At 40.7% G+C, this 43509-nt stretch carries 43 protein-coding genes and 1 pseudogene; 10 read left to right on the top strand and 34 right to left on the bottom strand.

The annotated features are described in order from the left end of the window. Positions 1-73: 73 nt before the first annotated feature. Entirely contained in the window at positions 74-319 is a 246-nt protein-coding gene (locus A3775_RS12125; RefSeq protein WP_231866994.1) for a hypothetical protein, read from the top strand. Positions 320-376: 57 nt separating this feature from the next. Next, positions 377-1222, top strand: coding sequence for a tyrosine-type recombinase/integrase (locus tag A3775_RS12120; protein WP_066425131.1), 846 nt, complete (start codon positions 377-379; stop codon positions 1220-1222). 108 nt (positions 1223-1330) lie between these two features. Here A3775_RS12120 and A3775_RS12115 read toward each other — a convergent pair whose 3' ends face one another. From A3775_RS12115 to A3775_RS24175, 9 genes are all read right to left on the bottom strand, one after another. After that, complete coding sequence (locus A3775_RS12115) at positions 1331-2509, bottom strand: glutathionylspermidine synthase family protein (RefSeq protein ID WP_066425130.1); 1179 nt, start codon at positions 2507-2509, stop codon at positions 1331-1333. After that, the gene (locus A3775_RS12110) at positions 2506-3687 is read right to left on the bottom strand and encodes a hypothetical protein (protein WP_066425129.1); all 1182 of its coding nucleotides are present in this window, start codon (positions 3685-3687) and stop codon (positions 2506-2508) included. The genes A3775_RS12115 and A3775_RS12110 overlap by 4 nt, the downstream gene beginning before the upstream one ends. Positions 3688-4034: 347 nt before the next feature. Beyond that, entirely contained in the window at positions 4035-4175 is a 141-nt protein-coding gene (locus A3775_RS24190; protein ID WP_156481614.1) for a hypothetical protein, read from the bottom strand. A 113-nt stretch (positions 4176-4288) separates the two neighbouring features. Beyond that, the gene (locus tag A3775_RS24185; RefSeq protein WP_156481613.1) at positions 4289-4441 is read right to left on the bottom strand and encodes a hypothetical protein; all 153 of its coding nucleotides are present in this window, start codon (positions 4439-4441) and stop codon (positions 4289-4291) included. Positions 4442-4505: 64 nt separating this feature from the next. Continuing rightward, positions 4506-5702 carry a hypothetical protein gene (locus A3775_RS25390; protein WP_197480141.1) on the bottom strand — a complete coding sequence of 399 codons (1197 nt, stop codon included), beginning with the start codon at positions 5700-5702 and terminating at the stop codon, positions 4506-4508. Further along, positions 5596-6435, bottom strand: a complete 840-nt coding sequence (locus A3775_RS25385) for a DNA cytosine methyltransferase (protein ID WP_082803725.1) — start codon at positions 6433-6435, stop codon at positions 5596-5598. The genes A3775_RS25390 and A3775_RS25385 overlap by 107 nt, the downstream gene beginning before the upstream one ends. Before the next feature lie 894 nt (positions 6436-7329). Continuing rightward, on the bottom strand, positions 7330-7824 hold the full coding sequence (locus A3775_RS12095) for a hypothetical protein (RefSeq protein ID WP_066425125.1): 495 nt from the start codon (positions 7822-7824) through the stop codon (positions 7330-7332). Continuing rightward, positions 7821-8687 carry a hypothetical protein gene (locus A3775_RS12090; RefSeq protein WP_066425123.1) on the bottom strand — a complete coding sequence of 289 codons (867 nt, stop codon included), beginning with the start codon at positions 8685-8687 and terminating at the stop codon, positions 7821-7823. Before A3775_RS12090 ends, A3775_RS12095 begins: the two co-directional genes overlap by 4 nt. A 2-nt stretch (positions 8688-8689) precedes the next feature. Then, complete coding sequence (locus tag A3775_RS24175) at positions 8690-8857, bottom strand: hypothetical protein (protein ID WP_156481612.1); 168 nt, start codon at positions 8855-8857, stop codon at positions 8690-8692. Positions 8858-9103: 246 nt separating this feature from the next. Between A3775_RS24175 and A3775_RS12085 the strand changes: the two genes are divergently transcribed. Both A3775_RS12085 and A3775_RS12080 read left to right on the top strand, forming a co-directional pair. Continuing rightward, on the top strand, positions 9104-9487 hold the full coding sequence (locus A3775_RS12085) for a helix-turn-helix transcriptional regulator (RefSeq protein WP_066425121.1): 384 nt from the start codon (positions 9104-9106) through the stop codon (positions 9485-9487). Between the two features lie 55 nt (positions 9488-9542). Next, on the top strand, positions 9543-9836 hold the full coding sequence (locus tag A3775_RS12080) for a hypothetical protein (RefSeq protein ID WP_066425118.1): 294 nt from the start codon (positions 9543-9545) through the stop codon (positions 9834-9836). Positions 9837-9996: 160 nt separating this feature from the next. Here A3775_RS12080 and A3775_RS12075 read toward each other — a convergent pair whose 3' ends face one another. The 7 genes from A3775_RS12075 to A3775_RS12055 all read right to left on the bottom strand — a co-directional run bounded on the left by A3775_RS12075 (position 9997) and on the right by A3775_RS12055 (position 16166). Continuing rightward, positions 9997-12264 carry a UvrD-helicase domain-containing protein gene (locus A3775_RS12075; protein WP_066425116.1) on the bottom strand — a complete coding sequence of 756 codons (2268 nt, stop codon included), beginning with the start codon at positions 12262-12264 and terminating at the stop codon, positions 9997-9999. 384 nt (positions 12265-12648) lie between these two features. Then, a complete protein-coding gene (locus A3775_RS12070) occupies positions 12649-13044 on the bottom strand; it encodes a single-stranded DNA-binding protein (protein WP_066425114.1) in 396 nt (131 codons plus the stop codon). Between the two features lie 68 nt (positions 13045-13112). After that, positions 13113-13274 (bottom strand): hypothetical protein, encoded by a 162-nt coding sequence (locus A3775_RS24170; protein ID WP_156481611.1) that lies wholly within the window; start codon positions 13272-13274, stop codon positions 13113-13115. 114 nt (positions 13275-13388) lie between these two features. After that, positions 13389-14087: a hypothetical protein gene (locus A3775_RS12065; protein WP_066425113.1), complete on the bottom strand. Its 699-nt coding sequence runs from the start codon at positions 14085-14087 to the stop codon at positions 13389-13391. A gap of 127 nt (positions 14088-14214) precedes the next feature. After that, the gene (locus tag A3775_RS12060) at positions 14215-14664 is read right to left on the bottom strand and encodes a hypothetical protein (RefSeq protein WP_066425110.1); all 450 of its coding nucleotides are present in this window, start codon (positions 14662-14664) and stop codon (positions 14215-14217) included. A 95-nt stretch (positions 14665-14759) separates the two neighbouring features. Then, positions 14760-15254 (bottom strand): hypothetical protein, encoded by a 495-nt coding sequence (locus A3775_RS23550; protein ID WP_082803724.1) that lies wholly within the window; start codon positions 15252-15254, stop codon positions 14760-14762. Positions 15255-15371: 117 nt separating this feature from the next. Further along, complete coding sequence (locus tag A3775_RS12055) at positions 15372-16166, bottom strand: antirestriction protein ArdA (protein WP_066425109.1); 795 nt, start codon at positions 16164-16166, stop codon at positions 15372-15374. A 471-nt stretch (positions 16167-16637) separates the two neighbouring features. On the opposite strand from A3775_RS12055, the gene A3775_RS25025 reads away from it, so the two are divergent. Next, the gene (locus tag A3775_RS25025) at positions 16638-16862 is read left to right on the top strand and encodes a hypothetical protein (protein WP_066425105.1); all 225 of its coding nucleotides are present in this window, start codon (positions 16638-16640) and stop codon (positions 16860-16862) included. Here the strand turns inward: A3775_RS25025 and A3775_RS12040 are convergent. Beyond that, positions 16859-17320, bottom strand: a complete 462-nt coding sequence (locus A3775_RS12040) for a hypothetical protein (protein WP_197480139.1) — start codon at positions 17318-17320, stop codon at positions 16859-16861. The two genes, A3775_RS25025 and A3775_RS12040, sit on opposite strands and share 4 nt — an antisense overlap. Positions 17321-18273: 953 nt before the next feature. Between A3775_RS12040 and A3775_RS24165 the strand changes: the two genes are divergently transcribed. From A3775_RS24165 to A3775_RS12030, 3 genes are all read left to right on the top strand, one after another. Then, positions 18274-18474 (top strand): hypothetical protein, encoded by a 201-nt coding sequence (locus A3775_RS24165; RefSeq protein WP_156481609.1) that lies wholly within the window; start codon positions 18274-18276, stop codon positions 18472-18474. 418 nt (positions 18475-18892) lie between these two features. Further along, positions 18893-19285 (top strand): hypothetical protein, encoded by a 393-nt coding sequence (locus A3775_RS12035; RefSeq protein WP_066425098.1) that lies wholly within the window; start codon positions 18893-18895, stop codon positions 19283-19285. Between the two features lie 1128 nt (positions 19286-20413). Beyond that, the gene (locus A3775_RS12030; RefSeq protein WP_066425096.1) at positions 20414-20737 is read left to right on the top strand and encodes a hypothetical protein; all 324 of its coding nucleotides are present in this window, start codon (positions 20414-20416) and stop codon (positions 20735-20737) included. 229 nt (positions 20738-20966) lie between these two features. Here the strand turns inward: A3775_RS12030 and A3775_RS12025 are convergent, their stop codons facing one another. The 17 genes from A3775_RS12025 to A3775_RS11945 form a co-directional block, all read right to left on the bottom strand. Further along, entirely contained in the window at positions 20967-21173 is a 207-nt protein-coding gene (locus tag A3775_RS12025; protein WP_082803723.1) for a hypothetical protein, read from the bottom strand. 9 nt (positions 21174-21182) lie between these two features. After that, positions 21183-23015 carry a DEAD/DEAH box helicase gene (locus tag A3775_RS12020; RefSeq protein WP_231866993.1) on the bottom strand — a complete coding sequence of 611 codons (1833 nt, stop codon included), beginning with the start codon at positions 23013-23015 and terminating at the stop codon, positions 21183-21185. 235 nt (positions 23016-23250) lie between these two features. Continuing rightward, entirely contained in the window at positions 23251-24480 is a 1230-nt protein-coding gene (locus A3775_RS12015) for a UvrD-helicase domain-containing protein (RefSeq protein WP_066425089.1), read from the bottom strand. A gap of 84 nt (positions 24481-24564) precedes the next feature. Further along, on the bottom strand, positions 24565-25398 hold the full coding sequence (locus tag A3775_RS12010; RefSeq protein WP_066425088.1) for a viperin family antiviral radical SAM protein: 834 nt from the start codon (positions 25396-25398) through the stop codon (positions 24565-24567). Positions 25399-25458: 60 nt separating this feature from the next. After that, positions 25459-26067 carry a deoxynucleoside kinase gene (locus A3775_RS12005; protein ID WP_066425086.1) on the bottom strand — a complete coding sequence of 203 codons (609 nt, stop codon included), beginning with the start codon at positions 26065-26067 and terminating at the stop codon, positions 25459-25461. 28 nt (positions 26068-26095) lie between these two features. Continuing rightward, complete coding sequence (locus tag A3775_RS12000; protein ID WP_066425084.1) at positions 26096-26275, bottom strand: EVE domain-containing protein; 180 nt, start codon at positions 26273-26275, stop codon at positions 26096-26098. 122 nt (positions 26276-26397) lie between these two features. Further along, complete coding sequence (locus tag A3775_RS11995) at positions 26398-26610, bottom strand: hypothetical protein (protein ID WP_066425083.1); 213 nt, start codon at positions 26608-26610, stop codon at positions 26398-26400. A gap of 53 nt (positions 26611-26663) precedes the next feature. Further along, the gene (locus tag A3775_RS11990; protein ID WP_066425082.1) at positions 26664-27455 is read right to left on the bottom strand and encodes a cold shock domain-containing protein; all 792 of its coding nucleotides are present in this window, start codon (positions 27453-27455) and stop codon (positions 26664-26666) included. 72 nt (positions 27456-27527) lie between these two features. Continuing rightward, positions 27528-28040, bottom strand: a complete 513-nt coding sequence (locus tag A3775_RS11985) for a hypothetical protein (RefSeq protein WP_066425079.1) — start codon at positions 28038-28040, stop codon at positions 27528-27530. Between the two features lie 103 nt (positions 28041-28143). Continuing rightward, positions 28144-28743: a membrane protein insertion efficiency factor YidD gene (yidD, locus tag A3775_RS23545; RefSeq protein WP_231866992.1), complete on the bottom strand. Its 600-nt coding sequence runs from the start codon at positions 28741-28743 to the stop codon at positions 28144-28146. A gap of 74 nt (positions 28744-28817) precedes the next feature. Then, on the bottom strand, positions 28818-29240 hold the full coding sequence (locus tag A3775_RS11975; RefSeq protein ID WP_066425074.1) for an EVE domain-containing protein: 423 nt from the start codon (positions 29238-29240) through the stop codon (positions 28818-28820). Positions 29241-29324: 84 nt separating this feature from the next. Continuing rightward, positions 29325-33140, bottom strand: coding sequence for an ATP-dependent RecD-like DNA helicase (locus A3775_RS11970; protein WP_066425072.1), 3816 nt, complete (start codon positions 33138-33140; stop codon positions 29325-29327). Positions 33141-33229: 89 nt separating this feature from the next. Beyond that, positions 33230-36526, bottom strand: a complete 3297-nt coding sequence (locus A3775_RS11965; RefSeq protein WP_066425070.1) for a helicase-related protein — start codon at positions 36524-36526, stop codon at positions 33230-33232. A gap of 17 nt (positions 36527-36543) precedes the next feature. Further along, entirely contained in the window at positions 36544-37134 is a 591-nt protein-coding gene (locus A3775_RS11960) for a hypothetical protein (protein ID WP_066425068.1), read from the bottom strand. 5 nt (positions 37135-37139) lie between these two features. After that, complete coding sequence (locus A3775_RS11955) at positions 37140-40433, bottom strand: Eco57I restriction-modification methylase domain-containing protein (RefSeq protein WP_066425066.1); 3294 nt, start codon at positions 40431-40433, stop codon at positions 37140-37142. A 14-nt stretch (positions 40434-40447) separates the two neighbouring features. Continuing rightward, a complete protein-coding gene (locus A3775_RS11950; RefSeq protein WP_066425065.1) occupies positions 40448-40696 on the bottom strand; it encodes a DNA-binding transcriptional regulator in 249 nt (82 codons plus the stop codon). 562 nt (positions 40697-41258) lie between these two features. Beyond that, entirely contained in the window at positions 41259-41813 is a 555-nt protein-coding gene (locus A3775_RS11945; protein ID WP_066425064.1) for a thermonuclease family protein, read from the bottom strand. Between the two features lie 88 nt (positions 41814-41901). Between A3775_RS11945 and A3775_RS11940 the strand changes: the two genes are divergently transcribed. Together A3775_RS11940 and A3775_RS24635 are read left to right on the top strand one after the other, a co-directional pair. Continuing rightward, the gene (locus tag A3775_RS11940) at positions 41902-42525 is read left to right on the top strand and encodes a hypothetical protein (protein ID WP_231866995.1); all 624 of its coding nucleotides are present in this window, start codon (positions 41902-41904) and stop codon (positions 42523-42525) included. Positions 42526-42624: 99 nt separating this feature from the next. Further along, positions 42625-43509 (top strand): annotated as a pseudogene (locus tag A3775_RS24635) (hypothetical protein); the annotation flags it as partial.

The following is a 43509-nucleotide window of genomic DNA, read 5'->3' as shown; positions in this document are numbered from 1 at the left end:
CTATATATAGTAGGAGTTTTCAGACCATCTTGCAGCTTTTTACACGTATCTCGGCTTCACGTCTATTAGCTCCATGAGATACAGTAACAACACTCGACCTCGCAGACAACTTCACCCATACCAACAGCCTGAAGTTGAATTACAACCCAGAACAAATGAAAGTTTAGCCCAGAGACTCGGTGTTGCTCCCCAAAGCGTGATTGCTGAACGGGAAAAACTCACCCCCCAAGAATTTATTAGTTGGTCACGTAACCGTGACCCGATGAGTACAGCTTGGGAATGGAACGCTCAAACTGAACTCTACCATCCCGTGAAATAACTGTCATTGCCCCCAGAATAGGGTTTAATAAAGGAGCATTCAACATAAGAATAGGCAATGTTGAATTCTTCCTCTACCCTGACTAACGCCCAACTCATTGATTTGTGGCTACACGGTAAAAGTGCCAACACAGTTGATGGGTATCGTCGTCATGCCGAACGGTTTTTTGCTCATGTCAATAAACCCCTAGCAGATTGCACCCTCATGGATCTTCAACTGTGGGTGATGACGCTTCGTTGTTCTGATAACAGCAAACGGGTGGCAGTGGGAGCAATTAAAAGCTTGTTCTCATTTGCTAAAGAGCTTGGATTAATAGCAGCAAATTTGGGAATACTGGTTAAGTCCCCTAAAGCAAAGAACCGATTGGCAGAGCGAATTCTTACGGAAAAGGAAGTACAATTACTGATAAATTCCACCACCAATCCCCGTGACCATGCGATTATCCGCTTACTCTACTTTGCAGGTTTGCGCGTGTCGGAATTGTGTGGTTTAAAGTGGCGTGACCTGAAGGCGCGTGGTGATGGGGGGCAAATCACAGTATTTGGTAAAGGTGAGAAAACAAGAACCGTGCTTATTGGTGCGGGGATGTGGCGGGAGATTAATGAGTTAAAGGGTAATGCTAAACGTGATGACCCAGTATTCGTTTCTGCTAAGGGTGGTCATTTGTCCCGCAGTATGGTGTTTCTGATCGTGAAGAAGGCAGCAAACCGCGCTGGTATTGAGGGTAATGTCTCCCCCCACTGGCTCAGGCATAGTCACGCTTCCCATAGTTTAGATAGGGGTGCGCCTATTCACCTATTACAAAAAACGTTAGGGCATAGTTCGGTGGCCATCACTGAGATGTATCTACACGCCAGGCCAACTGATAGTAGTGGCTTATATTTGCCAGATGATGATGACTGATGGGGGCGATGCCTGCGGCGGGTGCTTTGCGCCATCGCTCAATTTATAGGTGTAGCGATCGCTCTTAAGGCGGGTACTTTGTGCCATCGCTCCTATAGCAATCAAGCCCTACAATCCAATTGGCATAAATTTCGAGTGATTATTAATCACATCTTTACCAATTCTTGCTGCCACTCCTTCAGCAACGCCATTGATTAAAAAGCAAGATAACTGCAATTTATATTCTTCCTCCTCTACTTTTATCAGTGGTAAATCAACATATTTTTGATATACTTTGGCAAAACCAGCGTACTCAGGGTCTGGATTACGAGCTATTTCTCCGTTACTTTTAATAACTTCAACTTCTCTCCCTTCTCTCCCCCAAGTTGGTTTGGCCACTAAGGGAGGATTTATTTGTTCTCTTTCCATAAATGTAGGTAGAAAATGTGCAAATCCCAACAAATTTTTTTGAATGAAAAAATCACTTCCTAATTGTGTAATTAAAGCCATTAACGCTTTATTTTGCATCACAAAAGCACTGACGGGATTAATTAAAGCGAGCTTCCTTGAATAGACTAATGGTTCAAAATAATCCCAAAGATTTACTCCACATTGGGGGTCTTTATCTTCTACCATCCATTCTGTTGGGTATATGCGGTAGAGTATATCAACTGTATCACCTCTATGGTCATAGCAGCCATCCTCATCCATTGCAATACTTTCAATGGGACAAAAAGCAGATTGATAATGGCACAAAGACATTAAATACTCAACAGTACCAATATCTTCGGGGGCTTGAGATAAGGCGGCAAAGATGATATTGCAATCTTTAGGAGATTTATTGAGATATTTAGCAGATTCTTCGATATATTTATTAAGTCCTATTTGAAGAACTGCTTCAGCATGAATATTAGGGTCTAATTTCCCAAAATGTTGAGCGACTAGACCATTGATTTTAAATGTTTCGACTATAAAAGTAGCAACTTCTGCATTACATTCAAGCAGGTAGATATTATCATTAACAACGGCAAAATCACATCGAGCAATAAAAGGCACTTGCTTATTACTTTTGATTAATCTCAGGGTTGGTTGAGGATAATCAAATTCAATTAAAGTTTGCTCGTCAAATTGTTTCATGACCTGAGCCGCATAGTTTAAAACTTGCCAAACTCTTGTTGCAGCTTGCTTAACTTTTTCTACAGTTTCTGGTGCAACCATTAGTATTTCATAACAAGCATATTCATCGACATCATACCAGTTAAATATATCTTGATACTGCTGGTAAAACTTATGTCTACTATTGTTCATGAACTCGCTCCTCCATAACGAAAGCTACCAAAACCACTTACACGAGAACCAGGAGAACTACGAGTGTGACTACGTACATAAGTACCATCGCTACGAGTGTAACCACTGACGTAAACTGAACCTAAACGGGTACTATAACCTCTACTGTAATCACTACTATAGCCGCTATAGTCACTACTGCTAGAGTCATCTGACGTATCTGAGGAAGTTTCAGATGTGCTATCCTCTTGAGAAGAAGCAATTTCATTATTAGCATCCTCTTCTTGTTCAACATCTTCAAGTAATGCGGTTAGGGTTTCAGGAGGACTAATATCTAACGATAGGCTTGCCGTACATTCACTCTCTAAAATAGTTTGTTGCAGCGTACATTTTTGGATTTCATCAATCGCATTACTAACTTGGCGATAATTGTTGCGATAATTGCTAAGTTGGGATTGAGCTTTGAAAAATAGTTGAGTTTCCGAGGAAATATTTCCGAGTAAATTAATTGCTTGTTGCCATTGTGACTTGGCAGTTAATAAGTCAGGTAATGTGATTGATGTACTATCTTTAGTAAGGTTAGCGGCTTGTTGAGCTAATTCAACTGCCGAGGAGAAATTTTGAAGTAATTTATCTTCACTCGCCACCACCTTACTCACATCATCAAAATTGCGCTTTACGGATAATATACCAAGCTTTGCTGTATCGGAAACATACGTACCTGCGGGGATTTTTTCTAAAATGCTAATTGCCTGCTGCCATTTATTTTTTGCTTCTAGCCACTTATGAGAGTAAGACTTACCTTTAACTAGGGTGGCTGCTTCATTATCGAGTTGAATTGCAGCTTGTAAATTAGTTGATGCTTCCTCTTCAACTTGAATTTTAGAGTCAAGTTGAACAAGTAATTGATTCAATTGCAATATTTGCTTTTGGGCATTTTGATAAGGAGAACCCGGTATATTTGGAACCAATTTCAGCTTTTCAATACTTTGCTGTATTTTTGTTCTGTTACTTTTTAAAGCATCTAAATTAGGAATACTATTAATATTACTATTTTCATTAATAATTCCCTGTATATCGGTAATTGCTTGCTGATGTGCCGAATACTCTTTCGTGATTTGCAGGATTTTACTTACACCAAACCAACTTAAAAGCGATGCAATAACTATAGCTAGCCAGGGCTTGTTTTTCCGACTCATCGTCATTTTACATATATTTACATAATTATTGTTCCCAATATTTATCAAGTTTGAACATAAAGCTAGCAAGTAAAAATAATATCTTGTTGAGTACCGCAATATACGGATGGTCGTTTGGAGTTGCATCTGCGGCGATTCGTTAGTCTTGCTGGTGCTAAGTCGGGAAAGAAGGCTGAGGTTAGGTTGGTTAACTCTGCGATGTATCCAGGTGTGGAGGTGATTGAGGCGTTGGACGAAAGACTGTTGCCGGACTTTCATCAAGCACTCGTACTGTTTTACCCAGATGGGAGATAAAGATACATTGGGACTCGCCTGCTTATGTGTAAGAGTGCAATAAGGTGCGTTTCTTATTGCAATTCGCTACAAATAGGTAGCGATCGCCTGCGGCGGACTGCGCCTACGCTCTTTTTACAAGCAATACCTACTTTCCTCGCTTGAAATTTTGATATAAAAACAGGTGGTTTTAAACCACCCTGATTTTTAGCCAATAATTAATTTAAATCTGGGGCTTGGAGTAAACTATTAATTCCTGGTAAATTAACTAAGTTTTCTGAAATTCTTACCCCTTCTAAAAACTCTATCTGCTGCGGCGTTACTGGATTTATTTCATACATCCCAGGCTTAAAGCGATCGCTCTTTTTTCAGCCCTACCAAGTAACGGGTAAAGCCATGCTTGTTCGTCGGGATGAAGGTCGAGAAATTGCTGAAGTTGTAAAGCTAATCTAGTCAGTCTATCAGTTGTGTTTTTATCCATAGTTTCGTTCCCGTATAGGGAACATTGTATAAACTGGGGGCGTTAATTAACACCCCCCAATTTATTAAGATTTCTTAGCTTTCGCCCTCCTGATAAAACCGATGATTTCCTCTAATGCCACATCGTCTTTCTGCATTGACTGAATCATGGGAATTGCACCCACTGGCACAGAACCAATACTGCGTCCTTTCCATTCCCCGTTCACCTTCTCCTCCCAATTAAAGCCCCACCGCCAATGACGGGGATTATCAGGCTCACGGTGTCCGATTACACGAGGATAGCTGGCAATGCTGCCATCCTTTAATTTCTTGTTTTCGAGGTATTTATATAAGCACCCCTTTTGTCTACTGGGCTTCGGCTGCTGCGCGGAGGCTACAGCTTCCTGATTTTCCTCTAAGAAAATCTCTGGTGTCCATTCAGACGTACCATATTCTTCATTTAATTGCTGTGGTGGGCATTGATTACAGGTGTAGTCTCTCTCTACCAAGGTTTGGGGGTGATTTTCCTCTAAGAATTTGGTGACTAGAGACTGGGGAGCGATCGCTAGTCTAGTAATCTCCTCATCATCTCGTTCCCAGTTGTAGGTTACGTTTTTACCAGAAGGGGGGTTGGGGACTGTACCAAAGCCCAGCCAATCAACAACGAAGCCAAATCCTAAGTTATTGCTGATAACTCCCAGTGATTCGTACTGATCAACGATGTAAGTTTCCGGTCTAGCATTAGCTCTGGTTAGGACATGGGGACTTTTGACTCTGGACTCTTGACTTTTGATTGATAACTCAATATTCCAAAGTCTCTGCTTACCTCTAGCTGGTATAGGTTCAGGGAGAATTTGCACATTTTCCAGCTTCCAGGCATAACGCCCAACTTCCCAGTTTCCACACCTAATTTCAGTGTCAGATTGTTGAGCTATGAATTCGGGAGTCATTTTGATGCAGTCGGTTAGATCAGCTACTGCTATCACCGCACCAAATATTAACTCTTCAACTGGTGGTAGAAAGTCTTGGAGTAAACTGCACCAGTAGTCAGTGTCTTTCTGTTTTTTAGCCGCATGAATGGCAATTTTACCCCTGTAATTTGTAGGCCAGTCTCTAGTTTCAAACCATTTGTACCTACCAACTAAATAAGCCCAAGGTTGATGTAGGGTTATAGCCTTAATGATTGTTGTTGCTGATGAGTCCTGCAAGCTCTGCGAGGTAACAGACTCGTTTAATTGCGATCGCTGCTTGCTGTGGTGTAACTGCTCGCCCGTAGAGGTCAACGCAGTGGCGGCGGTTGTTGATGTGGTGGCCTGTACCGGGATAAGTGGGGGCTGAACTGATAGTAGTTCCCCAGTGTCCGCCAATACTTGCTCTACCCAGCCAACTGGGAATCCCATCATCCACCCCGGCACTGCTGGGTGTAACTTGTCTCCTTTGGCTATGAATGGCCTCAACTTCTGCTCTAATCTGTTCGTCCCAGCCGGTCGGCACTTTCCCGATCCTTTTGGATACGTCGTTGGTGTAGGCAATGATGAATAATCGCTGTCTTTCGTGGGGTGCGCCGAGATCCGCAGCTGATATGATTTGCGGAGGTTCCCAACAATATCCAACCATTCTGAGTCCCCCAAGAACTGCTCGTAGGCCGTTATGGATAATCCCTGTAGGATTTTCGATGATAACGAAGCTGGGGCGGCCATCTGCGATGCAGCGCAGGGCATCGAACCAGAGACTTGATTCTGGGTGTTCGAGTCCTGAGCCGTCCCCGGCGATTGATGTACCTGTGCAGGGGAAGCCGATGGTGTAGAGCTTGAATTCTCCAGGCTTGGGGTAGTAGTTTCTGATATCGCTGTGGATAGGGATTCTTGGATATCTGCGTCTGAGAACTGCTTGAGCGTCGGGGTTATTTTCGATGAAGAGTCCGGTTCTGATGATGTGGTCAACTCCGGCTGCTTCAATTCCGAGTTCAAAGCCTCCGATTCCTGAGAAGAGGCTAGTGTGTGTGAGTTGCTGCATTTTTCTAAATTCTTAGAGGATGAAGCTGAGTTTTTGGTTAGCGGTGATAATTCACTTAGGGGAATTTTTTTCTTGTCAATCTCCTTTTCAAAGCAAACATCAGCGTTCGGCTTAGTTTTGTAAAGCTTGATTATTTTTACCTTCTTCCCACTTTCATGAAGGTAAATTTTACCCGCTTCAAATTTGAAATCCTCTTGTGAATTTTCCTCTAAGAATGATAGGTCTAAATTGCCATCTGGCTCACAATTCTCTGGGAGCTTCTGAATATCTGCGATATCAACCAAAATGTAGAAGCGATCGCCCATCCTGATGGGAACTTTTTCTGCTCCCTCATCTTCGCCCTTTACTGATACAATACCCCAGTCATCATCTGAGTAATATTTTTCTTTATGATTGGCAACTTTTACTTTTTCACCATCCCGCACAATTTCATCAGTGTGGATCAGTAAATTTTTCTCTTCTGAATTTGCAAGGATCATGTTCCAAAGTCTTGTAGTCCCCTGACAGAAATCAGGGTACTCTTGTACAGAAATTACTCTTTTTGTTAAGCGGTGTACAGATACTAACTTTTCTCCAGCTTTAAACCTTTTGTTAAACTCTCCCTCTAATTTTCTAAACTTGTGAAATTTGACTTTTTCAAATGTTAAGCTTTCTGTTTCGCCGTCGTCGCCGTCTATGATAATTTTCCGCGAGTTTATATTTTTTACTGTTCCGACGCTCCCGCAGTGGCTGATGATGCGATCGCCTACTCCTAATTTATGCAGTTTCGGTTCTGATTTTTCCTCTAAGAATTTCGGGTAAGCGGAGCCATCGTCCCAAGCCGGGTCTAACTTTGTCCTTTCCTCAATATCACCAATTTTCTTAGAGGAAAATGCTTCAGTGTTAAATAATTCGTTAGTCATCTTCCCCTCCTAAATAAGCTGCTCTCATTCGCTCCCATTGTTCAGGGGTAATCGCCTCTATTTCAGCTTTGCGCTGTCTTACTTCGCGGTTGTCATTTTCGGTGCGATCGCCGCTTCCAGGCATTTTCATTTTTTTCGCCAAACTGCGGATTTCGATTTGCTTCTGCACGGTAATGCGCCAAAATTCCCGATTTTTGAAGTCGAGTTTTTGACAAATTGCTGGGATGAGGCGAGTATCAAAATTTTCCAGTCCAACGTTGTCGCCAAACCGCTTACTGTATGCGTCGCAATTCAAGTTCTGACAAATTGGCCATTTATCTCGATTTGAATGATAACTTGGCATGATCAAGCGAGCCAAATGTGCTGGAATAATTCCTGAATCCTGGCAGCAAAAGCAACGCCATTGGGGGTAAAACAGTTCTTCTTCCTCATTGTCTGATGTTTCTATTACAGGAAGCGGATCAAGTTGGGGCAAGTCGTCAATCATGATTCAATCCCCCAAATCAATTTATTTGCGTCAGCCCAAAGGTAAAATTCACGCCGCAGCTTTTGGTTGGTCATGTCTTCCGCCTGGAAACCGACTGGCCCTAACTGGCGAATTTTCTCTAGCCACTCTTCACGTTGAGGATGATTTTCCCATTTAGAATTTTGCGCCAGGGAAGCCTGACCTTTAGATTTGCGCCACTGACTTGATAATTCCTCCCAGTTTGTTTCTACCCACCGCCGGGGGAGTTGGGGAGGATGGGGTAGTTGTAATGCTTTTTGTTCCCCAAATTTTAAAAAATCCTCTCTTTCGCTGTCTGAGAGAGTATTTATAAAGTCTGAATAAGTATGAATAGTATGAGGGAATTCAGAAGCCTTATCTGGTAAGGGTTTTAGGCTTTCATTTGGACAACTTTGTCCGTTTTGGGACAACTTTGTCTTTTTGTGGACAACTTTGTCCGTTTTGGGACAACTTTGTCTTTTTGTGGATAACTTTGTCCGTTTTGGGACAACTTTGTCCAGTTTCTTATCATCCCTAATGGCTTTACCAGCAAGGTTTTTACCCTTTATGGTTATGATTTGAGTGTCGTAAAAGCCAAGTTCTTCCAGCTTGTGAATTGAGCGTTTTACGGATTTTTCGCTTAGTCCAACAATTTCAGCGATTTCTCTGGGATTGGGAATATCTACAAAGCGATCGCCGAATGGGTCAATCATCTGCAAGTAGCTCCACACGCACCAATCAGCACTGGTTAATTTCGCTCGAATGGCTTTCATGGCCATGTGGTTGGGTGTTTGGTAGAAGCCTGAAGGTTCGACACCTGGCATAGAAGCACCAGGTACTAATGACAGTTTTGTCTGACGTGGCATGATTAAACCTCCATCCCTTCAAAAGTTGCAATAACGCCAAAACCCAAAACAGTTGAGTAAATAAACTGTTTTTTCTCAGGCGTTAAACCAGCTTTATACTGCGCGATGGGCAAAGCCCCGCCGGAGGCTATCGCATCACTCAATGTCATGCGGTAATGTTGCTCTGTCACACTGCACCCCCTTTCGTTGCAAATGTGACATGACAATTTGTCAAACTTACGTCTTTTGACGTTTGTGCAGAACCCTGTATTGTCATACGATTTTCTTAGCTTTGAATGATGCCCTGACAACTAGCCTTGTCGGGGCTATTTTGTTGAGATAGAATCAAATCAATCTATTAGATAGATTTGATTTATCTACTAGATACATAGTAGTGTACAATGTATCTGATGGATAAAAGGAGGAAACAAAAGTTTATGAAAATTCACCAGCTATTCAAGCAAGCGATGGATAGATATGGTATTGAAGGTAAGCAGTTAGCAGCATTAGCTGGGATATCTACAAATCATTTATCTCAATTTCGCTCTGGGAATAAATGGGTCAGCCCAGAAGTTTTTGCAGCTTTACTCGAAGGCATGGAACAATTAGCTCCTGGCTCTCGCCTTTATTTTTGTCAATTACTGGCGAACCAGCCAGTAGCGGTCAAAAAAACCAGCATTGTCGAGTTAATCGATAGTGCTAATGACGATGAGATGGATGAGATATTATTGGCAATTGGGCGCAAATGGAAGAAATTGCGTCAAAGCCCGTCTAATTGCAACAATTATCAACAAGAAATTAACAGTGCAATAGCAGTATAATCCTATATAAGCACAGTATGATTGATAACAATCAATCATTACCAGGTTGTGTGTTATGGTAGAAGTCCCAGTTGTGACCATTCAAGATGTAACGCGAATGCTCAATGAATTGACAGATGGACAAAAAGAAGCTCTTATAGCAGAGGAGATGAAAAAGTTGTCTCCAGAAGCCAAGCTGCGCGTGCTTGGTATGGCTGAATCTGGTTTAACTGTGTTTACGGGTGCATTTATATCTTTAAACTCAGAAGTGACGATAAATATACAAAACATCTCTGACTTTGACCCAGAGAAATTACTGCAAGCCTTGGTAGATTTTCGTAGGGCAGAACGCGACAAGCACAAAAGTTAGTCCAACTCTCTGCTAGGAGGTGCGACAAATCACACAACATTTAGCACCTCTGCATAATTCTTAGAGGAAAAATTCAGGCGATCGCCGTTCCAGAGATGACTTAGGGAGGGTAAGTCATGTATGTAGTGGGGCGGAGCGTAGGCGATCGCTGCGTTGCTAGTTAGAAATAGTCATCATCGCTAGTCCAGAGGGTTGATTCCATATCCCAGTTATGTAAGCTAGGGCGGCTAGGGCTGTTTTGTTGTCCATAAATTTTTTCCCAGTACCTATTAAATGCAGCGTACACTGCGGTTCTATTTTTTTCTGAAGTAAATATGATATTTCCTGAAGCTTCAAGATCATCAAGGGAGAGGGGACTGTCAATCAATTTCGTGATTAATCTCTCTCTAGATGCTTCGTTTGGAAATAGTGGAGTTAAATCAAAATTTAACTGTTCTTTAGCTTCAAGAAGCTCATAGGATGAATTATTTTTAGGTGTACTAGATTGGGAGACTGTAGTAACAGATGGTTCATGTTTCTTCTGAGCAGTAGTAGGTTTTCTACACCAGTCAGGATCACCCACAATAAACAACTCAGATTTACTGCGGGTTAGTGCAACATAGAGTAAATTTTTCTCCTGTTCTAACTGCCAATTTTGTTGGTTTCTCCATGTCATTGGCATATCTTCCGGTTTATAAATAAATATGCGATCGCTCTCCAAGCCTTTGGCACGATGGCAAGTGCTAAGGGTGATTGGTGAATTGTCATTACTGAATAATCTGTCAATACAATACTTCAAGTCATCAATTCCCCTTGCTTCGGGATGTGACTGGTAAATAATTGTGATTGCTTGAATTTTATCTTTCAAATTTTCAAGCATTTGTTCCTCGTTATCTAAGCCCTGGTACTGTTGCGCTTTAATTCCGTGGTACATTGCCACGGCATCATTAAAAAATTCGTAGCTGTAACCGGGTAATTTGGCTATATCATCCAGGTCTTTTTTAAGAGATTCCCCGATATCTTTACCTTTTACAGTCGCTTTAATTCCTCTGCTAATGAGTTTTATGCAGAGTGATACTAACGGTGCGGTTTTTCTACCAATAATCATGTCACCGTTTTTAAGATCATCCTCAACCTGATCACTCTCGATGTGGGTGATAATTCCCTCCGCAGCTTCTGGTGCTGGTTCAATGGGGATATAGGGGAATATTTTGTTAACTAAGGAGATATGCGATCGCGGACATCTGTAGCAGATTGAAAGTGGCAATTCTACAGCCTTGGTACGCGCGACTATATTCATATAACTTTGGTCATCTGCTCCGGCGAATCCCATAATTGCCTGTCTGGGGTCGCCTACTGCCAATATGCGTCCGGTATTGCCAGCGAGCATCAGGGCAAGTTCCAACTGTGCGGCGTTTAAGTCTTGGCACTCGTCCACTAACACAAATTTATAAGGTTTAAATCCTTTCATGTCTCCCAGCCGCCACTTCACAGGTAGCCAAATCTGATCAGTAAAATCAAAACCTTCCTTGTTTATGGCCTTCTGCTCACCAATGTTTAAACAATACTGAATCCACTGGGCTATTAAATCGGGTTTCCAAATATCATCAATTTCAAAATGGAGAGCGATCGCCCGAATAATGTCTTCTGTGGGCTGTTGGTTGGTTAATCTTACCAAGTCAATTAATTTAAGAAAATCATTGTCATTGCCAATGATGTATTCCTGTCGCAATCTGCCAGAGTAGCTACCACGCTTAGGAATCAATTCTAGGTCTTGGGTAATACGTTTGTATTTAAGGCTAGAAACATCAACATCATAGCTGCTTTTAATTCCTAGATGCTTCTTTAGCAATGAGAATCCAGCACTGTGGAGCGTAGATATTGATTCTTTCCAGGCTGCTCCAAACTTTTTAATCAAGTCCTGGGCGTTAAGTTTACCAAATACACAAATTTTAATTTCGCTTGGTCTTAATCCTGATTCTACAAGGGTTTTAGCAACAATCCTAAGTGTACTGCTCTTACCAGAACCAGCTACAGCATTACAGCAGCCGTGACCATTTCCTCTTAGAATCCAGTCAGCGATCGCTAGTTGATACTTTGAAGGAACAAATCCAAACTTTGCTTTGTACGCGGCAATTTCAGCGTCAGATAGTTGGATTTCCTGGGGCTGAGATATTTCGTTAGCAGTGTTGCTAGTTAAGCACTCTATAGCCAGTTTGATTTGCTCTAATTCATCCTGGCTAAGTTTATCCAGCGCAGATATCACAAATTCAAATGGGCTGGTTTGCCCATCGAGCGATACTCCTGCGGAGTGGCTATCCAGCCAACGAGCGTATCTCTCAATTTCCTCTAAGAAAATCTCAGGTACTCGTATAGCTTTAGTCGGTAAGTGTTGCCAAGCTGCTTTTTGCTTGATTAAATGTTCAGTTTTTGGGTTGTAATTAGGCATAGTCTTGTCTTCGACACGCTGCGCGAATGGTCGGATGCTTTTAGTTCAAGAAATCAAATATGCAGTGTACACTGCATATAAACTAAATATAAATCAATATTTATTCCACAGTAACAAGCATTTCAAAACGTAGCCAGTTTCTAGGCAGTTGGGGGCTTTGCTCTCTTGTTTTATGGAGTAACGCGAATCACGAGATATCCTGGCAGCCAAAAATGCAACTTTCCCGCTCGCCAGCCCGATGAGCTAGACACAGCATCATCAAAAACTGCTGCGGCAACGCGGCGGTTCTGAGTGCTGGCCTAGCTCATCGCCTAGTTGCATTTTTGGCTGTTGAGACACAAGCCCTAATTGCTCTGACTAGGGTTTAACCTTTGGTTAGGTTGCCTACAAATAGCGGCTAACTTTCTCAGGTAGTGGATCTACTTCCTTATCTGCCAATGGTTTAAACGTAATTAGCCGTTCATAGACATTTTCGCCTGTTGTTTCATCCTTACCAGTACAGCGACTAAACCAAACGGCTGCACCAAACTTATTAGACGGCGATCGCCTAACAAACTGGTATCCTTTCCAAGTTACTATCGCCGCACCATATTGATCGGCACGTTCAACAGTTGCATCAATTGTAGACCAATCAAAATGTTTAAACTCCTCAATCTTTCGCTGATAATTTGGTGCTTTCGTGCTGGTTGTGGCTTTATCTAGTAAGTCGGCAATGCGCTCTAGTGCCAGCATTTGCCGATGTTGGATTTGTAGCCAAAGGTCTATTTGCTCTGGGGTCATGGTAGATTCTTAGAGGAAAAATCTGAAATTTTGTGTGCTTTGGGTAGGCGATCGCCTACCCAGTTTGACTATTTGTTCTTACGTTCGTAAGCTTGCTGTAAATGGCTTAGTCCAAAGTCCAGGTCACTGATAAAACCTTCATCGGCTTCCTCTGTGTCAGCCTCATTAATTAAGGTTTCCAGTTCGCTGATTAAGTCACTTAGCTTTTCTAAAATCTGTTTGATGTCCATAGTTTTTACTCCTGTGCTAGTATGAAATTGCCCGGTAGCATGGTTTCCTTGGTCGGATGCCTGTGTTGCTGGGCTTACCCTCGCTTATGGCTGTGGGCAGGCGGCCAGCTTCTTTTACCAATCTGCTAACTCTGGTTCGGGTTCCGGGTCAGGGTCAAATTGCCATAGCTCTTTCATGGCTGCTTCTTTACGTTCCAACCAGCAGTATTCATACTGGCGTAAAGTTTCACAACCTAAGTATTTCCAAGCAGCAAAGATATGCTTGTCGGGAATTTGACCCTGTGCTGTAGGATTCAGCATTAAGTGTTTAGCGGCTACTGGGTCTTGGGCAAAGGCTTTTTCTAAGCCGCTATAGGCGTGGCAGGTACAGCTAATTTCATATTTATATAGTCTTAATTCATAAAATTCGCCTGTGTTACCACGAACAATTAAATCATCCCAGTTGTCACCCGGCTGCAATTTGTAGGGGTCGGCTTTCTGCCAAGCGCGATTCACCAACACATCTACATAATCGGCTTTAGAAATGAAGCGAGAAATACCGCGAATTTTAATCAGTTGGCTACGTTTTTCGATTTTGCTGGGGATATGCAAATAAACAACGTGTTTGTAAACGTCGATAGTTGCGTAATCTATGCCTTGTTTAATTTCCTCAGCACTCCATCCCCAGTTTTGTAATAAAAGCTTAGTATTTTCTAAGCTGTAAAGATGCCGCAGTGCGTAATCTTCACTGTTATTTTCATGCAGTAAGGATTTATGGAAGTTAGAGTAATTATAGTCAGGTCTGATATGTGCCTTTGCAGAAAAACGAGTCATTGGTCGGATGCCTTTTTCTAAGGTCTATTGATTTTTATTATAGCGCGTCACCTTGCTATAATCAAGATAATTGCATAAAATTTTGAGACAAAAAAGCGACCGCTTGATGTGTGCGATTGCTCCTGAATTAATGCTTAATAAAGTTGTAAGCAGCCACTATATGATGACAAAAGATTTTACCATTGAGTGCCTGAAATAATTGCGGTAATTCTTGACTCATTCTGTTGTTCCAGCATTTATATTTCATGCAGTTACAACTCCAGCCAGCACCCTTGATCAATTGAACGAAGTATCTTTTATGAGAGTTTTGGAAGGAAGAAACTAAAAATCCTTGTCTGACTCGCTCAACAGATAAATTATAAGCCTTAAAGTTGGCTTCCTCTCTCAACGCTTCTGCCAAGTCATGGTAGCTGATTAATCCAGCCTGTTTTACCCACAAGCCATTAGCCCAAGTTTCTATTATTAGCTCGTGGCGAGAGAAATTATCAGCCCACTTGAAGCGGCCGATTTTGTAAAGCAGTTCAGCAACTAGGTACTTGCTAAATATTTGGCTTTTCAGTTCTGAAGAGACTTCCATAAAATTCTTAGAGGATGTTCGCGTAGCGTCTGGTAGAGAAGTGAAGGAGCGTAGGCGCAGTCCGCCGCAGGCATCGCTCCTTTGTTGCTGTCAATTTAAACGCAGTAGTAATTACTGTATGGCTGGGGGGTATTTTGTGGGGTAAACTCCCAAATCTTGCGCCGGGGAGTTGACGACCAACTTACATGAACGGGTTTATGCTGTCCATAGTAATAAATTGAGTCGAAATTGAGTGTTTTAAGAAAAATGATGACTTTTCTGCTATCAATCCCCATGATTTGCAAGTCACAAGCCGCTCCCAGATGATGGCAATAATATTTGCCTCTGGAATTAATTTCATGAGCAAGATGTTGGTCAGTCTTGACGCAAATACGGGATTTTTCACGCCTTAAGAATTTCAATAAGTCCTTACTACAAAAACCATAGGTTAACTTGAAATTCTCTTGACCAAATTTGTTAATCACTGGCGTAATGATTGATGTATGTAGAGATTCTAGCGATCGCTCACTTTCTGGATTCTCTGGATAGGGATTGATAAGATGTGAGTATTTAGCGTAAGTTTCAGAGCAAGTGCAAAGTTCTTCAATCATATTCTTAGAGGAAATTCTTAGAGGATGTTCGCGTAGCGTCTCGTAGAGAAGTGAGGGAGCGATGCCTGCGGCGGACTGCTGCGCCTACACACCCAACAGGCGATCGCTTTAAACTAACTAGCCGTGATATTCACGGAAAACGTAAATACCATAGGGTGAAGCTTTAACTGAATCATAGCCTTGTATAAATAACTCGTTGGCTACAGAATCCCAGTTAATATGCTGTGACCAAAATTGAAATTGTTTCTCAAACTCTGCCCAATTATAAATTTCTTCAATTTCATCAGATTTTAAAACAAAGTCCCGCTCTGATTCCCAGTGACCACAGTAATAACTGCTAAACTCTTCTGCCAATTTCTCAATATCTGGCTCTCTAACCATATCCTTGGCATAGTTGATCCATGCTGCTAGGGCTTCCGGTTCTTCTGCTTCGTCTAATGCCTGGGCTAATTTGCTGATATACTCCAAACTTTCATACTCACCCAATGAGAAGTCGTAAAAGTTTTCATAATCATGTATGGCCCACTCCTCGCAATCTTGATCATCTGCTACCGGCGACCATGACAACATCCATTTAATATCATCTTCTATGTCTTCCGGTTCTTGGGTAGCATCAATCCAAAGTCCGTGTAAATACCCGTTATTGTAAGCTGACAAGCAAGCCACATAAATTTTAGGGGTGCTTTCGTCGCTGCATTCCCGTTCATCTCTGGGGAATGGTAAACGACATTTTAAACTGCTAACAATGGGAAAACTAAAAGTTGGAAAACTGACCTCAGCTAAGTTAACCGCTAATTCTAAAGCCTGATAATCAACTGTTTCCGTAATCAAAACTTTACCTACTTGTTGAACACCATAAAGCTGCTCGGCTACAGCGAAAGCTTCTGCTTCTGTTTGGAAAATTAATTGCATGGTCGGATGCCTTTTAAAATGAGGAAATGAAGAGAGGAAGCGATACCTTCGGCACGCAAAGGCGGCGATCGCTAATGTTTGATATCTGCGATAGTCCTAGACCATCGCAGATTTAGTTAATTAGAAAGGTGCTGTTTTAAAGCAGTTGAATAATGTCTGAACTGTGTCAGGAGCCATTAAAATTACTCTTTTTTTGTCATGGGATACCCAAATTAATCTCAGGTGTCCATCCTCTAAGCAAGCTCCTGTAATCTGTCCCCAGGTTTGACTATGTGGGTCTAAAATTGACACTGGGCTAATTCTATCTTCAGCAATCATTTGGTCGGATGCCTTGTTGAATGTTTACATAACTATTATAGCGTGACTTCTAGCTAAAATAAGGTATTATTAAGCAATATTTACAATATTGTTACACTGGGTTTAATGAGAGGACGCGCTATAATGAGGGCGTAATTGCAGATATAAAAAACTATGCCAGGAACTTTGAGCAGTGGCCGACCGGGCGGAAACCCGGATTTTGGGATCAAGTATAGATTTAAAAGTAAAAGCGGCGAAGTAATGACTAAAATCACCCTCAGAATCAAACCTTCGACGCTGGAATATTTGAAAGAAACCTATGGGGATGAATACGCGGATTTTATCAGGGAAGCGATCGCGGAAAAAATAGAGCGGCAACAGGCCGCCCAGGAAAGCTAAAACAGAGTCAACTGGACTGGCTGCTGTGACTCAGCACCAACAACAGCAGCGCAGCCAAACCAGCCGGGAAGGCCAGGAAGGGGAAACAAACCCCAGCCAGAGGGAACAGGTAAAGACCCCAAAAAAACGAGGCAAGGAAGACCGGAACCAAGGGCAAAGGCGAGGGAAGCCCAGGAGCCGGAACCAAAGCCGGAGAAGCAGCGCGACTGGGAAGGGGAGGGAACTAAACCAACCGGACAAGGGGAGGAAGGGAAGGAAACCCACAAGCCGCCGGCAGACTGAACAGCGCGGACGCAAGCCACGGAACGAGCAGCAAAAGCACCACGCCCAACGCCCCAACGACCGGAGGCAACAGAGAACACCTCAGCAGATGGAAAAGCCAAGCGAAAGTAAGCATCAACACCCTTGGCGCAGCCGACCAACACGCGGGAACCAGGGGGAACAGCAGCAGCAGCCACCGACAACGGGGCAGGGGACTGACCCCAGTGGCGAGAACCTGAAAAACCAAACGAATCGTAGCGGCTAAAAATGTCTGAAAGCATGGTGAAATATTAGATGGAATATTTATTGCAACTATCTTATTATAGCATGAAGTCACGCTATAATAAGATATTTTCTGGGGTTTGCGGAGTGACCAGAGCGTAGTGGAAGTGCTGGCGGCGGCGTGATCTATCAACGAAGTGAAAGATATAGGCCACTCAACAGCCGCCAGTGCTGGAACGGAGCGGCGGGAACGGAGCCGCGTGAGCTTGACAACTAAGTAATAAGCTCTGTGTAAGCCCCCAAATGCTTACTATGCAAAGATTTTAGCTATGTAAACTTTTGCAAAACACTTGATTTTAGTTAGATGTCGAGCTATAATAAAAGAGTGGAAAGTTGAACGACGTAAAGCCGGAGGCAAAGAACCCGAAACGTGGGCAAGGGGGAAACGACAGGCAGCGAGTGAGACAAACCACCGGGAACTGTAGCCCACGACAGGAACCGCTTTCACCTTGCCGAAGAACCAGGATTATAAGACACTTTGGAGAGGTGAAACCACCACCAGCAACCTCTTCACCCGATGACTGGATGGCCAAACGAAAAGACCTATACAACCACCGCAGATACCTTTACCTCTCCTTTCTCTTTCTCTGTTTCTTCTCCCCGCGAAAAAAGCAGCCCAAGAAAAAACTCATTCACATTGGAGCGTCTTGGCCTCATGAGGGTATTTCTTGGCCTCACGATATGTGAAGCGGAAATGTGATAAAATGAGTTTTTGCTGCTTTTTTCGCACCGCTTTTTGGCTGCTGCTTCCAAGTCTTTCACCACTTCACTCTTGATCTGGTGGCAGCAGACAAAAAGCACAACAACTGCGTAGCAACCTTGTACCAGTGGAGTGACCAGAGCGTAGTGGAGGGGTGCTGGCGGCGGCGTGATCTTCCAACGAAGTGAGAGATATTGGCCACTACAAGCTGCCAGCCCCCGGAACGAAGCGGCGGGAACGGAACATTGTTATCGTGTGATTTTCGCTAAATTTTGGTCAAATATCTTCGAGGTTTTAGCTAATTTATCCTCTAAGAAAATTTGCTGGTCACAGGCGATCGCTCTGATCCAGTCAGAGGAGTCTTGTTAACATCAGGGGCAAACTCAACAGTTTCAGTATTCCGAAAACTTTTGTAAATTGACGACATCATCAGGGTTTCAGCCGACATTTTTGGGTTCATGTTCACTATGGCTTGCACTGCACTATTAACCCACCAAAAACATTCGTTCCTTGAAAAGCAGACTCTCAAAGGATTGCGGACAATTGTGTTTCTTAACTCAAATGAACCGTTCTTCAGCGTTCTGGAAAACTTTTCAGTATATTGAATTGAGAATCCAACTCTAGAGTGAGTTTATTAACTTTTTATTCACTCAAAAGAAAGAAGAGGGTTACATTATTTTGGAGTCAGAATTGATTAGATAAGGGTTTAACAGTTTGATTAGAAAAATTAGTCTAAACTCCAATTTCATCTCTCAATTGGATATCACAATATTAATGGATAAAAGTTATGAAATTTAAACCAGTTTTATCGGCAGCTTTGTTACTGAGCATTGTCACGTTATCTTCAACCATCAATACAAACCAAGCTGTAGCACAATCAAATCAAAAGCCTTATTGTACTGCTGCATCGAATAAACGACGGATTAGTTATTTTCGATATGGTACTAATTCAATAGCGGATGCTTGTTTTAATGTTTTTCAAAAGATATTAAATGCTGGTCATAGCGTAGATAGAGCAGAATGGGGTTACTACAAAACCAATGGTCTGAACATTGGACAAATTTCTTGTATTCAAGGGAAAAGAACAGTTAGAGGAAAAGGAAGTGACTTTTTTAATGAGGCATCGAATATGCGTAATTCTTTAGGTTGGAGTGGTTGTACTTATAAGGTAACTAATTAGTTATAAGCGCAGAGAAAACGCATCTAAATATTGACAAAGTGGTAGGTAAGGTGTGTAAAAACTAATACAAATAAACTAGATGAGGGGATTCGGAGCGATCGCTCTGGTGGGGGTAAGTGATCGGACTTTGGTGGACTAATACTTTTGGGATAAAACTGTCCAAATTAAAGAATATTACTTTCGCTCCAGTCTTAAACTTAGAGTCTTTACCAAGTCCAAGAAATGAGTTAGTGGTACTTGCTCCCAAAAACCTAATTCATAATTAAATTGGACGGATATCGTTCAGATTAAACCAAAACATTCGGGCATAAGTGTTTGGTTAATGGGTTCTTATTTTTTGGACAGTCAACAGGACGAAAATGGCTGTATCTCAATTCCCATAAGGCTTACAGCTTATTTGCACAGAATGTTGTTTCAAGCCGCTTGTTTGCAGTTTGAAATTTATGTTTGCAGTTCAGAATGCAAATAATGTCGTTTTGAAGCGTCTTTATTTGCAAATTAATGTGGTTTCAAAATCGCCTTGTTTGCAGTTTTAGCTCCGGATGTTTGCTGTTCGCTACAGAAAGCAGTTTGCAAATGATGTGTAACTTTTAAACTCACTCCTACTGGGTCATTTTGTCATACTTTAGTCTAAACTCCAGTCAAGAAAAATTTTGTATAGTAAATAGTTAGCTGGCTTCGCACGCAGTTCTTACACTTGTCCTGTAGGGTTACTTCTCATTCCGACAGCATAGAGTAGATAGTATGTAGACGATATATTGAGTCCGTACTTCAAACTCGTTTTCGATGTACGAAAGCAACCAGAAAAGTGAGAGTGGAACAGTGGTGAACGTTGAGTAATCCAGCTAACAGCAGCAGATAGATAAGGCGACGCTGTTCAAAAGTGCTTTTGTGGATAATAGCAAACTTAAGGTCAGTTCTGTATATTAAACGCAAATGCCAAATAGGTTGAGGGAATCCCAAAAAGCTTTCACAAGATGGCTTTATCGCTGAATTTGAAATGGTTTTCTCATAAGCCCCGTTGATTCCGAATTGTTATAGAGAATGCCATGAAACATGATGAATTTGAGTTGATTATGAAATGGTAAATCAACTCAAAAGATTAACAAAATATCAGGAGAAATAACCATGAAACTTTTCACAATTTCACTAACTTCATTTGCAGCTTTAGGGATTATTTTAGGTACTCCTTCCCTTGCAGAAAGCAATTTCACACCAGAGACTCGATCTCCATCATTGCAACGAGAGCGACCTAGAAAGAACGAAGCCAACTTTCCAATTGTAGCACCATCACAGCCAGATATTGATTTTTATTGCGGTAAAGGCTTTGTTCCTTGTGATCAAACATTTAAGGATTTTTGTGCCAAGGTTGCCAAAGGTCACTACAAGGTCTTACCAAGTGGTCATGGAGCTTGTATTACTCCCGGCGGTCATAATCCAGACCCTTTTTAGAGTTAGGTATAGCGTCGCTGACACCAGGGGCAAACTAAACAGTTCAGTTTATCTAGATGACTAGGTAAATTATTCGGTGTTGCTTCTGTTATAAAGATTACTGTGGTGTAGGCGATCGCCGTACCCCTACGGGGAAGCAAGCTACGCGTAGCGTCTCGTAGAGAAGGCTTAAGCTTCGCTTATCGCTCTTTGGAATAGGCAATTTTTACTGTCAGCGATAAGCGATCGCCTAATCTTCCCATAATTTCATGAATTCTTCCCATTCTTCATCTGTTTCTGGGGGTTTATTCTGCACCAGCCCCACGATGCGTGTTAATTTCCGCGCCTCTGTCTGACTTTCACCTAATTCCATTAGCTCAAGTTCTAGGTTGGGGTCATAGCCTTGAGCCACTAATTGGGCATATTCGGTGTCGGTCATATTGAGGTCATGTATCATGGTTTTCCTCTAAGAATTGGGTAGCTTTGACTCTAATACCATTTGTAACCGGCTGGTAAATTGGGAGGGGCGATCGCTCGTTAAAATCAGTTGGTCGATTGCCCGCGTCATCGCTACGTAAAGTAACCGCGCTTCTTCTTCCGGTGCGCTATTTTCACGGGGCAAATAACCAATACCTGGAATTAACACCACTGGGAATTCTAACCCCTTAGATGAGTGCATCGTCATCAGTTTGATGCTAGCCTCGCCTGGGTTATAGTTGCGGCTCTCACTATTAGCATTTAACCACTCTATGGGGATGTGGGCTTGTTGGAAATCACTGAAGATGCGATCGCCCATAAATTTGAAGCGATAAATAATAGCTATGTCATTCCAGGGTGTACCACGCTCATGTAGTTGTTGCACTCGTTGGGCTAGGTATTTTACTTCCTGTTGAAAGCTGGGAAGTTTAATTAAATCTGGCATTGCTCCCTGTCTACCAGCACTAGCAGGTTCTACTAACACTATTTGGTCATCATTCCCGGTGGTGGGTTGCATCACTTCTTTAGCAAATTCGTAGGCTATACCTAACACCTGTTCTGTGTTGCGGTAGTTGAGTTTTAGTATAGTTGTGCGTCCCTGTGCCTGAATACCTACACTCTTGAAACTAAATCTCCTGTCGCGTTTTTCACCGTAGAGATTTTGGGCATCGTCGTACAAGATAAGCAGTGAGTTAGTTTCTGGGTTGACCATCTGTGCAACCAGTTTTAACCACTCTGGTTTAAAGTCGTGACCTTCATCTAACATCACTGCGTCATAAGTTCCGGCGGGTATTTTGCCAGCATCAACGGCGGCGATAACTCGGTTTACCAGTTCGTTGATGTAATCTTCCCCTTGGTACTTTCTGGGGTCAGGTCTAAGGATGCGGTATTTTTTTAGCTGATCCATGCACCACCCATGAAAATGTCGCACTATCACCCGTTGCCCTAAGTCTTTCTCTGTAATCATTTGCCGTAACTTGGCGGCGAGAGACACATTAAAACACAGTACCAATATGGGTTTATTACCGAATTGTGCAAGATGCTGACACCGAAAACCTAAAATCATGGTTTTACCTGAGCCAGCGACACCATGAATTACCCGATGCCCGTCTCCTAAACTGCGGGCTAATTGTTCCTGTTGCAAGTCCATGATTTTGAGGATATCTGGGATTTGCGGCTGCGCTGGTTCTTCGGTGGTGGTGTCTACATCAAATAAAGATAATTGTTTGGCAGTGATGCGTAAATCTGGGAAGATATGCCACCGGATTCTATCTATTTGGTTAGTGGTGAGTGTTTTACCAAAGTAATATGCCGATAAATCCCAAATCCGTTGCTGAAATTCTGCTGCATCGGTGCTAGGTAACATTTCATCTTTGCAGATAACCAAGTGTTCTTCAAACACTGCGGGAAGTTCACTGTTGTTAAAATCCTTGCGGCTGATGTTGGTAAACACTACACCGTAACCATAGGGAATAAGTAATTTACCATGATAGTCACCCTCTTGCTGCACTAAGGTAGGGTCTTTTTCTAATATCTTCTTAACTGCTAAGGTGTAATCTCTGGCCTGTTGTAGTGGATTTTGAACTTCCTTGACTCCATCCTCAGTAATGATGGTGACTGTGGAGGGATTGATACTTTTAATAGTGTCCAGTTTCCAGTCTTTGACTTCCAGAATAAATAAGCCCCGGCTGGGGTGCAGCACTATAAAATCTGGGTGTAACTGCTTTTTACCCACTGGTACGTCATACCACAGCAGGTAATCATCTTCCAATTTCTCCTCCAATCGCTGTGCTAACCTCTTCTCGCCAGGGGTCATTCTCATTGAGCAGCTATTAAATGAAGGAATTAGTGTGGCCATAGGACTGGTGATTTGGGGTTTCCTCGCTTGATTTGGGGAGCGATCGCTTCTACTGGTAGTTTTCCCTGTATGGGGAGCGATCGCACAGTTTATTTTCCTCTAAGAATTTGGGGGAGCGATCGCACAGTTTATTTTCCTCTAAGAATTTGGGGAGCGATCGCTTGGGTTTACTCTAATAATGAGAGGGGCGATCGCAATGTTATGCTTCACTTTCTAGCTGGTCAGGGGAGTTTAAAGCAGTTTCCATCAGGTCAACAATGGAGTTTTTGGTGTCGTATAACATTACTAAATGGTCTCTTGCCCTAGTCATAGCAGTGTAAATACCTGCTTTTTCTTGAAAATCTGCATCTGGGTCATGGGGAAATTCATCAGCCATGTCTAATCCAGCAATAATGACCGCATCAAATTCAACACCTTTTAGGGCATTCCAAGAGTCAACAATTACAAATGGTCTATCGACTACATTCATGTTTCTCTCTGTAGAACCTCTGGGGGCATGGTGTTGAATGTTTAGTTTTGATAATTCTGTACTAATTACATTCTTAAGTTCCCAATTCTGCGGATGTACTAAAACACCAATGGAAGATTGTTGATGACTTGATAACGCTAATTTCACTTGCTGGGCAACTGTTGATGGTAGTTCATAATTGGGAATTTGTAATAGTAAAGGCTGAATATTTGAACTTCTTGATTTTTTGGTTTTGGGTTCAATAATATCCCCTATCCTACCTCCTGCTTGTTCTTTTTTAGACACTTTTATATTAGCGTCAGCTAATGATGTAAGTATAAAATGCCAAGCAGACTCAAGGATTTCTGGGGAATTTCTATAATTAACATCAAAAATTTGAGAACGACCTACAACATCAATTCCTAGTTTCCGCCAAGACCAATCCTGTTTTCTTCTGTGGGGCTGACCATAAACAGATTGAGTGTTATCATAAACGAAAAAGAGGGATTTAGTATCTGAATCTAAAACTTCTAAAAGTGCCTTGAACCACTCATCATAAAAATCCTGAGCTTCATCTATCAGGATAGCTTGGTATTTTAACCGTGATTTTTCAGCTAAATCTATAACTTGCAGTCTTAACGCATCATTATTATCAAACTTATAATCATACTTCAAATTATGATAAGCCCAACTATTAAATGTATTGCAGGTGACTTGTCTGTTAATACCTTTTTCTCTTAATTTTGATTTAAGCCATCCATTCATAAAACGGTTATAGCTCAGGATTAAAATATCATCAAATTCATCAATAATTTTCTCAACTCTATTTCTTAAAACTAAAGACTTACCAGAGCCTGCAATACCCCGAACAAGTCCATGTCCTTTTATGTTCATGTTTTTGACTTTGGTTTGTTCTTTATCTAAATCTTCTCGGAGTAATCTTTGATTAACGGTTTGTTGAAAATCTATCCATTGTCCCATGATTTTTAATCCTTAGCTTTTTGGGTATCTCTGCTGTCAGTAATGACGAAGTGCGCTAACCTTAGCCTGCAATTGACGGTGCAATTATTTCCAAGAGTAAATACCTCCACGATTTAAAAAAGTTTCTACATTCCAACCGACTTGAGCTAGGGCAATATTGACACCAACTTCTAAAATTGGTGAACTGTAAAAATAAGCCCCCGTTGTACTGTTGTTGTAAAACTGCCCTTGTGGGTTGATCATCACATAGGAATCTTTCATCAAATTGTTTGTCTCTGCAACAACTCTAATTCCTTCATCCAAAAGGGTTTTGTGTTGTTCAACAAATTGTTGAAACTGCTGTGGCGAGATTAGCAAATCTTCAACACTACCATCATTCTGACCATTTACTGGTAGCACTTGAAAAATTTTCCACCTCTCTGGGCGTACTCGCCTAACAAAGCTTGACATATCTTCTTGGAAGTTAAGCCGAGTAACTACCGTATTAAGTTTTACACGAATACCGTACTGATGTAATTTATCAAACAAATCGATTGATTGTAGTACATGATTCCCATTTCCCCTTCCCAAATGCTTTTGAATCTCTTCCGAAGCAGAATCTACCGACAATGCGACCCAATCAATATCACCAGCGTGCTTGTCTAGCAATTCAGCCATTCGCGCACCATTGCTCACGATACTTGTTACAAATCCCAAGCGACGTGACTCAGCTACAAGTTCACCAATATAAGGGTGTAGTGTAGGTTCTCCCCCAGCAAAATTAATTTTTTCTGTACCTGCCTCACGCAGTAAGAAAAGAAGGCGTTTAGCATCACTAAGAGTTAAATAACCTTGAATATCACGAAAGGTAGCAAAGCAAAATCGACAATGATAATTGCATGGTTTCCACAGATGGAAATTTACAGATATTGGTAACATAAGAAGATTTTTTCGTAAATCAAAGAGTTAATGTTTGCTAGTTAATGCAAAGTCTGTAAACTAAATGAAGGGTATAGTTTGACCAATTCTGTTCAATTCATGGTACAAAGTAGAATAAGCCTGCTCTGGATTAGAATTAGTAGTATCAATTTCTAAAACTGGTATATCAACTAGGGAAAATATACGCTTATATGATTCAGTAAGGTTGCATTCCAGAGAAACTTTATCCCCATACCATTGTATAGGAACTTCCTGACTTCGCTTGGCAATGCGCTGGTTGATTATGGACTGAGATGCTGTCACGTAAACAATAACATCAGGCAGTAAAAAATCTGGGCTTGATTGTAATATGGGGAAATGACAAGATAAGTCTTGTTTGACCAATAAGCTGTTGTAAGCAAAAGTAGAGAATATATATCTATCAGCCACAACTCCCGAACTATTCAACTTTAATCTATACTCTTGGCTACGCATAAGGTTGCACAAAGTATAAAAATGAAACATAGTAATTGGGGAATTATTGGCAGCTATTTTATCCCGTAAATAAACTAACTCAGATGGTACACTGCTGTAATAAGAAAAATTGTGATGCTTGGCAAATAGCTCTGCAAGAGTAGTTTTACCAGCCCCATCTAATCCTTCAAACACCAAGAAAGGAAACTTGTTCATACCTTATAAAATTTACTTCCTTCACAAACTAATGATTGTGTGAGTTAAAACTTTGAGGCATATCCTCAGCTTTCCAAATCAGCACCCCATCACCAGCCGCCATGTCTTTGGCATAGCGTGTTGCCAGCCACGGCATCTGCTCAAAGTCGCGGATACCTTCAAGGATGCGGTAATATTTGGGCTTGCCTTGAAATAGCCAGTATGCCATTTTCCTTTGTAGATTTCCTCTCTCCGAGACGCTACGCGAACGCTTGGGGTGCGATCGCACTTGTAGTTGTGTATCTCTTTCCGAGGTCTAAAGGTAAAGTTAAGCAGACTTCAACAAGTTAACTAAAAACCCAGCAGAGCCTTTTGAACTTCGTCATGTGATACTTGAACTAGATTTTTAGCCGTGACATTTTCTTGTTGATAACTCAATTCAACCATTCCACCAACTGCTTTTATAAGTCTAAGTTGAAAAGAGGAAGACTGACTTGATAATACTTTTCCTTCAAGGACACCATAATTACCTGTAAGTTTATTTTTGTAAAAGATTTTACTCATTTCTGTTTAATGCTATTTACTGTTGATTGAGTTTTTCATTATTCTTGATTTGTTTAATAGAGACTTTTAAATGATGTAAATTTTATTGCTCTAGCAGTAGTTCCCTGATTATCTAAATCAAGTTCGTCACAAATAATACTATAAATATCTGTAGGAAATCCCCCATGAAAATCCCATTCTCTACCTTCATCTTCCATTCTTACAATGCCTGAGATATTTGGATATCTATAACCAAGTTGATGTCTTACAATATATGCTGAGAGGTCTTTGCTACGTTTAAAATTTAAAGGACGCATCTCTGCTAATAGTTGCTCTAGCTCTTCAGCTTCCTCTTTTGTTCTATTGTGAACATTAGCTATTCTTCTAATTTCATTTTGTCGTAGAGCTTCTGCCTGCCTACCTTGCTCCTCTTCTGCCTCTCTAAGTTGAGTCTCTAAGTTATCTCGCTCACCACTTAGTTCATGCTTGCGCTCAACTCCGACTAACTCTATGGTTACAAGGTCAAGCCAACTAGGTTTTGGAGATTCTACATTTTTCCAGATGCTCTCTACTTTTTGGATCAAGCCATGTAATTCATCTGCGTATATTTGACGTATCTCTTGTGTGCCTAGCCAAAGCTCACTAACTTGTTGTCCTTTTTCGTTTATCTCAATTCTATACCAGAAATTGACTGTTTCAACATCAGTTTCTCTATTGTCCAGTTTATCGGCTAATTCAGGATATTTTTTCTTGATTTTTTTTATGTGGAAGAAAACATTTCCACTAGGACTAGAAAAAGTACAACCGACAAACCCAAATCCTCTATCATTATTGTATGTTTTGATACTGCCAAAGTCTATCATCATAAACCAAACCGTTCTCCTAAACTTAATTGATACATTAAAAATATGAATTTATATTTTGTGATCACTACACTATTAGTTAACATCAGGATAAAGAATAATCTGAATAATACCACTAACTATTAACAGAAGAAACCCATATATCAACGAAATGCAAATAGTTGAAAATGTATTTCTGTTGCTAGGACATCTACCATGATTTTTATATTGATAATAGCGGCTGAAGACAAAAACTTGACTAAAATAAAAGCTAGCTCCTATTCCAAACCCTGTATCAAATGGGGTTGGTGGCATAAAAGATATTATTACTATAACAATGCTAATGTATATTAAATAATCTTTTTCTAATCTGGTTTGAGTAAACGCAAATATTCCTAAAAAGAATGCGTACCAAGAAAACATAAAATTAAATTGTTGCTTGAGTTCTTGAGGCGCATCGTGGAAATTAGAAGTTTTATTTGGATGATGACATAATGTAGGCAGCCAACTGAAGAAAGGTTTGACAGGTTCTATATAACCTTTTGCTATCATTTCATCTAATATCTCAAATTTTTTTTGCATTTGTGGACTGACATTTTCAAGCATCATGGTAATTATTTCCTGATAAACTACAATCTATAGTGAATGAGTGACACTGATTACAGTGCGCGATCGCTTGGTGTTTCCTCTAAGAATTAACGATTAGTTTTAGCTATTTACTTTCATTTGCTATGGCTGCACCAACTATACCTAAACAACATAAACCATAATAAAGTTCTGGCTCATTACCACATTTACCGTCTTTTTGGTCTTGTCTAACAGACGATCTCGACGCTGCGGACATACATTTACCAAAATTTCTCCCTCTACTCGCCAATGCTGGTGTTGCTAAACCAAAAGTGAAGAAAGCTGGAATAATTAAGTAAATAAACGCTCTTCGGTTCAGTAAATGTGAAGCTCTATGTTGTACATTTGCAGATACTAGATTTATGGGCTGAGTTTGTTTTTGAGCAGCTAATGTCTCTGCTGCTTCTCCACATTCATAAAAACGCTTTTGAGACAGTTTAATAGCTTGAGCCAAATCTTGTTCTAAAAAAGTTTTTTTGACATATTCAGAACAAGAATCACCGCCATGGAAAATACGATGAGCGCAACAATAACCCTTGTAAGGTGAAATATATTGTTGATAAAAGTTAATACTGAAGACTGATATCTTGCTGATAACGTTACCAAAATAACGCATAATTAACCTCTGAAATATGGCTTTTTTGGTATCGCCAGAAGGTGATGGCTGGATTGGGTATTGACTCATAAATTTAAGTGGATGTAATTTTAATACAGTAGTTAGGCGATCGCTTAGTTTTCCTCTAAGAATGGGAAGCAACGTTATCCTTTCAATTCATGTACACGTTGCCATTCCTGTGGTGTCACCTTGTAGTTGGTGCAGTTAGGCTGACGGATTACCATCAACATCTTGAGTACAGGGTCAAGCTTGAGGTCGTCGCGTAGCAGTGGCTTTTCTAACAACTTGCTGGTAAAGCGAATTTTGGCGCAAGGTTTAACACCAATGCGGCTGGTATCTATCCAGTAGCCAATGTCAGGGGGGTTAGTGATGATTTTGGGTGGTTCGATAATCTCTGCTATGGCATATATCCCCGCCTTATCCCCAGCTTTCCAAATCAGCACCCCATCACCAGCCGCCATGTCTTTGGCATAGCGTGTTGCTAACCACGGCATCTGCTCAAAGTCGCGGATACCTTCAATGATGCGGTAATATTTGGGGTTGCCTTGAAATAGCCAGTATGCCATTGTCGTTTGGTGTTTCCTCGCTTGATTTGGTGGGGGCGATGCTTGGTTATCCTCTAAGAATTTGGGGGACTGGGCGATCGCATACTAATACCCCAAAATTACATCTTGAATAATTTTTTCAATTTCTTGTGAGGAAATACCGCCATGAACATCGTCGCTAGTTTCTATAAGAGTTCCCCTTGTTCCCCCGCCCTCACTATATGGCAAGATATCATTTTCTCTATACCATTGTTTTTTTGCGTTCCATCTCTGCTGGTAAACTGGGTCATTAAGTAAACCACAATGTTCCCAATAGTAAGTTATGCCGCTTTCAGAATCTTCAATTGTGAAATCTGGATATTTGGTGATATTGCCAATTTTTAATGCTTGTTCATAAACATAATCAATTTTGTGATGATGTAATAAATTTGCGATAATTACTTCTGACTTAGAACGTACAGCTTCACCTTTAATGGTTCTATGAATTAGACGATCATCCAACCAACGTTTTTCTGAGTGACCAAGATTATCTTTGGATTTTAGGTGAGCAAAGAAAATTTCAGCTTGACAAGGCGTTTCAAATAAATTTGTCAACCGGCTCGCTGTTTCTGAGAACGCATCAGAAGCATATACTTTCAATTCAGACAAATCTCCTTGATGAAGGATAATAACACTATCCTGTTGTCGCGTTAATGCTGTATAAAGTAGCTCTTTGGAAAGTAGCCTGCATGGATTAGGTAATACTACTATTACCTTCTTAAATTCACTACCTTGTGCTTTATGTACTGTCAAGCAGTATGCTAGTTCTAAGGTGTTATTAAATTCCTCATTAAAATACCTGTCATCAAATTCATAACTGTGTTTAACTTGAGAGGAAAAGACAATTTGTAACTGCCACGGTTTCCAATTTCTTTTATCTGTTTTTTTCTTAAATTGTCCAACTACAATACCAATATCTCCATTAGCAATATATTTTAAGGCATCTGCATCGTCAGGATAAATATCCTTATGTTTATGGTTAACAACATTAATCACTTTGTCACCATAAACAATTTCTTCTGTTCCCATTGGTTTAGGAATTTGTCTTTTGTAGTATTGCTTTTCTAAGCCACCTCTGGCGGTTTCAATAGTTCTGGCTTTAAATGTTTTATGGATTAAGCGATTAATTTCTGTAACTCCAAAAGCTAAATTACGCACAGGAGATAATATCTGCCATTGTTCTATCGCGTTGGCGGATGTTGGATTAAAGTAGACATAATTGCCGTAAGGTACTCCTCCAAGAGACTCATCAAATTTTTGAGCATCATTTATCCCACTAAGATTAAGTTCTTTAACTAATACATCAAGTAAAGTTGTATGAAAGTCTTCTGGATTTTTCCAGGAAATAAACTTTAAATGCTTTGACTGGGCTGTTTCTGCAAACAATTTGAAAATATCATCTTCTCCTGGTGGAATATACTGACCACCAAACCAGTTAGCCAGCCTTACATCGTCTCTGTCATTACTTTGACGACGGCTAATAGTTAACTCTGTATAGTTATTACCAACGCGAGGAAAACGGCTTTCAATATCAGGAATATTTTTACGTATTTCATGGATAATATCTACAAAGGGACGACCTGGCCCAATAGGAGGTAATTGTTGCGGATCTCCTACTAAAATTATTCTTTTAACGCTTTTAACAGCATCTAGCAAAGCTGCCAGCATTTCCTCAGTCAACATTGACGCTTCATCTATAATTACAGTTTGTGCATCAGAAATGGCAGGGTAGGTAGATAAAAAATATCTTTGAGTTTCATTATCATATCTACGACAACGATAAAGAAACTGTGCAATGGTATAAGCTTGAACATTAGATTTTGTCTGTAGTCTAATCCGGGCTTTACCAGTAGGTGCTAGTAAAATAATTCCCTCTGAAGCAATCTCAGCTTGCTTACAAAGAGCAGAAAGAATAGTAGTTTTGCCTGTACCTGCTGATCCGATTAAAACTGAAATACGTGATGCGGCAATTTCTTGAAGAGATGCTGTTTTTTCTTGCCTTGCTTTTTCTTCTACTATATCTGCTACATTTATTTGCTTATCGAGTTCAGTATCTAATAATTTTCGCCAATTCTCTTTAATTTCAAACCTTTTACCTTTTATGCGCTTTCGGACAGAGTTCTTGATGAGCCTTCCCATTTCTGATAATCTTTGTAACTGGTATGCTTTTTCCGGGCTTCTCACACCATTACTATCAATTGTCTCTATCTCTACTAACTCAATGGCTTTGGGGTGAGATAAAAAACTTTCCTCTGCAACACGTATAGTATCTTCTGTTACTTCACAAGTAGGAGAAATTGGCATATTGCGAATTTTATCAATGACATCACTTCGAGATACTAAAGTGTCTCCAAGATTTGCAGACTGTTCTAGAATCTCAACAGTAAATGCCCGGATGCGTCGCTCATCAATCCCCGTATCAATAGCTGATGGTTTTGGTAGTGGATGTTTTTCTTGAATGCAACTATCTGGAAAAACTCCACGATCTACAGTCAATAGACTGATTTTAGTATTAGTTGTAGTGTGACGAGTTAATTCATAAATTAAGTAAGGATTATTCAATAATTCGGAATCTTGACAAATGATTCCTTTTTTCTCTCTGTCTGTTTTGACATACAAAATCTTTGCTTGCTCAGATGTAATTTCAAAGCGACTCAGTAATTTTAACAATGCTAATCGCTCTGGCTCTAAATTCTGCCAAGCTTTTTGTAATATATTGCCAATTTGAGAAGATAATTGAGGGGGAAGGTAAGCTTTTGGATTTACAAAAACTTTATCAATTAGTGGCCATGGATTTTCATTCTCTTCTAGCTTTGCAGCGATGTTTCTAGCCACAAAAGTACCTAATTCAATACCAAAAGCACTTAAAGCTGCACCCAATCCAGGGCAAGGTCCACGCATTTTCCAAACTTCTGTTAGACGATCATCAATCCACTTGAGGCAAGATTCCCAGTTACCAGGAATATGCTTTTTCGCTTTGTTCAAAGATTCAGCACAAGCCAGTAAACCTGCGATCGCTCCATCATGTGTAACGTGTTCTGCGCCAAAAGAAAATTCTCCAATTCTATCACCAGGAGCAAAGGCAGTAATTTCTGCTGGATCAAATTCTGGATGCTTTTTGGCAAATTCTATAGCCTGATGATAAGGTAAAATGAACCCATCTTTAAAATCTGGACGGATAGAATGTTGTACTGACCGTTCCCAGAGCATACAGCGAAGTTTTTCTGGGTTTGTATTTTTATACTCAATTGGTGAGCCAATATGCTTGACTCGTCCTACACCAATAATTACTCTTCGAGAATCTTCTACAAAAGGTACTTCTTTAGCATAAAAAAAGCAGAGTGATTCTTCAGGGCGTATATGTCGAAAAAAGCAATCTAATAAGGGAAGTTGATTACGATAGTCTTGAACCCAATCAGTTGTAAAATTTAATTTTGGTTCCCATTCAAGATTGATGTTTAAATGATATTCTTTTTTCTTGTGTTCCAGGTCATTATCCTGGGAAAGCATCCATTGAAACGGGATTGCAAGTGCTGAGTAAGGAGAATGTCTTATTGGTGTCGGTTCAAAATGACCATGAGTATCTGGCGATGTTTTCGCATAGGGATGAACAACTGTCCTAGTATACTCGAAGTCAGCCATAAAAGTGCCACGCTCTGCTACACAGCATGGTAATTGATTAGGCTGCAAATCTTGAATAGATTGGCCTGCAACAGCAGTTTCAGCATCATCATTTCTATTTTGGGCAATATTTTTTAATTTTAAGCAAGCATTATTTAGTTGAGGAGCTTTGCATACTGTTCCATTCCAGCCATTATCATGCCAGGGAACACGAATAGAAATATGACGCAGAGGATAATTAGATTTGTTTAGGGTGTTCATTGTTCAGAAATTAAATAACTATATTTCTAGTGGATTTCAGTTTTTGTTTTAATTAGGCAAAGAAGGCGATCGCATCTTTAAGTTTTCCTCTAAGAATCTGGTTTAAACCACTCATAGCAAATCAACTTAATGTCTTTTTGCTGAATAATTTCTGCTTGTCTTATGTCTTGGTCATCTGCAAGTTCCTCATATTGGTCACTGTCTACAAAATATTCATCTAACTCGGAAATGAGTAAGCTGACATTTTTATGTTGTTTGAACGTCTCCCAAATCGCCTTAATATCTCGCTCATAACTACGAGAATTAACGGTAGTGATTACCTTTAATACCCGTTCCTTGGCTTCTTCATCAATTGGTTCACTTGTAAATAAATCAGGTTGAGTGAGGGCATGATGAATACTTTGTAAAAGCTTGGTCATTTGCGGTTTAATGCCTTTAGCTGTCTGCTGTTGTTGGAAAGAGTTAAACAGATTGCCTATAGCTCTTTCTAAAACAGAGAAAATGCGGTTATCAAACTCAACTGGTGGTAATTCGTCGGGTCTGGGAAAATCTGAGGATTGGCATTTAAGCCAGTTAAAAATGGTGCGTTTGTCGCTAATTAATCTCGTAGGGTCTAGAGAAATAGCGTCATTAATCCGTGGGTAAAAGTGCCAAAAGTGCTTGTCTTGTACCCGAAAAGCAAAGAATATGCCCCCATCAGGAACGTTGGGGTGGGGTATGGGTTTATTCCAGGTGCTATGAATACCAAAGGGGATATCATCAATTAGTTCTTTGCTTGCTTGTTGTAAAAACTCTAGTAGGGGTAATCTCATCTCATCTAGGGATACCAAATCAGATGCTTGTTCTAGTTCCTCTAAAATGGCTTGTTTTTCTGCATCGGTGTCAGCCATCTTGAGTTTGTACAGTTCGTCTAATGATTTACCAGAAATAGTTTCACCTAGTACGCTACCGTCTAGCCCTACCTCACGGTCAATGGTGGCGATGCGCTCTTGTAATCTTTTGACTAGCCCTAATAGCTTCTCTAGTCCCTGTTCTGGAAAGCAGTTGTAAATAAATAGCTCGTCATAATCAGTGCCTAAGCGGTCAATGCGTCCTGCCCTTTGAATCATACGGACTGGATTCCAATGCAGGTCATAGTTAACTAACACCCCAGCATCTTGCAGGTTTTGACCTTCTGATAGTACATCTGTACAGACAAGAATATCAATTGGGTTTTGTTGCAGTAGAGTTAATTCTTCATCACTATCACTTTGAACATTAGCTTTAGGGGCAAACCGTCTAACTTTCTCTTCCCGTTGTTTACTGGGGGTTGCACCAGTCAATAACTCAATCACAGGGGCTTGAGTGTTAACCGTCATTTGGGATAACCAAGCTGTATCTGTAATTAATTGTTTATATAAATACTCAGCCGTATCTTTAAAGTAGCTAAATACTAAAATCTTTTTACCTTGCAGTTGAGTTTTGAGCAGTTCTTTGAATGCTGCTAACTTACGGTCATAGTCTGTATTCGCTGTGGCTGAGGATTCAATTTTTTCTAAGGTGATAATAATATTGTTTAAAATTACTAAGTCTGCTTGAATTTGCTGTTGAAGTTTGTTTAAATCATAGTCTTTCGGGTCAACTTCACTTAGTGATCCAATAATGACATTAACTGAGTTACCTTCTTCTTCGTCTGTTTCAGCAGCTAATACTAACTTGCGAAAGTTTTTACTATCTAATAGCTTTCCTTGTTGAGTCAGAATTTGATAAAAATTAGTCTGAAAGTCTCTTTGGTTGCGAATACTATTTTTAAAAGCCAATAGTGAACTTTCAAATCGTTTAAAATATAATGCTTTTTGGAGGGCAACTAGGGCATCATTGCGCTTAACTTCATTTTCTTCCCCTTTATCCTTGCGCTTTTTAAAAGCCTTAATGTTATAAGCAGGTAAGTTAATCTTGTCAATCTGAGTGGCTATCCCCGTATACAGTCCAGCAAAGCTATCCTCAAAGTTATAAGTAAACTGTTCTAACTGGCGTTTAGGAAAGTGAATTAATTTACCATTAATGCGAATTTCTTCACCTGCTTGTTGCCTTCTAATCACATCCTGGCGGCTGCGTCTCACCATTGTTTGCATGAGGAGTTCTGTAATTTCTACCCCACCTTTAGCTAAGGCTTTAAAATAAGTCTTGAGGTTAGAAATACCCCATTCTCTGTAATAAGTTTCACCACCACGGGTAATAAGTAAAATCTGATGATAAAGGTCAAATATACTGTTATTGATAGGGGTAGCTGTCAACAACACTACCCGTTTGTTTCGTTTACCACTACTGACCAGTTTGAGTAAATTACGGTAGCGATTGGTGGCACTGTTGCGGAAATTATGTGATTCATCGACCACCACGATGTCATAACGGGCGTAATCTTGAACATTAAAGCTTTGACGGCTGATTTCTTCATGGGAAATTACATCAGCTTTAATGCCAAATTCATCTAGTTTTTTGTCCCACACTAATTTTTTAAGTTGCGCCGGACAAACCACCAAAGCACGAGGCACAAATCTCGGTTTCCTCAGTTTAATTAGGTAATAGTCCAGTAGCCGCAATCCAATAAAGGTTTTACCTAAACCCACAGCATCAGCAATAACACAGCCATCGTGTCTTTCTATGAGTCTGACTGCTCTTTCAAATCCTTCTTGCTGGAAACTGGCTAGTTCTAATGAGGTGCGATCGCTCTCCCCAATGACGCTATCATCTTTAAACAGTTCGTAGAGTACCTTGAGAAATATTTGATATGGTGTATATGCTTTACTGCCAAATTTGGAGGCGTTGAGCGCGTCAATTAGTTTGGTTTTGTAGTCGGTATCAACGCTCTCGTGATTCCAAAACTCACTAAACCAGTTATGGCGCAAATCTTGAGCGATGCCTCGATGTTTGTTGAGTATATTTAGTTCACGGTTGGTATCAATCCCCGCCGGGGTGAAGTTACTTGAGCCAACTATGGAGTAATAATCAAATATATAAGCTTTGGCGTGTAAAAATTCCCCATTCGTTGCCCCATATAACCTAACCTGGATGTGGTCTTGCTCTAAGTACGCAATCATCCGGTCAATCTGTTGCTTGTACTCTGGCTTAAATTCCTCATCCTCTAACTGCTGCTGGATGTCACGGCGGAAGTAGCGGATTAAGTCTATGCGATCGCTCTCTGCTGGTCTAATAGTAGGGTCACGTCCAATGAGTAACCGCAGGCTGGTTAGTTGGTTCATGGCAGCCTCCAGGCGTACCCATGCCTCGATGCGGAAAAATCCGGTGGCGATGTCAAGGATAATTTGGTTTTCATCCTCAATTAAGGTTTTGAGGATGGTTTGCAGTTTGTGGCGGGAGTTGTCTATGTAGTCTGGTAGAGGCATTTTATAAACAATCAATTCTAAAATACAAATCTAAAAATACCAACAGTTCCGCATAATATAACTCCTAATAAAATGAAGCCACATCCTACGTTTAAACGATTACTATTTGATTCTTCTATAACTGAAGCTAATATAGTGCCTTTGGGATAAATAAACGTAAATAAACAGATATCAATCACAAAATTCATAATCCCATGTTGAATGCCATTTAACCCTAGTGGGTCAGTAAAATCTATAATCCCATTAATACTAGCTATACAAGAAATCAGGGTTGTGTAAATTTTACTAATTGTTTGTCTATCGTTTGGGAAGCCAAAACTAACAGCTAAATTAGGTTTAACTAATCCAATTACCCAAGCAATAATAAACATTGATGCTAGGCTATCAGTTAATGTTTGATTAAGTTCGCTTGAAAATTTCAACCATATCCAATACAACAATCCCCATATTGCTAGTTTTAATAATAGGCTAGGAGAAGTTGATTGTGTATCATATTCATCTACTTGGATACTTTTATCAGGTTGATTCGAGCTATCATTATTTTCAGATATTTTTGATTTTTTATCCAAATCATTATTGAATATTTTAGAAACTTCATTGCTATCCATAATATTTACATACCTCTAATAATCTTCATTTCCTCAGCAGTCAGCCCATAAAGATGAGCTACCCTATCATTTATTTCTGCTTCCCACTCCTCTACACCTTGACCTTTAGCATCAAGGCATTTTTGTACTAAGGCTTCTATAGCTAGGCGTTCTGGTTCGGGGGCAGTGGGTATGGGAATTTGTGATACATAAGGAGTTTGCATAGCATAAGCCCCACCTTGTAATTTTGAAGCTACATAACTTAAAAAAAACCAAACTATTTTTGAATTTAGTAGTGATAAAAGGTAAAAATTAGCGTTGGGTATTAAGAACGTTTTGTTATTAGAGTATGCGTGAGAATTATCCCAAGCAAACGCTTGAAATGTAGCAATTTCTTGATATAAGATTTTAGGAGTTTTAAATTCTTTATAATAAGCTATATTATCTTGTATTTCGTACCATTGATAACTGCCCTCTTTTCGACCTCCTTTGATACCTGGAGTTAACTGCCCTTTATATGTTAATAAATAATCGTGAATAGCAGGATAGTTTGTAATATCAATTCCCCTTCTTGTAAAAATCAGCCACAAGTCCTGATAATCCACACACCACCGCTTAACATCCCGTCCCCTCAAAAATGGTTTCAACACCTCAGATGATGATTCATGTTCAGCAATCAACCTATCCCGTGTCGCTCTATCAACAACAAACGCCTCATTTAAACCTGTTAAAATTCCTCTATAAAACCTACCATTGACATACTCACCCAACGGAGTACCAGCACCTCTCAACTTATCCAACAACCGCAACACAGCCGGAGATTCTAACCGCCAACCATCAGCCCCTAATTCCTTCTGAGGCATATAAAAACTGTGGCTTTTGTACACCGAATTAAACTCTTCAACAGTTTTCCCCGCTTCCCAATTCAACACCAATGCCTGATGATTATCTGGTTTACTCTTACTCACCAAAATAATGCTAGGGTATGCGATCGCCTCAAACACTGGAGAATCACCAAAGTCAATCAGCACCTCTACCTTGGATTTTTCCCCTAAAAATGACCGCAGCTTCTCACCATAACCAGCACGGAAGTATTTATTAGAAGTGATATAGGATAAATGACCACCAGATTTAAGTAAATTAAACCCCTGCTCATAGAAATAAACATAGAGGTCAGCTACCCCGGTGTAACAGTCATATTCTTTTTGTAGTGCTGGTTTTAGTTCCTTGATGGACTCCTGTCTTACATAAGGCGGATTACCAATCACCACATCAAAACCGCCCTTATCCTTAAACACATCATTAAAATGTAGATGGTATTGGAAGAAATTAAGACTACGCTCCCCACTTTCCACATCAGCAGCAAAACTATCCAACTCCATTAACTTGCTACCAATCTCAGTTCGTTCCTTCTCCTGAGTTTTAGAAACCTTACCCTTTAGTGCCTTAATCTTGCGTTCTAAATCCTGCTGTTTACCTTCCCAAAATTGGCGACGGTCATTTACAGCAGTGCGAAACACATTAGCCTCAGCTTGTAAAATCTGCGATCGCAACTCGTGTCTTTCTTCAGTTTGGGCATCAAAATAGCGGCGTTGCAGTTCTAGCAGTGGTTGGATTGCCATTTGAATGGGTGTTACTGCCAACATTAACTGCTGTTCTTTAGTGGGGTCAGGTATTAACCTTTCGCCGTGAATAGTGCTAATGAGAGAATCACCGCACATTAACTTATAGTCCAGGTTGGGCAGTGGTTCTACATCGTCTACATCTGGGATATCCACCACCAGCGACAACCACATCCGCAGCTTGGCAATTTCTATAGCCTCTGGTTTAATGTCCACACCATAAAGATTGTTGGCGATAATTTTGCGTTTTAGTTTACTCATCGCCAAACTACCCCGTTGAATAGGTACACCCTCACGACGGGCGATAACTTGACGTACCGCCAAAATCACCTGCATCATTCCTAGAGGAAAAGCACCAGAACCCACCGCCGGGTCAAGAACTTTCACCTCATTTAGTGCCTGTTTTAACTGCTTAGTTTGTTCCTTGGTGAGCAGTTGCCTTAAGTGACTTTCTGGTGCATCGGGGTCAAGTTCAATTAATTCCCTAATAGCCTCCAGACTCATACCTGTAGCATCTGCCAAGTACCGAGATAACACCTCAGTACACATAAACTGGACTATGCCACGCGGGGTGTAAAACGTTCCTGACTGTCCCCTCTCCTCAGCAGCCAGCATATTTTCAAACACTTTACCCAACATCTCTGGGTCAACTGCTACATCCTCATCACCTGCTACATTCTCAGCAATCGTGAAGTTATAGCTATTGAAAAAACCTAAAATACTCTCTGGTTCACCGGGGTCAAACAGGGAATTAGGTAAAGTAATTGTTTGTGGTGTTTCTCTACCAGCAGCGTCTTTTATTCCCTCGCCATAATCTCTATCAAATAGACCACCATTGAGATAAGGTATTTGTCCCTCACCCCAACGATGCACCAAACCAGGACGGTCTTGATTGAGGGTTTCAAAAAATAACGGTTCTAACACCTGTGCATAATAATCGGTTTCATCAGGTTCGGTTCTCAATGCCTTGTAACGAGTTGTCAAAAACCGATAATCACCAGCTAAAAATCTCTTCTTCTGGAGGAAATATAAAAACATGATGCGTCCCAGAAGACGCTGTGAAAACTGGTGTAGCCTGTCAGCATCAGCAAAGTAAGGAACATCATTATATTTCTTAACCGCTTGCTGTACCTGATCAAATATCTGCTTGTAGCCTTTATAGAAAGACTTGGTTAACTTCTCAACATCAAACGCTTCACAGTGGGTTTTGTATAGCTCCTGGGGTGATTGCTCCCTAACCGCTATTGCTTCCAATCGGTCACGGTCATAATTAGTGGGATTGGTGCTATCAATTAATAACTTGCGGATGCTGGTTTTTAAATTCAGGTTATTATCATAATTCTTGCGAGGATTCACCAACATCAACTGGTTAAAATCCTTCGTCGCCAACAGCAAAAAATCAGTTGCACGCTGACCGATAACATTAGCGATCGCTCTCATGCGACTACTAACGGCATTGCTAGAAGTCCATTCTTCTGGATGCAACTGAAACAGTAATACTTGCAGTTCGCCGTTACCCTGATCAGCAATCAGGTATGAATCATAAATTGCTTCAGTGCTACGGGCTGGTAAATGTAAGTCATCTATATTTAGAGGTTGAGCAGCAGCGTTGTAACCCAGTTTTTGAAATAGGGCTGCAATTTTCTCAGGACTACGAATATTTGATAAATCATCCAATTGCAATAAACGCTCTGGCATCTTCCCCTACACCTTTAACTACCAAAATACTTCTGCTTTAAATCTTGCCCTTGTTTACCCAAATCCTGTAGCTTCTGCTCAATCTTCTCCATAGCCATAGGTGAAGGTTTAGAGCGTCCGTTTTCCCATCGGTTAATCGTGGTATATGTCACACCCAGATATGCTGCAAACTGTTCTTGAGTAAGGCCAGTCAGCAACCGCAGATTCCGAATTAGCCCCCCAATTTCAGGTTGCTTGACTACCAAAGGTTTTTTGATGGTCATTTATATTACCAACTGCTTGATATAGCAAGTGACATATTAGTTGTAATGTTAACCGTACTGAAGCGTAATGGCAAGGCTTGTATAATTACATCATGTATTTTTTTGTGATAAGAAGATTAAACTTGTGCAACAAATTTATGTAAACCAAGCAAGCAGATTGAATGAGGCGGCTGATACAATTCAGTGAAAATGCGGTCAATAGTGTTGAGTCGTAATATGCTTGTTTGCTGACAAGGCTGAACCGAATGCTTGACTCTATGGTAATAAGCAGCATTTAGGCAACTAATATTTTAATGCGGCGATACTGGTTTTACTCCATCTTCACCAGAGTAAATACTGAAGGCTAAGGCTGTACCAATGCCGTAGCTTTACCGAACTTAATTTTTTTTCGTCTTTATCAAATTTCCATAATTGAAAAGTGCGATGGATGAAGCCTAAATGACTAAATAGCTTGATGAGCGATCGCCCTCCCTACTTTTCCTCTAAGAATAAGGAGCGATCGCCCTCCTACTTTTCCTCTAAGAATAAGGAGCGATCGCAATTATCTTAACCAAACATGAGCTTATCTATTACGTTGTTGTCGGCGATAGTCCCAAGGTTTTTGATAGTTACCTGACCACACACCCAACTTTTTAGATTTAGCGATTTGCTCTGCACTTTCAAAAGCCAATTTATTGGGGCATTTCCCCGCATATTGTTTATATAAATAGGCGTTGCCGGATGATAATTGTTCCTCATTAAAGTTCTTCTCCTTCCCATTCTTAGAGGAAAAGATTTCGGCGACGAGGCGGTTATAGCGATCGCGTTCAACTTCTGCAACCATCACAGTTCCGCCCACTTCATTAACTAATCTTTGTAGGTTAAGCTTTGATTCTTGACCTAAAGGCTGTTTTGATTCTGGTGCATCAATACCGCAGAGTCTAACCTTTTTCTGTTGTCCGGTTGTCTGGCGGATAGTGAGAGTATCGCCATCTGACACTTTTACAACTTGCCAGATTTCAGTTGTTGGTAAAACTCGGTTGTCAGCATACAATTTCTCACAGCCAACAAGCGCAGTAATTGTACTGAATAAAATTCCAATATAAATTTTTGTTTTGTAATTTAATGCCATTTTCATGTGAATTTCCTACCTATTTTCACCACTTATCAAATTGATTGGCTTTTTCTAAGATGATTTCAGTCCAATCAATTGTCAATGTGATGTGATGAACATAAAAAATATTCTTCCACTAGGATTATTGGCTTCTGCGTTAGCTTCCTCGCCGGCTCTGGCGATTCCTTATAACAGCGCAACAACTTATAAGGCAATGGATGGAGCTAATCAAGTAGTAGTATTTAGTGCCACTCCAGGAAGCCGGATTCAAGTAAATCTAGGTAGTAGTCCTCGACCTGTAGCGCGCTTGGCTGGTGCTTGTGGAGAGGTGCGGATTAGTCCTCCGGCATCCGGTGACTACACAGGCTTAGAAGTAGATGGAGTTGCAATTGATAGCTCTACACTTCCAACACAAACTTTACCTACTTGCGTAAGCGGAAGCTTTTCAGAGTCTAGAAGTGCAAACTTTAAAACTCCTAATAATCAAATAGTGATTGTTGGTAAAACTCCAGGGGCAGCTGTAGCTGTATCACTTCCCTCTGCTGTAAATCGAAATGTAACTGTAAATGGTTGCGGATTTGGTATACTTCGCCCCAGCAGTGGACAGACACTACCATCATCTTTCTTGGTTGGCTCAACTAGCTATACTCTTGCTTCCCTTCCTGACGCTGGGAGCATCCCACTTTGCAGAACCGTTGGCGGGACACCTTACGGCTATGTTCCTGCATCTTGGTAAGTAATTTTTTGTGGGGCGATCGCTATTTTTCCTCTAGGAATGAGTAAGCGATACCTACAGCAGCCGTAAGGTATCGCTTTTTTATGGGTGAGATGAGATATGAACAGACTTTTAATATTTATTGCTTTACTTGCTGCTGGATTACCATCAGCCGCATTAGCTCAAATGAGTGGTTATCTTGGTGCTGATGGTTTTTTTAGTATCAGGGGTTTGCAGCCATCAAAATCTTATTCTCTAAATTTGGGTGGAATGCCATTAATTAGGAGTGGCATTTCTAATAGCTGTGGGATTTTAAGAATTGCTAATAATACTCAAGTTAAAGCTAGCGATAAAATTGAAATTCATGATGTGAAGGCTAATCAATTTTATGGCTTTGAGAATAATGCCAATATTCCAATAAAGGATATTAGATGTAATGCTGGACAGATTAAAGCTGAAAGGGAAATTTGGAAAGATGTTCGGGGAACAATTTGGATTAGTGGGCTAACGCCTTCTAGCGCACAAACTATTAGATTATTATCATCAAGCCCTGCAAGGAATATTAGGGCTAATCAGTGTGGCTTTATATCTGTTCGACTAGGAAATCCCCAGCCTTTAGGGATAATAGTTGATAATCAAGCTTTTTCAATTTCAGGAGCAACCGCAGGAGGGGGAATAGTTTGTAGAAGAGGTAAGTTATATGTGGCTTATCCGCCACAAGCACAATCAGTAGTCAACCCAATATCGGCTATTCAGTGGAGAAGTCAACCACAAAATCAAGTTAATTTCCAAGTCTACACTTCAATTGCTTCAATTGCTTCAACTGGAGGAACAACAAATTGGAGCAATCCCCCATCTTCACCACCTCCCTCGCCGGAAGCGGGAAATGCTTGTACAGTGGGAGTGAACTGTGACCCACCGCCACCGCCTCCACAAGAAGACCCGCCGCCACCACCACCGCCGCCACCACCACCGCCACCGCCGCCACCACCACCGCCACCAAAG

It is taken from the genome of Anabaena sp. 4-3 (assembly GCF_001597745.1).
GTDB lineage: Bacteria > Cyanobacteriota > Cyanobacteriia > Cyanobacteriales > Nostocaceae > Trichormus.
Note: the sequence above shows the minus strand (reverse complement) of the source record. Positions and strands in the feature narration are given on the sequence as shown.

Excerpts from the sequence above, each read along its gene's own strand:
- A3775_RS12125 (WP_231866994.1), top strand. The coding sequence starts at position 74 with ATGAGATACAGTAACAACACTCGACCTCGCAGACAACTTCACCCATAC.
- A3775_RS12120 (WP_066425131.1), top strand. The coding sequence starts at position 377 with ATGTTGAATTCTTCCTCTACCCTGACTAACGCCCAACTCATTGATTTG.
- A3775_RS12115 (WP_066425130.1), bottom strand. The coding sequence starts at position 2,509 with ATGAACAATAGTAGACATAAGTTTTACCAGCAGTATCAAGATATATTT.
- A3775_RS12110 (WP_066425129.1), bottom strand. The coding sequence starts at position 3,687 with ATGAGTCGGAAAAACAAGCCCTGGCTAGCTATAGTTATTGCATCGCTT.
- A3775_RS24185 (WP_156481613.1), bottom strand. The coding sequence starts at position 4,441 with ATGGATAAAAACACAACTGATAGACTGACTAGATTAGCTTTACAACTT.
- A3775_RS25385 (WP_082803725.1), bottom strand. The coding sequence starts at position 6,435 with ATGCAGCAACTCACACACACTAGCCTCTTCTCAGGAATCGGAGGCTTT.
- A3775_RS12095 (WP_066425125.1), bottom strand. The coding sequence starts at position 7,824 with ATGATTGACGACTTGCCCCAACTTGATCCGCTTCCTGTAATAGAAACA.
- A3775_RS12090 (WP_066425123.1), bottom strand. The coding sequence starts at position 8,687 with ATGCCACGTCAGACAAAACTGTCATTAGTACCTGGTGCTTCTATGCCA.
- A3775_RS12085 (WP_066425121.1), top strand. The coding sequence starts at position 9,104 with ATGAAAATTCACCAGCTATTCAAGCAAGCGATGGATAGATATGGTATT.
- A3775_RS12080 (WP_066425118.1), top strand. The coding sequence starts at position 9,543 with ATGGTAGAAGTCCCAGTTGTGACCATTCAAGATGTAACGCGAATGCTC.
- A3775_RS12075 (WP_066425116.1), bottom strand. The coding sequence starts at position 12,264 with ATGCCTAATTACAACCCAAAAACTGAACATTTAATCAAGCAAAAAGCA.
- A3775_RS12070 (WP_066425114.1), bottom strand. The coding sequence starts at position 13,044 with ATGACCCCAGAGCAAATAGACCTTTGGCTACAAATCCAACATCGGCAA.
- A3775_RS24170 (WP_156481611.1), bottom strand. The coding sequence starts at position 13,274 with ATGGACATCAAACAGATTTTAGAAAAGCTAAGTGACTTAATCAGCGAA.
- A3775_RS12065 (WP_066425113.1), bottom strand. The coding sequence starts at position 14,087 with ATGACTCGTTTTTCTGCAAAGGCACATATCAGACCTGACTATAATTAC.
- A3775_RS12060 (WP_066425110.1), bottom strand. The coding sequence starts at position 14,664 with ATGGAAGTCTCTTCAGAACTGAAAAGCCAAATATTTAGCAAGTACCTA.
- A3775_RS23550 (WP_082803724.1), bottom strand. The coding sequence starts at position 15,254 with ATGATTGAAGAACTTTGCACTTGCTCTGAAACTTACGCTAAATACTCA.
- A3775_RS12055 (WP_066425109.1), bottom strand. The coding sequence starts at position 16,166 with ATGCAATTAATTTTCCAAACAGAAGCAGAAGCTTTCGCTGTAGCCGAG.
- A3775_RS25025 (WP_066425105.1), top strand. The coding sequence starts at position 16,638 with ATGCCAGGAACTTTGAGCAGTGGCCGACCGGGCGGAAACCCGGATTTT.
- A3775_RS12035 (WP_066425098.1), top strand. The coding sequence starts at position 18,893 with ATGAAATTTAAACCAGTTTTATCGGCAGCTTTGTTACTGAGCATTGTC.
- A3775_RS12030 (WP_066425096.1), top strand. The coding sequence starts at position 20,414 with ATGAAACTTTTCACAATTTCACTAACTTCATTTGCAGCTTTAGGGATT.
- A3775_RS12025 (WP_082803723.1), bottom strand. The coding sequence starts at position 21,173 with ATGATACATGACCTCAATATGACCGACACCGAATATGCCCAATTAGTG.
- A3775_RS12020 (WP_231866993.1), bottom strand. The coding sequence starts at position 23,015 with ATGAGAATGACCCCTGGCGAGAAGAGGTTAGCACAGCGATTGGAGGAG.
- A3775_RS12015 (WP_066425089.1), bottom strand. The coding sequence starts at position 24,480 with ATGGGACAATGGATAGATTTTCAACAAACCGTTAATCAAAGATTACTC.
- A3775_RS12010 (WP_066425088.1), bottom strand. The coding sequence starts at position 25,398 with ATGTTACCAATATCTGTAAATTTCCATCTGTGGAAACCATGCAATTAT.
- A3775_RS12005 (WP_066425086.1), bottom strand. The coding sequence starts at position 26,067 with ATGAACAAGTTTCCTTTCTTGGTGTTTGAAGGATTAGATGGGGCTGGT.
- A3775_RS12000 (WP_066425084.1), bottom strand. The coding sequence starts at position 26,275 with ATGGCATACTGGCTATTTCAAGGCAAGCCCAAATATTACCGCATCCTT.
- A3775_RS11995 (WP_066425083.1), bottom strand. The coding sequence starts at position 26,610 with ATGAGTAAAATCTTTTACAAAAATAAACTTACAGGTAATTATGGTGTC.
- A3775_RS11990 (WP_066425082.1), bottom strand. The coding sequence starts at position 27,455 with ATGATGATAGACTTTGGCAGTATCAAAACATACAATAATGATAGAGGA.
- A3775_RS11985 (WP_066425079.1), bottom strand. The coding sequence starts at position 28,040 with ATGATGCTTGAAAATGTCAGTCCACAAATGCAAAAAAAATTTGAGATA.
- yidD (WP_231866992.1), bottom strand. The coding sequence starts at position 28,743 with ATGAGTCAATACCCAATCCAGCCATCACCTTCTGGCGATACCAAAAAA.
- A3775_RS11975 (WP_066425074.1), bottom strand. The coding sequence starts at position 29,240 with ATGGCATACTGGCTATTTCAAGGCAACCCCAAATATTACCGCATCATT.
- A3775_RS11970 (WP_066425072.1), bottom strand. The coding sequence starts at position 33,140 with ATGAACACCCTAAACAAATCTAATTATCCTCTGCGTCATATTTCTATT.
- A3775_RS11965 (WP_066425070.1), bottom strand. The coding sequence starts at position 36,526 with ATGCCTCTACCAGACTACATAGACAACTCCCGCCACAAACTGCAAACC.
- A3775_RS11960 (WP_066425068.1), bottom strand. The coding sequence starts at position 37,134 with ATGGATAGCAATGAAGTTTCTAAAATATTCAATAATGATTTGGATAAA.
- A3775_RS11955 (WP_066425066.1), bottom strand. The coding sequence starts at position 40,433 with ATGCCAGAGCGTTTATTGCAATTGGATGATTTATCAAATATTCGTAGT.
- A3775_RS11950 (WP_066425065.1), bottom strand. The coding sequence starts at position 40,696 with ATGACCATCAAAAAACCTTTGGTAGTCAAGCAACCTGAAATTGGGGGG.
- A3775_RS11945 (WP_066425064.1), bottom strand. The coding sequence starts at position 41,813 with ATGAAAATGGCATTAAATTACAAAACAAAAATTTATATTGGAATTTTA.
- A3775_RS11940 (WP_231866995.1), top strand. The coding sequence starts at position 41,902 with ATGAACATAAAAAATATTCTTCCACTAGGATTATTGGCTTCTGCGTTA.